This is a genomic window from Mycobacterium sp. URHB0044 (genome assembly GCF_000620625.1).
Classification (GTDB): domain Bacteria; phylum Actinomycetota; class Actinomycetes; order Mycobacteriales; family Mycobacteriaceae; genus Mycobacterium.
Genome location: NZ_JIAW01000001.1, coordinates 1 through 56,933, shown reverse-complemented (window position 1 = coordinate 56,933; position 56,933 = coordinate 1). Strand labels below are relative to the sequence as shown.

Here is a 56,933-nt window from a genome sequence, read left to right as displayed (position 1 = left end):
GCCCCGATCATCGACCTGACTCACGGCGTGATGGCGGACAAGGTCATCATCACGGTCGGCGAGATGCGCGGCGAGTACGTCGAAGAGGCGCTGACGCTGACCGCCAAGACCGGAACCTGCGTCGTTACGGGCATGGGGTCGCTGATGGACGTCGACGTCAAGCTCAACCTGTTCCTGTTCACGATGTTGCAGAAGACGTTGAAGGGCAACATCTTCGGCGGTGGCAGCTCGCACGTCGAGACTCCGAAGCTGGTGGGCCTGTACAAGTCGGGGCTGCTGAAGATCGACGAGATGGTGACCAACACCTACTCGTTGGAGAACATCAACGACGGCTACCAGGACATGCTCGACGGCAAGAACATCCGCGGCGTGATCACGTTCGACGAAAAGGACTGGTAACCCCTACTTCGGTGGCATCCGGATGCCACCGTCCACGCGGACGACCTCGGCGTTCATGTAGGAGTTGGTGATCAGCTCGACGACCATCGAGGCCAACTCCTCCGGCTTGCCGAGGCGGTGTGGGAACAACACGGACTCACCAAGCTTGGCCTTGAACGCCTCCGATGCTTCCCCTTCGCCGTAGATCGGGGTGTCGATGAGACCGGGGGCGACGGTGTTGACGCGGATGCCGACCGCCGACAGGTCGCGAGCGACCGGCAGCGTCAGGCCGACGACGCCGCCCTTTGACGACGAGTAGGCGGCCTGCCCGATCTGACCGTCGAAGGCAGCGACGCTGGTCATGTTGACGATCGCGCCGCGTTCACCGGTATCGGTCGGATCGAACCGGCTCATCGCGGTGGCGGCGATGCGGATGCAGTCGAAGGTGCCGACCAGGTTGATCGCGAGCACCTTCTTGTAGGCGTCGAGGTTGTGCGCCGAGGCGAAGTCGCCGTCCTTGCCGATGGTGCGCTGGGCCCAGCCGATGCCTGCCGAGTTCACCAGCGCCCGCAGCGGTCCGAGATCGACCGCGGTGTTGACGGCGTCCTCGATCTGCTCGGTGTTGGTGACGTCGACCGTGACGAACACGCCACCGATCTCCTTGGCGAGTGCCTCGCCGCGTTCGGCCTGAAGGTCTGCGACGACGACGCGTGCGCCCCTGTCGGCCAACTGACGTGCCGAGGCCGCTCCGATGCCGGATGCCCCACCTGTGACGATTGCGCTGGCTCCATTGATGTCCACGTGGACAGATTAAGCAGGCGCCTGCCCCAGCCGTGTGAGGACCTCCGATGTCCATCCATCCAGCGCGCGCAACTGGGCCGCGCTCATCCCGTCGAACACCATCGCTCGGACCAGTTCGGCGTGCCCGGGAGCGGCCGACGCCAGCGCCGCCCGGCCCTCGTCGGTGAGGTCGACGGTGGCCGCCCGCCGGTCGTCGGCGGCACCGGTGCGTTCGACGAGCCCGCGCACGCGCATCCGGCTCAACTGATGCGACAGCCGGCTCTGCTCCCACCCGAGCCGCTCGCCAAGCTCCGATATCCGACAGCCGGGCCGTTCGTCGAGCGCGACCAGCACGTCGTAGTCGGACAGCGATAGGCCACAGTCGGCCTGCAGCTGACGGCCCATCGCCGCTTGTAGTCGTGCCGTCATCGTCAGGTGGTTGCGCCACACCCGTTGCTCGTCATCGGTCAGCCACACGGAATACATGACACATCATCTATGTTGTCCTGTCCAGTGCCGGCCACCTAGGCTGGCGGAGACCTCCCGAGGAGTGATCGGAATGACCAGCACTGAAACCGTCGACGTCCGGCGTGCGGCAGACCGCGCCGCCACGAAGATCTCGTGGCTCGACTCCAAGCACTCGTTCTCGTTCGGCGGGAACTACGACCCCGCCAACACCCACCACGGTCTGCTCCTGGTGAACAACGACGACATCGTCAAGCCGGGTAAGGGGTTTGATACCCACCCGCACCGCGACATGGAGATCGTCACGTGGGTGCTGCGCGGGTCGCTGTTGCACCAGGACTCCACTGGCCACTCCGGCGTCATCTACCCGGGCCTCGCGCAACGCATGTCCGCAGGCCGCGGCATCCTGCACTCCGAGAAGAACGACTCCTGGACGCTGACCGGTGACGAAACCCACCAGGAGCCAGTGCATTTCGTGCAGATGTGGGTGGTCCCCGACGAGTCCGGCATCACACCGGGCTACCAGCAGCTGGAGATCGACGACGAGCTGCTTCGCGGCAAGTTGGTGACCATCGCCTCGGGCATGCCGGAGCACGCTGACGACGCCGCGATCACCATCCAGAACCGCTTCGCCGCCCTGCGGGGTGCGCGACTGCAGCCCGGCGACAGCGTCGAGCTGCCGCATGCCCCATACCTCCACTTGTTCGTGCCCCGTGGCGAGGTCACCCTCGAAGGGGCGGGCCCGCTGTCCGAGGGCGACGCCGTCAGGTTCACCGCGTCCGGCGGTCAGCGGGTCACCGCGACGGCACCCGCGGAGATCCTGGTCTGGGAAATGCATGCGGGCTTGGCCGCGGCGTAGTCGGCTCCGGCCGGCCGTGGCCACCGGCCTGGTCGGCATCCTCGTTCTGGCAGGGTGCTCGTCGGATCCTGGGTCCGCCGAGGGCACCCCGCCGGAGTCCACCACGCGCCCACCCGCCGATGTCGGCCTGGAAGAGGTCACCGTCACGGTGACCGACGACCTCGCGGCACCGCCGTTCGATGAACCGCGAAAGGCGTTGGTGCCCAAGGGTTGGACGTTGTCGGTGTGGGCAAGGGTGCCGCAGCCGAGGCTCGCGGCGTGGGCTCCCGACGGCAATCTGCTGGTGTCGATACCGCGGACCGGCCAGGTGATTCGGCTGCAGCCAACGGGCGCGGGACCCCGCGAAAATCTGCTGCTGGAGGGCTTGGACCAGCCGCACGGGCTCGCGTTCGCCGGGTCGGCGCTCTACGTCGCCGAGAGCGACCAGTTGGATGCGTACGACTACGCGGATGGGACAGCTACCAACCGGCGCACCATCGCCACCGGGCTGCCGGACGCGCGCAGCGCCGACCTGGGAGGCGCCTACGCCCACGCCTTGAAGAGCGTCGCCGTGGGACCCGATGGCGCGGTGTACTTCTCGATCGGCTCGACCGGGAACGTCTCGGCCGAGGACCGCACCGCGAATCCACCCCGTGCCAGCGTCATGCGGGTGCCGCCCGGTGGTGGCCCGGCTCAACCCTTCGCCACGGGGGTCCGCAACGGCACCGGTCTGGCGTTCGCCCCCGACGGTTCGCTGTGGACGGCGGTCAACAACCGCGACAACGTGCCGGTGCCCGACCAGGGTCCTTCGTACGGCCAAGTCGTCCCCGACTACGTCGACGACCATCCCCCGGAATCCCTCGCGAAGCTGACCCCCGGACGCGAATTGGGTTGGCCCTACTGCAATCCCGACGGCGGTCCGGCCAACCTGCCCTTCGTCCGCGACGTGCAGACCAACGCCGACGGCAGCAAGCTCGACTGCGCCGCGCTGCCGCCCGTCGAGCAGAGTCTCGCTGCACACGCCGCACCGCTCGGGATGAGCTTCGTCGACGGCACACTGCCGGAGCCGTATTCGCACGGTGCCCTGATCGGCGTGCACGGGTCGTGGAACCGGCAGCCGCCGCAGGCGCCCGAAGTGGCGTTCTTCCCTTGGCGCGACGGCGGTCTCGGCAACCAGCAGACCCTGGTCGGTGGGTTCCAGGCCGCAGACGGCTCGCGGTGGGGCCGTCCTGTCGCGGCAGTCGCAGGTCCCGACGGCGCCGTGTACGTCACCGACGACTACGCCGACGCCATCTACCGGTTGGCGCCGCCTGGGCGCTGAGCTTCGCTCGCGAACGTTTCCTCTGCCCGACCGCTCCCCTTCGCGCACGTTTGGCAAAGGCGCTAGCCCGCAACGCAATTCGCTCGATATCCGATCGTGATCCAGCTGTGACGAAAGTTGACAGTGTGTTTGCTGTGATTATTGTTATCTGAGCCGTAGCGATTTGCCGAAGGGACGACAGTGCTGAAGACAGCCGCAAAGTTCCGTCGGTTCGTCGCCGGTGTGACGACGCTGTCGGTCTGCGCGGCCCTGGCAACGACGGCGGGAGCGCCGACCGCCCGCGCAGCCGATGGCCGCGAACTCCTGGCGAATGCGATCGCCGGGACGCGCGGTTCGTACCTGGTGTACAACTTCGGCGGTGGCAATGCCGCGCCGATGCTCAACGCCAGCGGCAGTTGGTACGAGATGAGTAGCGGCGGCCACCTGATGATCATCAAGGCCGCGTCGCAACGGCTAACTCCCCGACTCCTCGTCGACTCACACTCCGGCTACCAAGCGCGCTGCGAACGGGATCCGCGGGCCCGCACCAGCGAGGGACTGTGGCAGGCGTCGGAGACGTTCACGCCACTGCAGGCGTGGAAGGCGCTCGGCTCACCGACCATCGCCATCAACGCCAACTTCTTCGACATCCGCGGGCAGAAGGGTGGCTCCTGGAAGTCGACGGGCTGCAGCTCACCGCTGGGCGCCTACGTCGACAACACCCGCGGGCAGGGTCGAGCCAACGCCGCCGTCACCGGCACCATCCCCTACGCGGGCAAGCAGGGCCTGTCCGGCGGAGACGAAGTGTGGACGGCACTGACGACCATGATCCTTCCGGTCGGCGGTGCGCCGTTCGTCGTGCCGCCACGAGCACCCGACGACTACGACGCCGCGTCCGCCGTGATCGGCGACCTCGTGGACAAGGGCATGCGGTTCGTCGCGGTCAGCGGCCTCGGACTGCTGGCGCCGGGCGACACCGGGCAGATGAACGACGGCGGCCCCAGTGCCGCCCGCACGGCGATCGGTTACGCCAAGGGCAAGGACGAGATGTACGTCTTCCAGGGCGGCAGCTACACCCCGGATCAGGTCCAAGACCTGTTCCGCGGGCTGGGCAGCGACAGCGCCGTGCTACTCGATGGCGGCGGTTCCTCCGCGATCGTGCTGCGTCGCGACACCGGGGGCATGTGGGCAGGAGCCGGCGTACCGAGGGGCTCCTGCGACACCTACCAGGTGCTGTGCGACTCGCGCGAACGCGCGCTGCCCAGCTGGCTGGCGTTCCTCTAGACCGTCAGGCGGCGTTGCTCGAGGAGTCGGCCGCAGAGTCGGCCGAACCTGCGCCCCCGTCCTTCTTCCCGGTGTCGGCACCCGACTTCACCTCCGGCTTCGCGTCGGTCGGCGACTTGGCGGTCACGCCGTCACGGACGACGTTGAGCGAGGGCTTGGCGTGCTTCGGCGTCTTCACGGTCGTGGTGCCGCCGTCCGTCGAATCGTCCTGATCCGGCTTGGCGTGCTTGGGCGTGGTCGACCCCGACGCGGCCGGCGCGGCTTCGTCGTCCGGCTTGGCGTGCTTCGGACCGGTTGAGTCCTCGGTCTTGGGCTCCTCGGTCTTGGGCTCCTCGGTCTTCGGCTTCTCGACCGTCGGTTCCTCCGCGGCCGGCGCCTCCTCGGCAGGCTTCTCCGCCGCCGGCTGTTCGGCCTTCGGCTCCTCAGCCTTGGGCTCCTCAGCCTTGGGCTCTTCGGCCTTCGGCTCGGTGGTCGCATCCTTGGCTTCGTCTGCCGCGGGGGCCGAATCCGCCGTCGCCGCATCCTTGTTCGCCGACAACGCCACCATCCGGCTGGTCGCGGACGGGATCGACGATGCGGTCAGCGCTGCCGGGGTCTGCTGCGCGGCGTGCGGAGTCAGTGGACCGAGGAGTCCACCGAGCAGGTTGTTCAACAAACTCGTCAGTCCGCCAAGCGGATCCGCGGCCGACGGGGTTCCACCGGGTGTCTGGGCGGCTCCGGGGAGAATGCCACCGAGTCCACCACCCAGCAGTGCGTGGAGCAGATTGGCAAGCACGTTGGGAGTACTGGGCGTCGGGTTGGCGCTGAAGAACTCCTTGGTGAATCCGCCAACGAGCTGATTGATGACGTCGCCGGGCACCTTGCCGAAGTCAAGGTCGGGGAACGACAGGAACGGAGTCTCGGTGCCTGCGTTGGTGAAGTCGCGGGTGTACGTGCCGTCGGGGTTTCGGGTCGTGTTGGCGTAGCCGACGTTCACCAGGGTGTTGATCGCCGGAGCGAGTGCGTTCGCCAGCTTCATCGGAATGGCCGCCAGCGGGCCCAGGCCCACCAGGTTGAGCAGGTCCGATGCCAGGTACAGCGGTTCCAGACTCGGCGACGTTGCCGAGTGCAACGTCAGATACACGTTGAGCGCCAACGGGTTTCCCGTGCGCACCGATTCGTCGACCAGATCGCTGACCTGACCGAGGACCTGGTCCCCGATTCCGTCGAGGCTCAGCCCGCGAAGCATGTAGGTGGGCATCAGGGCGGCACCGAGGTTGTTGCCCAGCGTGAACGGATTCGGCCAGGACGCGAAGTCCGACAGCGGTTGGTACTCGTAGGTCGCGTCGACCAGGATCGGCAGGAGGTTCGCCGCACCGAGGGTTACTCCGGTACCGAGTATCGGGACCCCGAGGCCGTCGCTGGTCGCCTGGGTGTGGGGGTTCACGGTGTTGATGCCGAACAGCGCCGCCAGCGGCCCGAAGCGGGCAAACATGCCACCGTCTGGACGCGCCGGGTTGTTGATCAGCACCATGGGCAGGATGGTCAGGCTGCCCAGCAGCGGATCAAGGCCCGCGTACTGGGACCCACCCGGCTGAAACTTGAGCTGTTCCAACACCTTTTCGTAGGACATCGCCGCGGCGAAGGCGCCCATCCCGATCCCGATGGTGACGGGAGCCCGGACGTCGATGACGTCGGGGATCCCACTCGTCAGCCCGTTGATGAGGCTCTGGAGCTGACCCGTAAGCAGTCCGAGAGGATCGAGCAGCGGGTTCGCGACCAGCCGGTCGAGCACCTCGTTGAGGACGCCGTTGACGCCAAGCTTCGCGTAGTCGGTTCCGTTGATCTCGTTGGCCACCGAATTCGGCAGCGCGGGCAGCCAGCCCAGGTCGAGGCCGAACATCTTGAGCGCGGCGAACGTGGCGCCTGGCGTGATGACGTTCAGCCCGGGGACGTCCAGACCCGAGAGGTTGAGCGGATCGGACAGGTCCAGGCCCAGCAGGGCGAGGAGACCGGTCAGCGTTCCGTCCGTGATCTCGTCGACGCCGAGCAGGTCGAGGATCTGGGTCAGCAGGGCTAGGTTCCCGCCCGACAACGAGTCCAGCACCGGACCCAGCACCGGGATGTCCAGGGACAGGCTGGCCAGGATTCCCGGCAGCAGGTTCGCGGGCAGATCCGCGAGCAGCGTGGTCAGCAGGCTCTTCGGATCCAAGCCGGCGGCCTGCGCGAGCGCGGACAGGTTGATGCCGTTGACGACGGCCCTGATGATCGGGTCGGCGAGACCCTGGCCGAAGTCATAGACGGCGTTGCCCAGACCACCGGTGAGGTCGGGAACCTGATTGGAGTTCGGCAGCAGCCGGATCGCGGCGGCGAGGTCGACGGGATCGGTGCTCACCCGCGCGGCGCTCGGCGTCGGCGTCGGCGTGACGACTCCGACCGTCATGGCGCTCGCCGTCGCTGCGGCGGCGCTCAGCAACGCGATTCGCCTAGCCCGTTTACCGATCGTGCGGTGTTTGCCCGCCATCTGCAGTGACCTTTCCCCGATCAAACAGCTTGATCACAGGACGTTAACACTTGCGTAAGTGGTTTAAGTAGTAATTGCTGAGCGAAAGAGGCGTCGTACCGGTGCCGGAGTTCGGTTGCCGAAATCGGCTTCTAGGCAACGACCCTCGGCCGTCTGCAATCTTCGCAAAGCAATGGAACCGGGGGCTGGCATTCGCGGTCGAATCATGTGCGCGCATCGCCGTCGACACCTCATTTGCCGTCGTTGGGTTCAACGCGCGGTATTGCCTGGTCCATCGATCACGTGTTACCTAGGCGTCAATAGCTATTGCCGACCGCGCGGCCGCGGCGACCTGAGCCGCATAACCGCCACCGAACAGCACCACGTGCGCCAGCAACGGATACAACTGATGCAGGCCCACTCGCCCACGCCAGCCGGGCCGCAACGGTCGTTGCTGCTGATAGCCGTCGAGCACCGAGTCCAGATGTGGGCACCCGAACAGGGCCAGCATCGCCAGGTCGGTTTCGCGGTGCCCGCCGTGCGCGGCTGGATCGATCAGGACGACGCCGCCGGGCGTCCACATGACGTTGCCGCTCCACAGGTCGCCGTGCAGACGCGACGGCAGGTCGTCGTCGTCGAAGTCGCCCCTGGCGCAGCGTTCCGCCACTCGCGCCACGTCACGTCTCACCTCGGCAGGCAACGCGGCTGCGGCGAGTTCGGCCATCGGCGCGAGCCGCTCCGCCGCGTAGAAGCGGCCCCACGTCGGGTGCGGCCGCAGCGACATGGGCAGCGGGTGATGCAGCGGACCGAAGAAGCCCGCTCCGGTCCAGCCGTCGGGAGCGGACCCGAATGCATCGGCGCCCGCACCGTGCGTGCGGGCCAGTCCGGCACCGAATTCATGGGCTGTTGCCCGGTCGGGCGCCGCGAAGGTCAGCCGCTGCAGGGTGAGGCTCGTTTCGTCGTGACCGACGACGTGGGCGCAGGCCGCGCCGTCCTCGACCGTCGCAAGCCACCGCAGTCCGGCAGCTTCGCAGGCGAAGAAGCCCGGCGGAGCCGAGGGATTGTGCTTGACGAAGACGTCCACCTCGGGCTACGCCTGGCCGGCGGGCGTCCGGGCCGGCGCGAACCCGAAGATCGCGGCGCTCACGGCGATCACGGCTGCGGCGAGCGCGATCACCGGTGCCACCGCGAATCTCGTCATCGTGGCGCCGATGACGGCGCCCGCGAGCATCGTCGCCACCACCCCGTAGCGGAGCTTCTCCCGGTGCCCGGTGCCGCCCGCGAGTCTGCTGTCGAAGCCGATGCCGACGATCGTCGACGTGAGGACGGTGGTGCTGAGTTCCTGGATGCCGAACTGTCGGGCCGTCGCGTTCTGGCTGCCGAAGGTCACGGCGAGGCCAGCGATGATGAACAGCTTCCCGTTGTCGTGGTACGCCAGAACGCCGGTCCCGGCCAGAATCGACAGTGTCACCAACACCACGACCTCGGTGCCGAGCGCGACCGTCAGCCACCGGCGTACGTGGGTGTCGAGGTGACGCGCCCACCTCCCGCCGAGCACCGTCCCTGCAACGAAGCTGATGAACGCCACGACGGCGGCGGACATGTCGACACCGGAGCGCTCGACGAACCAGAAGCCGAGGAAGATGACGTTGCCCGTCATGTTGGCCACGAAGACGTGGCCGAGCACCAGCACGCTGACTGCGTCGACGAGGCCCGTGGCGAACGTCAACAGCAACAACGCGGTGACCGTCATCCGGTGCGAGACAGGCGATACGACGGACACCGCGGGTCTACAGCTTCGGCGTCAGGTCCAGTGAGGTGACTGCCGTCATCTTCGTGATCAGCCACTGCCTGTTCCGCAGTTCCATCGTCAGACGATAGGACAGATACCGCATCGACGGAATGCCCTTCGTCACCGGACTGGTGGCCACCGAGTTCGTGTACACGATCGCGGAGGCCTCCGTCGGGGTCAGTGACTCCACCGCCGCCCCGAGCACCTGCGTGTTGTTGGTGACCTTGGCCTGCTTGTTGGTTTCGATGATGGCGTCGATGAACCGGCGGTACTCCACGGCGAAGTCACCGGTCAGAAACTTGCCCGCGCGGTCGGGCAGCGAGTCCATGTCCTCAGGCGTATAGGTCCACAGCGTCGTGATGGCGGTGGCCGCCGTCTCGGCCACCTCGAACTTGGTGTGGACTTCTGCCCGATCAGCCAGGTAGGGCTGCAGCGTTGCCCCGGCGAACGCCGCGGCTCCGACGAACAGGACGCCTGCGACGACCGCCGCCACCTTCAGTGCACGACCGGCCGTCCGGTGCGGTACCAGGACTGGCTCAGGCTCATCGGGCTCTTCACCCGTGTCGTCATCGGGTTCGTACGGTCCGGATTCCGTTGTTGGGGAAGCGGTTTCGTCATCAGACGCGTCGTCGCCCGCGGGCTTCTCGACCTCGGCGGGCTCGTCGGCAACGCTGACTTCGGCAGGCTCTTCGGCAGGCGCTGCAGGAGCCGATCGCCGCCACGGGAACCGGCGGCGGCGAGGGGCTGGCTCGGCCTCGGCCTCGGCCTCGGCCTCGGCCTCGGGGTCGGGTTCGGGCGCTGCGACCTCCGGTTCCGAATCGGGTTCAGCGGCGCCGTCTTCCGACGCGGCCTCCTCGCCCTCCTCGCGCAGCTTCGCTCGCGGCATCCGGTGCCGGGTGCGTCCCGCCTTGCCTTGCGGCACGGGAGCGGCGGCGGTCAGATCACCTGAATCAGCTGGCTGATCTTCCACTGCTGTCCCTCCTCGATCGTCGTGACCACCCATCGGTTGCCGCTCTCGATGGCCTTTCCGTCCGCGCCGGTGGTGCTGATCTTCGTTGCCACCAGCACGTCGGCACTGCCGTTGTCGTTCCAGCGCTGCACGCCGGCCGCGACGACGGTGCCGGTGGTCGGTTCGGCGCGCGCCACCTGGATGACGATTTCGTTCATCTTCTCCTTGAAGGACTTGGCGAAGTCGCCTGTGCCCTGCGCCAGCACCCGGTCCGCATAGTCGTTGGCGTGGAACGGATCCAACGTCGTATAGGTCGTCATGAATCCGCTCACGTAGTCGAGTGCGGACGCATCTCGGGTCTGGGTGCGGTCATAGCTCTGGTGACCGACCACCATGAAGATGCTCGCTGCGAGCGCGGCCGCGGCGAGCAGGAAGGCGAGCGTGCTCGCGAGCGGAAGCCCCCACCGCAGCGGCCTTTTCGGCGCGGCCGTGAAGTAGTCGCGGTCGGCCGCGTCGACCTGGCGGCGCGGGCTCATCGGGCGGACTCGTTCGTCTGTGGCCTCTTCAGGACGGTGAGATTGGAGACGCGCCAATGGCCGTCACCGGACCGCTCGAAGTCCGCCCGGACGGTCGCGGTGATGAACTTCAGATTGTTGGGGTCCGCTCCGCGCTGACCCTGCAGAGCCACCAGCATCGCGGCCTGCTCTGGCGCCGCGGAAAGCACGGCACTGCTCACGGCCCAGTATTCGTTGGCGGTGACGCCCGCCTTCTGGACGGCCTGCTGTTGCGCGACGAGCTGCGGCCGGTACCCGTCGGTGGCCAGTGACTGCGCCCTCGCGAAGTCGTCCTTGAGCGTCGGCGTGCCGTAGGTCAGGATCTGCTCGACGATCCGAGGGCCCTGTTCGGCGATCTCGGTGCGTGTCTTCTCGACGGCCCGCTCGTGCCGGTAGACCGTCTGATAGCCCAGGCCGGCTCCTGCGGCACAGAGCAGTGCGGCCACCAGGAACACGATGCCCGCGGTCCGGCGCACGTTGCCCTGCGCCGGCGCGATCGCCCTGGCCTCGGTGCGCAACAGGAAGTCGGCGAAGGTGCGGTTGCGCCGGTCCCACAACGGCCACAGCCACCCGACGAAGAGGCTGGCCGTGTCCAGCAGATGGGCGACGTCGCGCAACAGCAGTCGGGCGGTGCCCGCGGTGTCGCCGGATCGCGTCGCGATGCGGATGCCGAACAGCGCGCGGCCAAGACTCCACCCCGTCATCGACGGCAGCAGCCAGCGGTTCACGATCGTGGCGAGACCCGCCACCGCCGCGGTCGCCGTGAACACCCACCACAGCCAGCCCCACACCGGCGCCGTCGCCGCGAGCAACACCATCGTGGCAATGACGGCCACGCCCGGCAGCAGATCCACCGCGAGCGCGCCGGCACGCGCCGGCCAGGAGGCGTACCGGATGGTCTCCTCGCCGGTCGCCTGCGACTCGTCGGTCCGATCGAGCACCGCCGTCACGAGGTGACCTGGTCCAGCTTGGCGACCTTGTACGTCCCATCTGCCGGCGCCATCTGCACCCGCAGCCGGTAGCCCTGCTCCTGGTTTGGCGCCTGCGCGTTGGTCACCTTGACCCGAACGGCCACCAATACGTCGACCGAATCGTCGGGGTTGTGCCGTTCAACGGCTGCCCGGAGATCGGAGACCTGCACGTTCACGTCCGCGACCTGATACGCGTCGACGAGCATCCCCGCGAAGACATTGGCCTGCACGGCGAAGTCACCCGTCGAGCATTCGAGGATCTTCGACTGGCTCGCCGTCATCGCCGCGATGTCCGGAGCCTGCGTCGCCGCCACGCACTCCTTCGCCCGCGCGAGTGCCAGCGCATCGTCGCGGGCAATCGCCTCACTCTCGTCGTGGGAACGCAGGGCCAGGTAGCCGCCGACGGCGACGCCCGCCGTCAGGAGCACCAACACGGCACAGATCGCGACGAACCAGCCCCGGCCCAGGTGTTCGGGGCGCCGCACGGCGGCACCCTCGTCGTCCAGGGCTTCCGGCTCGGTGTTCTCGTCCTGCTCTGTCACGACTGCCGCGGCTGATTCGTCCTGCGCTCCGGTGTCGTGTCGGATTGGTTCTCCGGTGGGGTTCAGCTGGCTGGTGCCAGCATCTCCTTCCATCCGTCGTCTCCTGGGTTGCTTGAGTTGGTCACGGAATACCTGACCCCGTCGGGTCCAACGACCTCACCGCTGGACGGGCTGTAGATGGCCGCCGGACCTGATGCCGGAGTGTAGATGCACGGGTTGGGCTGCTGGCCACTGCAGCTGACCGAGCCCTGGCCGGGCGCGGTCAGTGGGTCGCTCGCCGGCGGCGGGGTCCCGGGCAGTTGATCGGCGGGCAGCGGGTTCTGTCCGTTGTTGATCGACGGCGCCGGAACCACGTAGCCCGGTTTCACCGGCTGGTCACACCGCGCGGCGGGGGCCGGGCAGGTGACGATCTGATTCGGGTCGCCGTACCACGGGTTGGTGCCGAGCGGAACGTACGGCTCGTTGCTGTGGCACTCCCGCGGCGTCGCGGCCCGCTTCCCGGGCACGTCGGCACACGGGTAGTTGCGAGCGCCGCGAACGACGTTGCCCTGGAAGTCCTTCGGGATCTTGCAGTAGGTGCCCGACGGCAGCGGCGCCATGCTGGTGTCGGCAGGCGCCCGCCACTCCGACGCGGGCAGGAACCCCGTCAGACATGGCGGTGGCTGGCCGATCGACAGGCCGAAGTGCAGCAGGCCCTCACCGTCGAAGATCGTGGCGGCCTGAGCGATCGTCGCGCCCTGCGGCAGGATCACCAGCGCCTGCTCCAGGCCCTTGTTGTAGCGCTTGAGCATGTCGGCGACGATGGCCAGATTCGCCAGCGTCTGAGGCAACGACTCCCGCACCCCGCCGAACACCGCGTTCAACTGGTCGGCCGTCGGCGCCGCCTGCTGCAGACCGCTGCGCAACGCCTGGTCCTGCTCAGCAGTCTGTGAGGTGATCGTGTTCAGGTTCGCCGACCACCGGGAGATGGCGTCACCCGAGTCGACCTGGCTGTTCAGGATCGGCGTCGAATTGTTGATGATGTCGTTGACCGGGCCGAGGTTGTCCTTGAAGTCGCTGGCGATCGCCGTCGTCGAATCGACGAGGCGCTGCAACGCCGGACCCAGTCCGCCGACGGCCTCCGACGTCTCGGTCAGCAGTGAGTCGATCTTCTCCTTGGGCAGCACTGCCAGGCCCTTGTTCGCAGCGTCCAGGGCTGGACCCACCTCACTGGGCACCGAGCTCTTGGTGATCGTGGTGCCGTCCGGGAGGTACTGCCCCGGATTGCCCTCGGACACCAGGTCCAGGTACTGCTCGCCGATGGCCGACACCGAGTGCACGTTCGCGCTGGCGTCCGCCGGGATCTTGAACTGGCTGTCGATGCTCATCTCGGCGCGCGCGCCACGCTCGGTGGGATAGACGTCCGTCACCTTGCCGATGGTGGTGCCGCGGTAGGTGACGTTGGCCGTCGCGTACAAGCCACCCGACCTGGGCAGGTCCGCGTACAGCTTGTACTGCCCAATACCCAACAGGCTGGGCACCCGCAGGTAGTACCAGCCCAGGGCGATCAGGGCGATGAAGGTCAGGATGGTGAACAGGATCAGCTGAATCTTGATGAACCGGGTCAGCACAGCTCACTCACCCCTCTCGACCAGCGGTCCGTTGGGCGCGTTGTGCGGGTTCGGCGTGAACCGGACATCCGGGATCATCGTCTCCGGATCCCGGCCCCAGGCCTGCTCGAGTGCACGCAGCATGCCCGACACGCCGGTTCCCGACAGGATCCCGTTGTCGACCGCCGACAGCGTCAGATCCACGTTCAGCGAAACGTTGATGTAGTCACCGCGGACCACCTTCGGCACGTTCTCGATGCTGAACGGCGCCGTGAAGAGCAGCTTCAGCGCACCAATCAGGTACGGCGCGGACTTGCCCAATTGGACGAGCGGGCGCTGCAGGTTCTGCAGGTTGGTGTGGATGTCCGGATTCGCTTGTGACAGCGCATCATCCGTCGCCTTGCTGACCCGACCCAGCGCGGTGACCGCGTCGGCGAACAGGTCGCGCGTGTCGGCGAAGTGCTGGATCAGCGGCGGGAACTCGGTGAGCACCCGATCCAGGGTGTCGTTGCGCTGCGCGACGATCGACAGCAGCCTGTTGGTGGAATCGATCGCCCGCGTGATGTCCTGCCGTTGGGCGTTCAACTCCGCGGTGAAGGTGTCCAACCGGCCCAGGAACTCGCGGATCTGATCGCCCCGGCCGGACAGGATGTTGTTGATCTCGGTCTGGATGGTCTCCAGGTTCGGGATGCCGCCCCCGGTGAGGATGGTGCCGATGCTGGCCAGCACCCGCTCCGTCGTGGGGAAGGCCGACGAGTTCTGCAGCGGAATGGTGTCCCCGCTCTTCAACTGACCCGACGGGTTCGGCGGCGGATCCAGCTGCACGTGCTGCGAACCCAGCAGCGAGGTCTGGCCGATCTTCGCCAGGGTGTTGGCGGGCAGCTTCACGTCGGGCTGGATGTCCAGCGTCAACGTCGCGACCCAGTTCTTCAACTCGATCGCGCGCACGCTGCCGACGAAGACGTCGGCGACGCGCACGCGGCTGTTCACGTTGAGCGCCAACGTATCCGGCATCTGCACGTAGATCGTCATCTTGTCGGCGCCGGTACCCGGACCGCCGGGCAGCGGGACGTTCGCGATGCCCTTCCAACCGCACGACGTCAGCACGACCGCGAGCATGACCACTGCGGTCGCGCGCTTCGCCAGACGTCCGATGCCCGAGCGGCTCGTGTTGATGCTCATCATTACCCGGCCCCCACTTCAGCTGGCAGCGGTGGCCCAGGAGGTGCGGGCGCCGGTGCCGGTCCCGCGGCCGGAGGTGCGATGGCGCCCAACGGATCCCCGGCGATGACGCCAGGCGCGGGTGCCGGAGGCGGTCCCGGCTGCGGGTACCACGGCGGAGGCAGCGGGCTGCTTTCGTTGTACGCGTCGGGCGGGCCGGACTGGTGTGGTCCTCCGAAGGTGGGCGGCGCGGGCGGGATCGGAGCGTCGGGCCCACCCATCAACTCCGACAACGATTCCGGCGTCAGCATGTTCTGGGTGAACGGCTGCACGTCGACACCTTGCATGCCTGGTGCGACGACCCAGCCAGGCTCGTGGTTGCCGAACGAGAACAACGTGTCGCGCGACCAGATGCCCGGCACGGTGGTGTCCTTGTAGCCGGGGGGCGGCTGCAGGCGCGGCTCGGAGTACGCGACCTGCTTCGGCAGCGTCATCGCCGTGCTGATCTGGTTCAGGCCGAACGGCAGGTAGTTGAACTTGATCGCGTCCAGGATCGGCGCCAGGTATTGCGCGCAAAGCTCCGCGGAGTCCTGATAACCCAGCCGGCTACCTGCCTGAATCGAGCTGCACAGGAACTGCATTGGGTTGGCGAAGTTGTTGATCACCGGGAGGCCGACGATGCCACCCGCGTTGGGCGACGAGATGTTGACGATGTTGGCGGCCAGGTTGGGGAACACGTGCAGGCCGGTCTCGAGGCCGTCACGCGGCTCGGGCTGCAGGATCGCGTTCGTCACCTCGGCGAGGTTGTTCACGTCCTTGGTCAGCACCTGGGAGTTCTGATCGAGGAAGCCCCGTGTGGTGGTCAGCAGCTGATCGAGATCCTTCAGCGCCGTCGCCACTTCGCGGTCGGTGTTGGTGAACGAGTTGGTGAACTGCGCGAGGTCGTCGTTGAGCGCGACGAACTGCTGGTCACTCTTGTAGAGCGCGTTGACGAACAGCGCCAGGCTCTTCACCACGCCGAAGAAGTCGCCGCGGCCCTGGTTGAGCGTGGTCAGCGCCTCGGACAGGCTGTTGAGCGTGGTGTTGATCTCCTTGCCCTTGCCGGCGAGACCGTCGGCGAAGGACTCGATGACGTCACCGAACGGACCCTTCGGCTGCTGCGGCGTCGGACCGAGGTCGGTGAGGATCCGGTTGATCGAGTCGCGCAGCTCGTCGTACTCGACCGGGATCTGGGTGCGGTCGATCGGGATGACGGCGTCGTCCTCCAGTTCGGGGCCGCCGGTGTAGGGCGGCGCCAGCTGGATGGTGCGCGACGCGACGAGGCTCGGGTTCAGCACCGACGCCGTGACGTTGGCAGGCACCTTGTACTTCGACTGGTAGGTGAAGGTCACCTTCATCTTGTCGCCGGCGGGCTCGATGGAGTCGATGCTGCCGACCCGCACGCCCATGATCTGAACCTTGTCGCCCGGATACAGCGCCAGGGTCTCGGGGAAGTAGGCGACGACGGTGTTGGTGGTCAGCTTCTTGTACAGCTGCCAGCTGACGAACGCGGCGACCAGTCCCAGGATCACCACGATCGTCCCGACGATCACCGAGGCGCGGCTCATCGCCGGTAGCCGCAAGTTGCGGACGTTGAAGATGGTCGACATCTCGCCCCTATCCCTGTGATCCGGGTGGAAGGAACGGCGGGTTGCCTGGCAGCGGCGGCGAATCGGCAGGCGGCAGTTGCGGACCCGGCCCCGGCGGTGGGGGCGGACCGGTCAGTGCGGGCGGCAACGGCGAGGTGCCGTCACCCTGCAGCGATCCGGGCGCGATGTACGGATCGGACGGGCCCGGCGTGGCAGGAACGGTCCTGGCACCGGGCGGCCCTGGAGCGAACGGTGGCGGTGGAATGCCCGGGACGAACGAGGGCAGCTCACCCGGGAACGCGGCACTGGGCACGCCCGGCGCCGGTACCGCCGCAGCGGGATTCGGCGGAAGGCTTTGCACGTCTGGGGGACCGTAGTTGCTGCCGTACGGGTTGTTGCCGAACGGACCGGCGTCGAGGCCGGCACACGGCAGCGGGTTGGCCGAGGTGGGCAGACCGTCGGCGGGTGGCGTGTACGAGCACGGTGAACCCGCGACGACGGCGGGCCCGGGATGCTCGGGGGTGCCCTCCAGCGGCGTCGGGGCAGCGGGCGGCGCACCGTTCGGGAAGCGCTGGCCGTTCGGATCTGGGAACCGGAACGCCGGAAGGCCGGAGTTGCGCCAGAACTCCTCGGGATCGATGCCACGCTTCTTGAAGGCGGCGTCGACCCATGGCTGCAGAATCCAGTAGGGCACCAGGTTGACCAGCATGACCTTGAAGTAGGGGCCGGAGGCCAGCGCCTCGGCCAGCGATGCGGTGAACTTGCTCAGCGTCGACAGCACGTCGATCAGGTCGTACTTGCGCGCCACCAGGATGTCGCTGATGGTGCTCAGCTGGTTGAGCACGTGGTTCAGGTTCGGGTTGTCGTCGATGAAACCGCGGACCTGCTGGGAGAACTGCCCGACGCGTTCCAGCAGCTGGCTGACCGCATACGTGCGCTCGTTGACGGCGGCCAACAGCGTCTGCGCATTGACCAGCAGGGAGTTGATCTGCTCGCTGCGGCTCCCGAGCACACCCGCGATCTTGTTGGCGTTGGCGAGCAGCTTCTTGATGTCCTCGTCGCGCTTGCCGATCGTGTCGGAGAAGCGGGCGACACCGTCCAGCGCGGCGCTCAAGTGCGGCGACGTCTGAGAGATGGTCTCCGACAACACGTTCAGGGACTCCTTGACCGTGTTGGTGTCCCAGCCGGATGCCGCCTTGGTGAGGTCGAAGAACGCGTCGTAGATCTGGTAGGGCGTGGTGGTCTGGCCCAGCGGCAGAACCCCGTTGGCGCCCAACGTCTTCGAGCCGCGCGGCTCGATCTCGAGGTTCTTGCGACCAAGGATCGTGTCGGTACGGATGTTGGCACGGCTCTCGGTGCCGATCTTGGTACCGCCGAGTGTGTACCCGATGACCACCTTGTCGCCCTCGATCTCCATGCTGCTGACCTGGCCGACGTCGACACCCGCGATGCGCACCTTGTCCCCGGGATTGAGCCCGCCGGTGTCGGTGAACTGCGCGTAGAACTTCGGCGTCGCAAAGATCATCGGCACGCTGGCGAAGCTCTGCCCAACGCCGATCACGAGCACCAGGACGAGGATGCCCATCATGCCGTTGCGGATCCGGCCCGATCCTTCCAACGTTCTCATTGCGGCGTGCACCTTCCGGAGGGCTGCGACCACACCTTGACCGTGCGGACGGGACCGCCGGGCTGCAAGCCGTTGAGCTTGAGCGTGACGTCGCATGCGTAGAAGTTGAAGAAGTCGCCGTAGACGCCGCCCGCGCGCCCGATGATCTTCAACGCCGTTGGCAGCCTGACGAGGATGTCGTTGAGCTGATCCTTCTGATCGATCAGCGGCTGCTGGATCACCTCGAGCTGGGTGATGGTCTTCTGCAGTAGCGGACGGTTCTCGCCGAGCAGGTCGGCCACCGAACCCGCGGCATCGCTGATGTCGGCGACGGACGTCGCGATCGGATCGGCGCGGTTCTTCAACCCCGTGATGAGCTTCTCGAAGTTCTGCACGGTTTCGTCGAACTGCTGCTGATGCCTGACCGTCGTGTCCAGCACGGTGTTGAGGTTCTTCACCACCTCGCCGATGGCCTGGTCGCGATCCGCCAACGCCGACGTCAGCTGCGCGGTCTGGTCCAGGATGTCGTTGATGGTGCCGCCCTGGCCCTGGAAGATCGTGATGATCGACTGGGCGATGTTGTTGACCTTGTCCGGGTCCAGCGCCCGGAACAGCGGCCGGAAGCCGCCGATCAGGGCGTCCAGGTCGAGTGCGGGTTGGGTGTGCTCGATGGGAATCGTTCCGCCGGCGGGCAGCCGCTTCTGATCGTCGCCGCGCTTGAGTTCGAGGTACCGGTCACCGATCAGGTTGAGGTAGCGGACCGACGCGGTGGTGCCCTGGAACAGCGGCAGGTCCCGGTCGACGGCGAAGTTCACCTTGACCGCCGTGCCGCCCTCGATGAGCTTGACGTCCTCGACCTTGCCGACCTCGACTCCGGAGGCCCGGACGAACTGTCCGGCCCGCAGACCGCTGGCATTGTGGAACACCGCCGAATACGACGTGGTGCGGTCGAACCGCAGCTGGCCGAACACCACGATGATGATCGCAGTGAACATGAGCAGCACCAGGGCGAAGGCGCCGAGCTTGATCGCTGTTCCGGTAATCCTCATGGGTTGATCGTGTTCTCCCCGATTTGGCGTCCCCAGACGTATTCGATGGCGATGGGCTGGCCGAGGCCGAGGTGGTTGTAAGGAGCGATGCTGGCGCCGGTGTCCATCACCAGGTAGGGCTGCGGCCAGAGGTCACGCGTGACGGGCTGCCAGCACCCCGGCCTGCCCTCGGGTCCACCCTTGGCGTTCACCCGCGGCAGGTTGTCGGGGTAGACGTACGGGTTGCCCGCACCGAGCACCTCGGAGTGGGTGCGCAGGGAGTAGCCGTTGCCGCCGAGCGAGGAGGCGATCTTGGGCTCGACGTCGTGGTAGTTGCGGATGGTGCAGAACAGCTCAGGGCTGTACTCGTCGAGCAGGGCCGTGGTCGGGACCAGGTCGGCGGCGCCGCGAACGAGGTACGGGCCGCTCTTCTCGAAGACCTCGCCACCGGTGTTGCCGAAGCCGACCGACGCCATCAGGGCGGCGTCGATGTTGCCCTGTTGTTCGTTGAGCGTGCGCGCCGTGGTGACCGCGTGCTCCAACGCGTCGAACAGGTCGGGCGAGGCGTTCGCATAGACGTCGGCGAGGTCGGCCAGCCTCTGGTTGTCCTGACGGATGCGCGGCATCTGCGGGTTGACGTCGGCCAGGATCGTGTTGCCGTTCTCGATCGACTGGCCGAACCGCTCACCCAGCCCGTCGAGGGCCTGCGCGGTGGCGGTCAGAGTCTGGTTCAGCTTGACGGGGTCAACCTTCTCGGCGACCGACACCACGGTCTCGAACAGCGTGTTGAATTCCGTGGTCACCCCGGAGACGTCGATGACGTCATTGGTCGTGATCCGTTGCGCCGCAGGGTTCTTCGGCGACGAGAACGCCACGTACTTGTTGCCGAACACCGTCGTCGCCTTGATCTGGGCGTCCACGTTCTGCGGGATCAGATGGACGAACTTCTTGTCGACGTCGAGGATCACCTTGGCCTTGACCTGGTCACCGACGTCGACCGCGTCGATGCTGGCGACCCTGCCGATCTCGACGCCGTTGTAGGTGACCTTCGAACCCGGGTCCATCGACAGACCCGACCGCGACGAGATCAGCGTCAGCCGGTCGGGCTCGGCGAAGCCGCCCCGAAACTGGATCCACACCAGCGCCGTGACGCCGGCCGTGACGAGCAGCAGAACCAGCCCCGCGAGCTTGAACGGCGGGGTCTTGGGTGAGTTGACCGGCGACTGCACTTGGCCTGGGCGGGTCATCGGCTACACCGTCAGGTTGAAGTTTGCATTGGTGCCGTAGAGCGCCAACGAAGCGAACAGGACCACCAGGACGATCGCGATCAGCGATGCGCGCATCGACCGGCCGACGGCCTCGCCGACGCCGACCGGACCGCCGCTGGCGTAGAAGCCGTAGTAGCAGTGGTTCAGCATGACGATGACGGAGATGATGATCGCCTGCACGAACGACCACGCCACGTCGTCGGGGCGCAGGAACGTCCGGAAGTAGTGCTCGTAGGTGCCCGTCGACTGGCCGTAGAACAGCGTCGTGGTGATCTGTGCCGACAGGAACGACATGATGATCGCCATCGCGTAGAGCGGGATGATCACCACGAAGCCCGCCATCAGGCGGGTGGACACCAGGTACGAGATCGACTTGATGCCCATGACCTCGAGGGCGTCGATCTCCTCGCTGATGCGCATGGCGCCCAACTCGGCCGTCGCGCCGGCGCCGACGGTGGCGGCAAGTGCCTGGCCGGCGACGACCGGTGCGGCGATACGCACGTTGACCAGCGCGGCGAAGAATCCGGTGAACGCCTCGACGCCGATGTTGCCCAGCGAGGCGAAGCCCTGGATGGCGATCAGCGAGCCACCCGAGAGGGTGACGAAGCCGACGATCGCGACGGTGCCACCGATCACGGCCATGGCGCCGGTGCCCATGCCGATCTCGGCGATCAGCCGCAGCATCTCCCTGCGGTAGAAGCGCAGGGCGTGACCGATGGAGCCGACGGCGGTGACGATGAACCACGCGACGTGGCCCACGCTGTCGAGGAACCGGGCGGGTGTACCGGCGAGCCGCTCCCCGCTGGCGGTGGCCCTTGGGAAGCGGGAGCGCAGGACGGCAGACGTCGACATGTCAGCGCCCCGTTCCGAACCGGACGCCGATGGTCGTCATCACGACGTTCACCGCGAACAGCGCGATGACGCAGAGCACCAGGGTCTCGTTGACGGCGGTGCCGACGCCCTTGGCGCCACCGGAGACGGTCAGGCCGCGGTAGCAGCCGACCAGCCCGGCGATCAAGCCGAAGGTCAATGCCTTGACGATCGAGATGAGCACCTCGGGTAGGCCGGTGACCAACGTCAGCGTTGACACGTAGGCGCCCGCGGAGATGTTCTGGACGTAGACGCCGAAGACGAAGCCGCCGACCAGGCCGATGGTGATGACCGCGCCGTTGAGAAGCAGCGCGACGAAGGTGGATGCGACCACGCGGGGAACGACGAGCCGGTGGATCGGGTCGATGCCGAGTACTTCGAGGGCGTCGATCTCCTCGCGGATGGTCCTGGCTCCGATGTCGGCACAGATGGCGGTGGACCCGGCTCCAGCAACCACGAGCACCGTTACCAGAGGACCGAGCTGGGTGACCGCACCGAGGGCCGCGCCGGCCCCAGAGATGTCGGCGGCGCCGAACTCCGCGAGCAGGATGTTGAGCGTGAAGATGATGAGGACGGTCAGCGGAATCGCCACGGCGATGGTGGGCAGGAACGCGACCCTCATCAGGAACCAGCCCTGGAGGATGAACTCTCGCCACTGGAACGGCCGCCGGAACAACGCCTTTCCGGTGAGCACGCACATCTTGACGAAGCCACCGACGGCTTCGAACCCTGGCCGGACCTGGTCGCGCACGTAGTCGAACAGGCCGGGGTTTTGCGACGTCACGGTGACTGCTTCCCGGGTTGCTGCGCTGGAGCAGCGCTTGCGCGGACTGGCTTACGCGGCGGCTCGACGAGCCAGCCACGGTCACTGCGGCGCAACGGCTGAACCTGTCGCACGCACCCTCCTTGCCACTGCTCCGTACGCGTGATCCGGGTCTCCCTACTGGTGGGTAGTAAGTCGGACCACAGGACTGTACCCGATCCATTCGGGGCGAGGCGACGCATCCGCAGGATTGGCGGTCCAACCGTTAGCAAACCCATTTTCCCTGGTCAGCCTGTCGCCGTGCTGGCAGAAACCGTTGACGCAGAAGAACTTTCGCCGGCGTCAACGGAAGTCGCTGCGCCGAAGCGCGTCCTCAGTTCCGTCTTCAACACTTTGCCGGCGGGGTTGCGGGGCAGTGCGTCGACGACCTCGAGCACCTTCGGATGCTTGTACCGCGCGAGCCGTTCGGTGAGGAACTCGCCGAGGTCGTTCAGGCTCAGTTTTCCCGCTCCGGCCGCGCCAAGGGCGACGACGGCCACCGGGATCTCGCCCCACTTCTCGTCGGGCCGGCCGATCACCGCCACCTCCGCGATCGCGGGGTGGCCGGCGAGGACGTTCTCCACCTCGGCGCAGTAGATGTTCTCACCGCCGGAGATGATCATGTCCTTCTTGCGGTCGACCACCCAGACGTAACCCTCGTCGTCCTGGCGGACAAGATCGCCGGAGTGGAACCAGCCGCCCGCGAACGCCTCGGCGGTGGCCTTGGGGTTGTTCCAGTAACCAGCCATCAAAGTCGGTGCGCGGTAAACGATTTCGCCGACCTGGCCGACCGGCACGTCGTTCATGTCCTCGTCGACCACCCGTGCGGCAACCGTCGGGATGACCTTGCCGACCGATCCGAGCTTCCTGATGGCGTCCTGGCTGAGCAACATGCAGGTCACCGGCGACATCTCGGTCTGACCGAAGGCGGCGAAGATCTGGGTGCCGGGGAACGTCTCGGCCATGTCGCGCAGCACGGTGTCGGACGCAGGCGCCGCACCCCAGGACAGCACGCGCAAGCGGAGTGTTCGCGGATTGGCCTTCTGCGCGGCACACACCGCCTGCCATTGGGCAGGTACCAGGAAGATCGCGGATACGCCCTCGGCCTCGAGCACGTCCAGCAACGCTCCAGGGTCGAACGCGCCGAGTGGATAGAGCACGGTCGGCAGGCCGAGCAGCAGGCCGCTGATCATGTTTCCGATGCCGGCGATGTGGAACAGCGGAACGCCGACGAAGCCGACGTCGCCGTTGATGTCGGGGGCGATCGTGAAGAGGTTGGTCATCGCCTGCCCGGCGATGTTGTTGTGGGTGAGCACCGCGCCCTTGGGGCGGCCAGTAGTCCCCGACGTGTACATGATCAGCGCAGGCGAGTCGTTGGGGATGTCCACCGGTGGCGGCGGGTCACCCTCCTCGCCGAGCAGGTCGTCGTAGCCCAGTAGACCGTCGTCGGTCGCGCCGCCGGCGACGATGACGGTGGCCAGCGTCGGATCGAGATCGCGGACCGCCGTTGCCACGGCGGCGAGCACCGGTTCGGTGACGACCACGCGGGCCTCGCAGTCACCGACGAGGAAGGCGATCTCGGGTGGCGTCATCCTGAAGTTGACCGGCACCGCGATGGCACCGATGAGGTTGGCCGCCAGGAACGTCTCGATGAACTCGGTGCGGTTGAGCATCAGGATCAGCACCCGGTCGCCGAAGCCGACGCCGCGCCGGGCCAGGGCGCCGGCCAGCGCGGTCACCCGGCGATCCAGCTCGCCCCACGTGGTGGTGTTGCCGAGGAACCGCAGCGCCGTCGCCTCGGGCTGCATCAACGCGTGGCGGGCCAGCTGGTTGGTCCAGTTCTGTCGCCGGGCCAGGTAGGGCTGTTCGACGGGCTGCGCAGAACCTGCAGGCAGTGCGGTCAACGGCTGATGCTCCCTGATGTCACGGGCGCAGGTTGCGCGGCGTTGATATTTGATCAAACATGGTGTTGCCCCGGTCACACTATGGCCTCGGCGGCCGTGGGACAAGCCCGCGGCACAGGTACCGACGACGGGGATCACGACGCCGTGAACGCACCCACCACACCGCGGGTTCGGCGCGGACAGCTGTCGGACGAGGTGGCCGCGTATCTGCGCGCAGGCATCATGTCCGGCACCCTGCGGCCCGGCACGTTCATCCGGCTCGACGACACGGCGGCCGAACTCGGGGTCAGCATCACACCGGTGCGCGAGGCGCTACGAACCTTGCGCGGTGAGGGCATGGTTCAGCTCGAACCGCACCGCGGCCACGTGGTCTCGCCCTTCACCCGCGGCGACATCGAGGACATCTTCTGGTTGCAGGCGGCCATCGCCAGCCAGCTCGCCAGATCGGCCGCCGAGCGCATCACCGACGCCGAGATCGACGAACTCGAGCGGCTCGCCGAGGCGGTGGCCGACGCCGTCGAGCGGCAGGACACCGTGGAGGTGGTCGACGCCGAGTTCGCCTACCACCGGGCGTTCAACCGGTCGTCGGGCCGCACCAAGCTGTCGTGGTTCCTGCTGCACGCAGCCAGGTATCTGCCGCCGGACATCTTCGCCAAGGATCCGCAGTGGGGCCGCACGGCGGTGGCCACCCGGCGCCAGCTGATCGCCGCGCTGCGCCGCCACGACGTCGACGAGGTGGTCCGGCTGACGAGCGCGCAGTTCACCGATGGCGCCCGACGGCTCACCGCGCGGCTCGACGAGCTGGGGCTGTGGACCTGAGCTCTTAGGCGCCGGAGTTTTGCCCCGAGGCGAGCTGTTCGGCGCGACCCTTCAGGTTGTCGGCGAGGTGCTCCAGCGCGTCGTTGACCATCTTCTTCACCATCGGCTTGGGCACCGGCATCGTCGTCTCGACGTCCAGGTCCACTGTCAGCAGCGTGGTCTCGCCCATCGCGACGACGGAGAAGAGCTGTTCCTGCTTCGAGAAGAGATCGCCCTGCTGCATCACGGTCTGGATCTGGTTCTCGCCCGGGTAGTAGACGGCCTGGATGTAGGTGATGTCGAAACCCGACACGGACGCGTCGAGGCGCAACTGGCTGGGCCTGCCGTCGTCGTAGCGCGCCAGCACCCAGACGCCCTTCACCTCTTCGTTCCACTGCGGATAGGACTCGAAGTCCCCGACGATCGCCATGATGGATTCGGCTGAGGCGGAAACCTCGACGGTCTTGCTTACGATCGGCACCGGGCGAGCATATCGACCGCCGCATGCGGCCTACTCGACGACCGCTGGCTCCAGCAGCGAGCGGATGGGCGCGGGCACGGGAACCGGTCTGCGGGTCGACCTGTCGACGTAGACATGCACCCAGTGGCCGACGGCGGCAACGGGTGCGGCCGCGTCCTTGGGGCCCGTCTCCCAGATCGCCAACCGGTATGTGACGCTGCTGGTTCCCAGCCGGGTCACGGCGAGCCCCACGACGAGCGGATCGGGGAACTTCAGCTCGGCGTAGAAGCGGCAGCCGGACTCGGCGACCACGCCAAGCCACGGCGCGGTGACGGGGTCGACGTCGGCGCTGGTGTTGATCCAGGCGTTGATCGCCGTGTCGAACAACTCGTAGTAGACGGCGTTGTTGAGGTGGCCGAACATGTCGTTGTCGGTCCAGCGGGTCAGCACCGGCCAGTGCACCGGAAAGTCGCGACTGGTGAGCGCCCGCTCATCACTACTCATGCAGCCGAGTCTCTCAGGCAGGCTGGTGGACATGAGAATCCGCGGAGCCGTCCTCGAACGAATCGGCGCACCCCGCCGCTACGCCGAGTCGCGACCGATCACGGTCGCCGACCTCGACCTCGCACCGCCGGGCGATACCGAGCTGCTGGTCCGCATCGAAGCTGCGGGACTGTGCCACTCCGACCTGTCGGTGGTCGACGGCAACCGCGTCCGGCCGGTGCCGATGCTGCTCGGCCACGAGGCGGCAGGCATCGTCGAACAGGTGGGCGCCGACGTGACCGACGTCGCCGTCGGGCAGCGCGTCGTCATGACCTTCCTGCCGCGCTGCGGCGACTGCAGTGCCTGCGCCACCGACGGTCTCGCGCCGTGCGTGGCGGGCAGTGCCGCCAACGGCGCAGGCACGCTGCTCGCCGGCGGCACGCGCCTGACCCGTGACGGCACGCCGGTACTGCATCACCTTGGCGTCTCGGCGTTCGCCACTCACGCCGTCGTCGACCGCCGGTCGATCGTGCCCGTCGACGCAGACGTGCCGCCGGTGGTGGCGTCGCTGCTGGGATGCGCCGTGCTCACGGGCGGTGGCGCGGTGCTCAACGCCGGACAGCCCAAGCCCGGTTCCACCGTGGCGGTGGTCGGCATGGGCGGGGTCGGCATGGCGGCGATGATCACCGCACTGGCGCACGACGACGTCCGCGTGATCGCCGTCGACCAGGTGCCCGACAAGCTGGACCGGGCGCTCGCCATGGGCGCGCATGCCGCGTACGCGCCGGACGCGGTCGGTGACGAGAAGGCCGCCGTCGTGATCGAAGCCGCCGGCCATCCGTCGGCCCTGGAGACCGCGATCGGCATGACCGCGCCCGGCGGGCGGACCGTCACCGTCGGACTGCCTCGGCCCGACGCCCGAATCAGCGTGTCGCCGTTGGGATTCGTCGCCGAGGGTAGGTCGCTGATCGGGAGCTACCTGGGTTCCGCTGTGCCGGCGAGGGACATTCCGCGGTTCGTGGAGCTGTGGCGCTCGGGCCGGCTTCCGGTGGAGTCGCTGGTGAGCTCCACGATCGACCTAGAAGAGATCAACGCCGGCATGGACCAGCTCGCCGATGGAGAGGCCGTCCGGCAGATCATCACTTTCACCTAACCTCGATTACTTGTATGATGAGTTAACTACCCGTCATACAAGTCATGGAGTCTCGATGTCCGACCGCATTCGCCACCTCAAGCTCTCCCACGTCGTACTGCCGCTCGAGACGCCCGTCTCCGACGCGAAAGTGCTGACGGGACGGCAGAAACCGCTGACCGAGACGGTGCTGCTGTTCGTCGAAGTCACCACCGAGCAGGGACTCGAGGGCATGGGGTTCAGCTACTCCAAGCGCGCGGGTGGACCGGCTCAGTACACCCACCTCTCCGAGATCGCGGACGTCGCCATCGGACAGGACCCGTCCGACATCGACCGCATCTACCAGTCCCTGCTCTGGGCAGGCGCGTCGGTCGGACGCTCCGGCGTCGCGACGCAGGCGATCGCCGCGCTCGACGTCGCGTTGTGGGACCTCAAGGCCCGCCGCGCCGACCTGCCCCTGGCCAAACTGATTGGCGCCCACCGCGATTCGTGCCGCGTCTACAACACGTCCGGCGGCTTCCTGCAGGCCTCGATCGCCGAGATCAAGGAGAAGGCGACGGCATCGCTCGAATCCGGCATCGGGGCCATCAAGATCAAAGTGGGACAACCGGATTGGAAGACCGACCTCGAGCGGGTGGCCGCGATGCGGGAGCATCTCGGCGAGACGCCGCTCATGGTCGACGCCAACCAGCAGTGGGATCGCGCTCGTGCGCGGCGGATGTGCCGCGAGCTCGAGGCGTTCGATCTGGTGTGGATCGAGGAGCCCCTCGACGCGTGGGACGCCGACGGCCATGCCGACCTCAGCCGCGCCTTCGACACCCCGATCGCGACCGGCGAGATGCTTACCTCGGTGCCCGAGCACATGGCGCTGATCGACGCCGGCTACCGCGGAATCGTGCAGCCGGACGCACCGCGGATCGGCGGCATCACGCCGTTCCTGCGCTTCGCGACGCTCGCCTCCCACGCCGGGTTGGCACTGGCGCCGCACTACGCGATGGAGATTCACCTGCATCTGGCCGCGGCGTACCCCACTGAGCCGTGGGTCGAGCACTTCGAGTGGCTCAATCCGCTCTTCGAGGAGCGCATCGAGATCCGCGGCGGCCGGATGTTCGTCCCCGACCGGCCCGGCCTTGGCTTCACCCTCAGCGAGCGGATGCGGGCGCTGACCAAGGAGTCCGCGGACTTCGGCGGTCGGCCATGATGTGGCGATGACGACGTCGCTCGCGCAGCGGGTGGTCGCCGGCGTGAAGGACAAGATCCTCGCCGGCGACCTGCCGCCCGGCCACAAACTGCCATCGGAGACCGAGCTCGTCGAGGAGTTCGGCGTCTCCCGCACCGTCGTGCGGGAGGCGGTGACGCGGTTGCGGGCCGAGGGCATGGTCGAGACGTTCCAGGGCCGAGGCTCGTTCGTGCTCGCAATGCCGGAGTCGACGTCGTTCACCGTCGAGTCGGCGGCCATCCGGACCCACCACGACGTACTGGACATGATCGACTTCCGGATCGGGATCGAGTGCGAGGCAGCAGCACTCGCGGCGGCGCGGGTGGATGCGGCCAGCGCCGAAGCGGTGCAGGCGGCGATGGATGCGTTCGTCGCCGCCGCCCCGGAGGAGGCGGTCGAGGCCGACTTCCGGTTCCATCGAGCCGTCGCGGCCGCTAGCGGCAACCGCTTCTATCTCGACCTGCTCGAGTCACTCGGCCCGATGATGATCATGTTGCCGCGAACTCGTCTCGGCGACGCCTACTCGCTCACCGACTCCGGGCACGTCGACCGGGTCCGGCGGGAGCACGCCGACGTCGCGGCCGCCGTCGCCGCCGGTGACGTCGACACCGCCAGAGCCGCCATGCGAGTCCACCTCGGCAACACCCGTAGGCGGCTCGACGTCGGCCGTGCTTGACGGTGCGGACTCGGTCTTGCGGCGGGCGAGCAGGTGTCGGATCACCGGCAGCAGCGCCAGGACGACGAAGACGGCCAGGATGGTTCCGGAGATCGGCCGGGTGAAGAAGCCCGTGGGATCGCCGCCGAAGATGAGCAGCGACCTGCGCGTACTCGATTCGATGATGGACCCCAGCACGAACGCCAAAACCATTGGGCCAGGGTCAAATCCGGCCTTCTTCATGAGGTAACCGAGGATGCCGAACGCGATCATCACGAAGATGTCGAAGACGGAGTTGTTGATCGTGTAGACGCCGAGGATCGTGATCAGCGCGGTGATCGGCGCCAGGATCGCCGGACGCACCCGCAGAATCCGCACGAACAGACCGACCAGCGGGATGCTGAGGATCAGCAGCATCAGGTTGCCGATGTACATCGAGTTGATGACGCCCCAGAAGACGTCCGGGTGCTCGTTGACCAGTTGCGGTCCCGGCGAGACGCCGAGAATAAGCAACGCGCCGAACAGCATTGCCATCGTGGCGTTGGCCGGCAGGCCGATCGTCAGCAGCGGGATGAACGACGACGTGGCCGCCGCGTTGTTGGCGGTCTCGGGGGCCGCGACGCCCTCGACGGCGCCACGACCGAACCGCTCGGGCGTCTTGGACCGGCGCTTCTCCATGGCGTAGGCCACGATCGACGACAGGACCGCGCCGCCACCTGGCAGGACTCCGAGCAGGAAGCCGATGACCGAACCGCGGCCGATGGCTCCCGACGACTGCTTCAGGTCCTTGCGCGACGGCCACACGTTGCCCACCTTGGCCGGAACGTGCCGCTTGCCGTGTCGCTGCTCGAGGTTGTACAGGATCTCCCCGACACCGAAGAGGCCCATGGCCACCACGACGAAGTCGATGCCGTCGGCGAGTTGCAGGCTCTCGAAGGTGAAACGCGAAGCGCCGCTGAAGGTGTCGCGGCCCACGGTGGCCAGCAGCAGCCCGACCGCCCCGGCGATCAGCGCCTTGAGCTTGTTGCCGCTGCCGATCGTGGCGACGAGCAGCACGCCGAGCAACGCCAGGGCGGCGTACTCGGGCGGCCCGAAGTCCAGGGCGATGCTCGCCACCACCGGGGCCAGCAACGTCAGCCCGATGATCGAAATGGTCGCGCCGACAAAGGAACCGATCGCGGCGATGCCGAGGGCGGTTCCCGCCTTGCCCTGTTTCGCCAGGGCGAAGCCGTCGAAGACGGTGACCACCGACGACGCCTCGCCGGGCAGGCGCAGCAGTACCGAGGTGATGGTGCCGCCGTACTGGGCGCCGTAGTAGATGCCTGCGAGCATGATGATCGCCGACACCGGGTCGATGGTGTAGGTGATCGGCAGCAGGATCGCGATGGTGGCCGCCGGGCCCAGCCCGGGCAGCACGCCGATGACCATGCCGATCAGCACGCCGACCAGGCAGTAGAGCAGGTTCTTCGGCTCGACGACGAGCGCGAAACCGTCCAGAAATGCGTTGAGATCCATGGCTTTTCGAGTCGATTCAGAATGAGATCAGGTGCGGAAGCGGAATCCGCAGCCCGTACAGGAACAGGAGGTAGAAGGTCGCCGTCGTCAGCACGCTGATGATGAGCGTGTTGCGCCAGCTCTCGCCGCCGAGGAAGCGCAACCAGATCACGCAGAGGGCGAGGGCGGGGATCTCGAAGCCGGTCACCGGCAGCAGCAGTCCGAACGCGACGAAGGTGATCGCGCCGATCACCGGCAGCGCGCTGCTGCGTGTGAACGCCTCGCTGTCGCCCAGCCGGCGGCCGACCACCAGCAGGATCGCCGACAAGGCGGCGATCACCACGCTGACGATGAACGGCCACAGGCCGGGGCCGGGCTTGTTCAGCGATCCGAGCCCGTAGCCGTATGCGAATACCGCGCCACCGAGGCCGATCGCGAGCCCCACCAACGCGCCAACCGTCTGATAGGCGGGCCCGCCCGCGGGCGGGCGCTCCTCCTCCAATTCGTGGGCGACCTCGGCCTCGATCTCGGCCAAGATGTCGTGGGTGTGGGCGGGCGATTCCTTCATGGGTCAGCCCTCGTTGTGCAGGTTGATGCCGTACTGCTTGACGAGGTCGGCATACCGCTTCTGATCGGTCTGCAGCTGGGCGAGCACCTGATCGCCGGGCTCCTCCATGGGCGTGAGGCTGTTCTGCTTGTTGAACGCCTTGTAGCCCTCGGTCGCGAACGTCGCCTTCATGCCTTCGACGAGCTTGTCCTTGACGTCCTGCGGCGTGCCCTTCGGCACCGTCATGAACCGGTACTGCGCCACCTCGACGTCGAGACCCTGCTGCTTGGCGGTCGGGACCTCGGGCAGGTACTCGATGCGCTCGGGACCGAACACGGTCAGCGGAGTGAGCTTGCCGGACTGGATGTTCTCGATCGCCTCGCCGACCTGCAGTGAGGCGACGTCGATCTGGTTGCCCAAGACCGCGGCCAGGGCGGGGGCGCCACCGTCGAACGGGACGGGCTGGGATTGCACGTCGCTCGACTTGAACAGCAGCGCGGCGGCCAGCTGGGCACCGGTGCCGACGCCCGTGGTGCCATACCGGACCACCCGGGGGGACTTCTCGATGTCGGCCAGCGACTTGAAGCCGCTGGCGGGATTGGTCACCAGCACGTAGTCGTCGCGGGACACTCCGTAGACGACGTCGAAGTCGTCGATCTTCGTGACCTCGTCGGGGCTGACGGCCAGCGGCGTGATGGCGAACAGCGACGCGTTCTGGATGGCGATGACGGACCCGTCCGGCTTGGCCTTGGCCACCTCCGCTGCGGCAAGCGCGCCGTTCGCGCCCTCCCGGTTGATGACGGGGAACGATGCGCCGAGCTTGTCGCTCAGGCCCTTCGAGATGGCGCGGCTGATGAGGTCGCTGGAGCCGCCGGGAGACGCGCCGACGTACATCTCGACCGTGCCCGACGGGTAGCCCGCACCGGAGCCACCGCCCGTGCTGGTCTCGACCCCGCCACAGGCGGTGAGGACGAGGCCGGCGACGGCGGCGACCGCGAGGACACGGGGACGGCGAAGTCCGGCGAAGGTCACCATGGCAATTCACTCCTGTGTGAGTTTGGCGTAGCGGTTGCAGCGGCTGTGGCCGCCGTCACCAACGTAAGGAGCGATTGCGATACCTGTCCAACGCCTTTACAGCATCGCTTGATGCTTTTTCTGTATGGATCCCGGCGGTTGGCTAGAACCAGTCGTCGCGCATCTCAAGCGTCGTTCGGTCCAGACTTTCCAGCAGGTCGAGTTGCGCTGCGGTCCTTGGCAATTCGTAGGTGAAGAAGAAGCGCGCTGCCTGCCGCTTGCCGTCATAGAAGTCCCCCGACCGTCCCGCGGTGGCCGCGAACTGCTCCAGCCACATCCACGCGACCATGACGTGCCCGAACGCCTCGAGGTAGATCACGCTGTTGGCCAGCGCGGCTTCGACGTCACCCGAGCCGAACATCCCCGACGTGACGGCGACGAGCCGTTCCCACGACGTCCGCAACCGCGCGGCCAGCTCGGCGACCTCGCCACCCGCCGCCGTCGCCTCCGCCACCGAGCGGGCCACCGCCTTGTCGAGCTCGGCGAGACTGGCACCGCCGCGCTGAGTGACCTTGCGGCCAAGCAGATCCAGGCTTTGGATACCGTGGGTGCCCTCGTGGATGGCGTTGAGCCGGTTGTCCCGGTAGTGCTGCTCGACGTCGTACTCGCGGGTGTAGCCGTAGCCCCCGTGCACCTGGATGGCCAGATCGTTGGCCGCCAGACACCACTGCGAGGGCCAGCTCTTGGCCACCGGGGTCAGGATGTCGAGCAGCAGCGTCGCGGACTCGGTTTCCTCGGCCGACTCCGGCGAGTGCTGCACGTCGATCAGCCGCGCGCAATACAGGGCCAGCGCCATGCCGCCCTCGACGTAGGCCTTCTGCGCCAACAGCATCCGCTTGACGTCGGGATGCTCGACGATCGGGATCTGCGGCGCCGACGGATCCTTCGCGGTCACCGGCCGGCCCTGTGGGCGTTCCCGCGCGTATTGCAGGGACTTGAGATAGCCGGTGTAGCCCAGCGACACGGCGCCCATGCCAACGCCCAGGCGGGCCTCGTTCATCATGTTGAACATGTAGGCCAGCCCGCGGTGCGGCTCGCCGACGAGGTATCCGACCGCACCCGACTCCCCGCCGGGGCTGAAGGTGCCGTCACCGAAGTTGAGCACGGTGTTGGTGATGCCCCGCTGGCCCATCTTGTGGTTCAGCCCGGCCAGCGCGACGTCGTTGCGCTCGCCAACCGACCCGTCGGCGTCGACCAGGAACTTCGGCACGACGAACAGCGAGATGCCCTTCGTGCCCGGCGGACCGCCGGGGATCTTGGCGAGCACCAGGTTGACGATGTTCTCCGACATCTCGTGCTCGGCGCCCGAGATCCACATCTTCGAACCGAACAGCCGGTAGGTGCCGTCGTCCCGCGGTTCGGCGCGGGTCGTGATGTCGGCCAGCGACGAGCCCGCCTGGGTCTCCGACAGCGCCATCGTCCCGGTGAACCGGCCCGCGAGCATCGGCTTGACGAAGGTGTCGACCTGCTCCACGCTGCCGAACTGCGCCAGCAGGTTGGCATTGGCGATCGTGAGCATGAGGTAGCCCGACGTGCTGATGTTGGCCGCACAGATCCACGCGAAACCTGCCTGGGCCACGGACATCGGCAGCTGGCTTCCGCCGAGGCGTTCGTCGGCCGCCATGCCGAGCAGATCGGCATGCGCGAACGCGTCGAGCGCCTCCTTTACCTCGGGGATGACGGTGACCGTGGTGCCGTCGAACGTCGGCTCCTGCGCGTCGCTCTTCTTGTTGTGCGGCGCGAAGTACCGGGTTGCCAACTGCTCGCACAGGTCGAGCACACCGTCGAAGGTCTCGCGGGAGTGCTCGGCGAACCGTTCCCTCTTGGTCAGCTCGTCGACGCGCAGCCATTCGTACAGCAGGAAGTCGAGGTCGCGCCTCGACAGGATGGTGGACTTCATCAGGCCATCCTGCTCCTGCGCGGATACCCCGCGGTCAGCGCCAGGTGTCCTCGACGTCCTGTTCGTACCGCTCGAACGCTGTGATGAGCCCGGTGAGCACTTCGGCGGTGGTCTCGAAGAGGGTCTGCCCCTTCGGATCTCCGATCGCCCCCACCTCGTCGCGGGCATGCGTCACCACGTCGCTCATCATGTTCTTCAGCCTGGTGGAGTGGTTCCGCGGATCGTCTTCGGGAAACTCCTGTGGATCGGTCATTGCTCGCCTCCCTTGCCGCTCGTCGTCGTCTGTGTACTACCCGGCCTGGGTACTACCCGCTGCGCAGCAAATTCCACGTTTCAACGGGAGGCGCCAGGGTAGATCGCGACCGTGACCACCGACCCCGTCAACTCGCCGCTCCCCGTGATCGACACGCTGGACGAGCTGGCCGCGCTCATCGAGCGGGTGCCCGACGTCTACCTCCGCTACTCCGAGGGACCGGAGAAGGACAGCGACGAATCAGCGAGCTGTGATTACGAATCCCACGTGCTGATGCCGGGCCTGTCGGTGGCGGCGATCGCGCCGGAACCGTGGTGGCCGAGGGCCGCCAGTGACTGGATCGCCCGGCGCATCCGGCAGTACGCCCAGCTGGGTCACGCCCAGGGTCGGTTCGCCTGGCTGCTGTCGGGCCGGGTGGTGGGGCACGGACCCGACCACGAGCCGCTCGTCACCGACGTCCAGCCGATCGCGCGGCTCAGTGACCGTCTGCTGAGGGAAGCCGCCGCGGTCTATCGGGCCCGGTTCGACGTCGGCCGCGACTCCCGCACCGCCGACCGCAGCACCGCGGTTCAGGCGGGTGGGGCGGCCTGAGCCGTCGACGGCGTGTCTCCGAGTGGCGACTCGATCCGGACCACCTCGTCCTTGATCAGGCCGCGCAGCAGTGCGGTGCTGAACTCGACGGCGATCTCCGGGGCGGTGCGCCTGCCGTGTGGCCGCAGCCAGCGGTAGGAACCCAGCGTCATCCCGATGTAGCCGAGGGCCAGGACGTGCGAGTCGCAGTCGTAGAACTCGCCGCTGGCGATGCCGCGGTCGATGACGTCGCGGACGTGCTCGTAGACGGTGGTCTCCGCCTTGCGGATGTAGGCGACCTGCTCTTCGGTGAACCACTCGGTGATGTACGGGCCCTCTTGGAAGTACACGGCGGCGCGCTCGATGTTGCCGGCGATGCCGACCAGCAGCCTGCGGGTGAAGTGGTAAATCGTCTCGCGTGCGGTCGCGGTGGGGTCGTCGTGCAGGGCGTCGACGGTGAAGTCGGCCGCACTCTTGTAGATGTCGTAGAGGATCAGCGACTTGCTCGCGTAGTAGTGGTACACGGTCGCCTTGTTCAGGCCCACGGCGTCGGCCACGTCGTCCATCCGGGTGCCGTGATATCCCCGCGCGGCGAAGAGCTTCGTGGCTACCGAAAGCAGCTCCTCGCGCCGGGTCGACCCGTTGGACTGTGGCTCGGTGGACATGGCGACTCACTATATGCAGGCCGGGACTCCGCCCGGGTACCAATCAACTGGTTGGCCAGTCTAGGCATTCGGTCCCATCGGGTATCGAGCGCGGGGTGCCTGGGGATAGACTTCGATCAACGTCACTTCGCTGGGAGGTACTGATGGATCCGAATCCGGATTACGACGCGAGTGACGAGATCGAATACTTCTTCAACTGGTTCCCGTGGGCGCTGCGCGGCGTCTACCCACCACCGGCGTATCCGCCGGTCTAGGCCTGAATCAGGCCACGCCTCGATCAGGCTGCGGCCGCCCTGACGGCCCGGCCCACCTCTGCGCGCAACCGGGTGTACTCCGGCGACAACCGCAGTTCCTCCGCGTCGACGCCCGTGCGGGGTAGGTCGACGGGTAGGTCCAACGCCACTTGACCCGGCCGCCTGGTCAGCACCACTATGCGTGAGCCCAGGAACGCCGCCTCGTCCGCGCTGTGCGTGACGAACACCGTCGTGCGACCGGACTCGGCGCTCACCTGCCGGACGTCCTCCTGCAGCCGTTCCCGGGTCAGGGCGTCCAGCGCGGCGAACGGCTCGTCGAGAAGGAACAGCGGGGTCTCGGCCGCCAGCGCTCGGGCGATCGCCACGCGCTGCTGCTGACCGCCGCTGATCTCCCAGATCTTCCGGTCGGCGGTGCCGTCGAGACCGACGCGTGCCAGCAACTCATCGCGGCGCTCGGCGCGACGTTCCCGTGGCACCTTGGCGTACTTCAGCGCCAATTCGACATTGCCGCCGACGGTGCGCCACGGGAACAGCCGCGGCTGCTGGAAGACCACACCCGCCGTCACGCCGGGCGTCGGAGGCGACCCCTCCACCGCAACCGTTCCCTCGCTTGGGGTTTCGAATCCGGCGATGAGCCGAAGCAGCGTGCTCTTGCCGCAGCCCGAGGCGCCCACGAGCACCAGGAACGAGCCGGGGTCGACCGTGATGTCGACGGGCCCGAGTGCGGTGACTTGATCCTTGCCCGAGCCGTAGCGGTGCGAGACGCTCTTGATCCGCAGGCCGCTGCGAGTGTCGGGCTCGGTAGCGGTGTCACTGGGCGAGCGCACCTGGCAATCCCTTCACGTAGATCGCGTCCTGGAAGGTCTTCAGCGGTGCGGCGGAGGGGATCTGGCTCTGCTGGGCCAGGAACTCCGATGCGGACTGCAGGTTCTTGGCGATGTTGCCGACCGCACCGTCGGTACCCAGCCACTCCGGCGACGTCAGCTGCTCGGGTGTCAGGTACACGCCCTGTTTGAGCTGTCCCGCAACGACATCGGGGGCCAGGCCGATCTCGGCCGCGATCGCCTTGGCGGCGGCATCCGGGTCGTCCTTGATGGTGGTGAGTGCGCGGGCTTCCTGCTGGCGCCACTTGTCGACGACGTCGGGATGCGCGGCGGCGAACTCGTTGGACACCGCAGCGAGATCCAGCGTCGGCTTGCCGTCCTTGGCCAGTTGGCGGCTGGTGATCAAGTCCTTGCCCGTCTTGCGCAGATCGTCCAGCGTCGGCAGCCAGGTGTAGGCCGCGTCGATGTCGCCGCGATCCCACGCCGCCAGGATCGCCTGCGGCTGCAGGTCGATCAGCGAAACGTCCTTGGGCGTCAAGTTGTTCTGCGCGAGTGCGGCCAGCAGGCTGTAATGCGCCGTCGACGCGAACGGCGTGGCGATCCGCTTGCCCTTGAGGTCGGCAATCGTGTTGATGCCCGTGCCGTTTCGGGCGATCAGTGCTTCGTTGTCGCCTGCGACGTCGAGCACGAACGCGACGCTGTAGGGGATGTTCAGCGGTGCAGACAACCCGCGGGCCACCGGGCTGGAGCCGAGCGCACCGAAGTCGAGTTCCTTGGCGATGAACGCGGTGTTGATGTCGGCGCCGGAGTCGAACTTGATCCACTTGATGTTGTAGTCGGGCAGTGCCTCTTCGAGCCACTTGTTGTTCTTGACGATCAGGTCGCCGCTGGGGAACGTCTGGTAGCCGAGGCGGAGGGTGGGCTTGGCGGAGTCCTGCCCGGAGTGGTCCACCGCGCAACCGGACAGCGCGAGCGCCGAGACGGCAACCGCCGCCACTAGGGCCTTGAATCTCAAATCTTTCCTCTCCATGGGACCGCGCGGCGTTCCACGGCGCGAAGTAGACCGTCGATGATCAGACCCGAGAACCCGATGGCGAAGATGCCGACGAGCACGACGGGGGTGTTGTTGTAATTGCTTGCGTCCTTGACCAATCCGCCGATTCCGGGGATGCCGTTGAACAGTTCGGCGGCGACCACCGACGAGTAGGCCATGCCGACCGCAAGGCGGATGCCGGTGAACGTCTCGGGAAGCGCCGAGGGCACGACGACGTCGCGGATCACCTGTGCCCGGGTGGCGCCGAGCGCGCGGGCCGCCTCGGTCAGTCCGACCGGTGCCGCGACGACGGCGGCCGTCGTCGCCACTGCCGCGGGCGGAAGCGCCGCGAGCGCCAACAGCGTGATCTTCGGCGCCTCGTCGATCCCGAGCCAGATCACCAGCAGGAAGAAGTACGCCAGCGGTGGCAGCGCGCGCAGGAACGTCAACCAGGGTTCGAGGACACTGCGCACCCAGCCGATCGACCCCATCACCAGGCCGAGCAGGACACCGAGACCGACGCCGATGACGACGCCGACCAGCACGCGTCGCAACGTCATGTAGAGGTGCTCCCACAGCAGATAGCCCGCGTAACCGCGGACCCCGTCATGGGTGGCCGACACGTCGATGAAGGCCTGCCACACCGTGCTCGGGTAGGGCACGAAGGTCTGGTTCCAGATGCCTGCGGCAGCGGCGAGCTGCCAGACGATCCCGAAGACGACGACCGAAAGCAGCGGCAGCGCCGCACGGGTCAGCCGGCCGCGCCACCGACCTTCGGCGGGTGCGGGCTCTGCGGGCGAGAGGACCTGCGACTCATCGGGCGTGATATCGACGAAGACCGACACTATTCCTGCGACTTCCTGCGGCGGGGCTGATGCTGGACGGGGAGTGCGTCAGCGACGGCAGGAATCGGCGGGCGGTGTCGCGCTCATCTCGACATTGATACCGGGCGTGGGCCAACTGGCAAAGAGCTTCGATCACGCTGAATCTAATGGCGCGCGGCATCGCTTCGCCAGGTGGTGCGACGTACCCCGTATGGGCAGGTTCAAACATCGAATGCGGGCAGACCCGTGGAAGCGCCTTGGAAGACGCTGCGGCACTATCGAATTCAAGACCGGTACGGATAGCCGCCCGGAGCGCTCCACCAGCAGATTCCGAAATCTGCCTTTCAGGCTTCCTAGAAAGAGGGTAAGGTAGCGGTTGTCCACCCGGACTCACCGCCGTTTAGTGCAAAGCGGCCGTAACGCCGCACGGCGAGCGGGCACCGCTCCTCACATGACTTACTAAACGGTCCCTTCGCATATGCGGCGACGGCAGATTGCCGGTCCGTCCGATTGACGGATGACGATGTAGCGCGCCCTGCTGGGGCCGTCGCATTGCGACGCGGCGCTGCATCCTGGGCACCTCCGAGGGGGTTCCACGCATGCATGACGACTACTGGACGACGACCATCGAATGGGGATCACTCGACGCGGGGGTACGCCCGTGACGCTCGAAGCAATCGCACCCGAAGTGGCTGCACCAGAGGCGGTTCCGACCGAAGCGGTTCCGACCACCAAGCACACGGACGAATACGCCGACGTGGTCGAGATGTTCCACGTCCTCGTGACGCTGCCCGCCGAATCGCACGAATACGGGCGCCAGCGGGAACGCATCATCACGCGGTGCCTACCATTGGCCGATCACGTTGCGCGCCACTATGACCGGCGCGGCGAGAACATCGAGGACCTCACGCAGGTCGCCCGACTCGGCCTGATCAACGCCGTCAACCGGTTCGATCCCGACAAGAGCGCGAGCTTCCTCGCCTTCGCGGTCCCCACCATGATGGGTGAGGTTCGACGGTACTTCCGTGACCATGGCTGGTCGATGCACGTGCCACGGCGCCTCAGGGATCGACACGGGCAGATCACCAAGGCGACGGCACATTTGACGCAGACCCTCGGCCGCGCTCCGACCGCGGGCGAGTTGTCGGAGCTGCTCGACCTCGATCGCGAAGAGGTGGTCGAGAGCCTCGTCGCGGCGGCGTCGTACAACGTGCACTCGATCGACGCGCCCGTGGCGACCGGCGACGGGAAGCCGCAGATGCTGGCGGACACCATCGGCGACGTCGACCCCGAGTACGACCACATCACCGACATGGCCTCGGTGCGGCCGCTGCTGGCGGCCCTACCGGAGCGTGAGCGGACGGTGCTGTATCTGCGTTTCTTCGGCTCGATGACACAGAGCCAGATCGCCGAACGGATCGGCGTCTCGCAGATGCACGTGTCCAGGATTCTCGAGCGGACGCTGAGCAAGCTCAGGACTCAGCTGTAGACCCGGATCGTTTCTCGACTGGCCGCGCCTGCCCCTGACCGCAAGAGGGGCACGCGCGTGCTCGCGGCTCAAATGGGAGACTCATCCGATGATCATCGGGATACCGCGCGAGTCTCACGCGGGCGAGACGCGTGTCGCCGCCACGCCGCAGACCGTCGGACAACTCATCAAACTGGGCTACTCCGTCGTCGTCGAGTCCGGTGCCGGCGATGCCTCCAGCTTCTCCGATGCCGCCTACGTCGAGGCCGGCGCAGAGATCGGAGAGGCTCTTTCCGCCGACGTCGTACTCAAGGTCAACGCACCCAACGACGCCGAGATCGCCGAGCTGAAGGACCACGCCACCGTCATCGGCCTGATCTCGCCGGCGCTGAACCCGGAACTGGTCGAGAAGCTGTCCGCCCGACCGATCACGGTGCTGGCCATGGACGCCGTCCCGCGCATCTCACGCGCGCAGTCGCTGGACGTGCTGTCGTCGATGGCCAACATCGCCGGATACCGGGCCGTGGTCGAGTCCGCCCACGCCTTCGGCCGGTTCTTCACCGGCCAGGTGACCGCGGCGGGCAAGGTGCCACCGGCCAAGGTGCTCGTCGTCGGCGCGGGAGTGGCCGGGCTGGCCGCCATCGGCGCCGCAGGCGGCATGGGCGCCATCGTCAAGGCCACCGACCCGCGGCCGGAGGTCGCCGACCAGGTCAAGTCGCTCGGCGGGGAGTACCTCTACGTCGACCCGGAGGCAGCGGAGGTCTCGGCCACCGGCTACGCCAAGGAGATGGGCGAGGACTACAAGGCCCGCGAGGCGGCGCTGTACGCCGAGCAGGCGAGAGACGTCGACATCATCATCACCACCGCGCTGATCCCCGGCAGGCCCGCGCCCCGCATCATCACCGCGGAGATGGTCGCCTCGATGAAACCGGGCAGCGTGATCGTGGACATGGCCGCGGCCAACGGCGGCAACGTCGAGGGCACCGTCAAGGATCAGGCGATCGTCACCGACAACGGCGTCACGATCATCGGCTACACCGATTTGGCCGGACGACTACCTGCGACCGCCTCCCAGCTCTACGGCACCAACCTGGTCAACCTGCTCAAGCTGCTCACCCCCGAGAAGGACGGCCGGCTCACACTGAACTTCGATGACGTCGTGCAGCGGTCGGTGACCGTCGTGCGCGACGGCGAGACCACCTGGCCGCCGCCACCTGTCCAGGTGTCGGCCGCACCGGCCGCGGCCGCCGCCGCTCCCGTCGAGCCGAAGCCGGCCAAACAGCCGATGTCACCCAGCCGCCGGCTGGGCATCACGTTCGCCGCCGCCGCGGTGCTGTTCGCGCTCATCGCACTGTCCCCGGCCGCGCTGCAGGTACACCTGACGGTCTTCGCGCTGGCGATCGTGATCGGCTACTACGTGATCGGGCACGTGCACCACGCGTTGCACACCCCGCTGATGTCGGTGACCAATGCGATCTCGGGCATCATCGTCGTCGGCGCGCTGCTGCAGATCGGGCACGGCATCTACACCGGCGGGGCGGTCGTCACGGCGTTGGCCACGGTCGCGATCCTGCTCGCCAGCATCAACGTCTTCGGTGGCTTCGCGGTGACCCGCCGCATGTTGGCCATGTTCTCGCGCAGCTGACCCGCGCCCCTCTACCCAGGAACGGATCGCATGTTCACCTTAGAGACTGCCGCCACCGCGGCCTACGTCGTCGCGGCCCTGCTGTTCATCCTTGCCCTGGCCGGGTTGTCCAAGCACGAGACGTCGCGGTCCGGCAATACCTTCGGCATCGCAGGCATGGCGGTGGCGCTGATCGCCACCATCGCGCTCGCACTGTCCCGCCACATCGAACCGCTCGGGGTTGGCTTGCTGGCAGGCGCGATGGCGATCGGTGCCGCGATCGGCCTGTGGCGCGCCCGCGTCGTCGAGATGACCGGCATGCCCGAACTGATCGCGCTGCTGCACAGCTTCGTCGGCCTGGCCGCGGTGCTGGTGGGCTGGAACGGGTACCTGCACGTCGAAGGTGACCTCGGAGGTTCAGAGGCCGCGGCGCTCGACGGCCAGGGCCTGCTCGGCATCCACTCCGCCGAGGTCTTCATCGGCGTGTTCATCGGAGCCGTCACGTTCACCGGGTCGATCGTCGCCAACCTCAAACTCTCGGCGCGCATCAAGTCCACGCCGCTGATGCTGCCCGGCAAGAACTTCCTCAACGTCGGCGCACTGGTCGTGTTCTTCGCGCTGACGGTCTGGTTCGTCATCACGCCCAACCTGTGGCTGCTGGTCGCCGTCACCGTGCTGGCCCTGCTGCTCGGCTGGCACCTGGTCGCCTCGATCGGCGGCGGCGACATGCCGGTCGTGGTGTCGATGCTCAACAGCTACTCCGGCTGGGCCGCTGCGGCGTCGGGCTTCCTGCTGTCCAACGACCTACTCATCGTGACCGGCGCGCTCGTCGGCTCCTCCGGTGCGTACCTGTCCTACATCATGTGCAAGGCGATGAACCGGTCGTTCATCTCGGTCATCGCGGGTGGCTTCGGCATCGAGGCCGGCCCGGCGGACGACAAGGACTACGGCGAGCACCGCGAGATCACCGCCGACGGCGCCGCCGAACTGCTCAGCTCGGCGAGCTCCGTCATCATCACCCCCGGTTACGGCATGGCCGTCGCTCAGGCTCAGTACGGCGTCGCCGACCTGACCCGCAAGCTGCGCGAGCGCGGCGTCAACGTCCGCTTCGGCATCCACCCCGTCGCGGGCCGACTGCCCGGCCACATGAACGTGCTCCTGGCCGAGGCCAAGGTGCCCTACGACATCGTGCTGGAGATGGACGAGATCAACGACGACTTCGACGACACCGACGTCGTGCTGGTGATCGGCGCCAACGACACCGTCAACCCGGCGGCGTCGGAAGATCCCAGCAGCCCGATCGCCGGGATGCCCGTGCTGACGGTCTGGAATGCCAACAACGTCATCGTGTTCAAGCGGTCCATGGCCTCGGGCTACGCGGGCGTGCAGAACCCGCTGTTCTTCCGGGAGAACACCCAGATGCTCTTCGGTGACGCCAAGGACCGGGTCGACGCCATCAACGCCGCACTGTCGGAGACGGTTCACACCGGAAACTAGGATGTCCAACCATGCCGGTTGACCGCCTTCTGCCCTCTGACGAAGCCCACGACCTCATCGCGCTCACCCGCGACGTCGCCGACAAGCTGCTCGATCCGATCGTCGACGACCACGAGAAGTCGGAGACCTATCCCGAGGGTGTCTTCGCGCAGTTGGGCGCAGCCGGGCTGTTGAGCCTGCCGCAGCCCGAGGAGTGGGGTGGCGCAGGCCAGCCGTTCGAGGTGTACCTGCAGGTGCTCGAGGAGATCGCCGCCCGCTGGGCCGCGGTGGCCGTGGCCGTCAGCGTGCACAGCCTGTCGTCGCACCCGCTGCTGGCGTTCGGCACCGAGGAGCAGAAACGGCGGTGGTTGCCGGGCATGCTGTCGGGTGACCAGATCGGCGCGTACAGCCTGTCCGAGCCGCAGGCCGGTTCCGACGCGGCCGCGTTGCGATGCTCGGCCAAGCCCGCCGACGGTGGCTACGTGCTGAACGGGTCGAAGTCCTGGATCACCCACGGTGGGGTGGCGGACTTCTACACGCTGTTCGCGCGGACTGGCGAGGGGTCGCGCGGCATTTCGTGCTTTCTGATTCCCGGTGATCTCGAGGGCCTGTCGTTCGGCAAGCCCGAGGAGAAGATGGGGCTCGCGGCCGTCCCGACCACGTCGGCGTTCTACGACAACGCGCGCGTGGAGGCGGACCGCCGCATCGGCGCGGAGGGCCAAGGCCTGCAGATCGCGTTCAGTGCGCTGGACTCGGGGCGGCTGGGCATCGCCGCCGTTGCCGTGGGCATCGCGCAGGCCGCACTGGACGACGCGCGCCGCTACGCCAACGAGCGAACGACGTTCGGGCGCAAGATCATCGACCATCAGGGCCTGGGCTTCCTGCTGGCCGACATGGCGGCAGCCGTGGTGAGCGCCAGGGCCACGTATCTCGACGCGGCGCGCCGCCGCGACGCCGGGCGGCCGTATTCGACGCAAGCCAGCGTGGCCAAGCTGGTGGCCACGGACGCCGCGATGAAGGTGACCACCGACGCGGTGCAGGTGTTCGGCGGTGCGGGGTACACGCGCGACTACCGCGTCGAGCGGTACATGCGTGAAGCGAAGATCACGCAGATCTTCGAGGGCACCAACCAGATTCAACGTCTGGTCATCGCGCGCGGCCTGACCGACTAGGACTCCCGGGCCGCACGCGCTGACGACTGTGCGGATCCGTACGCCGCGGCGGCGTGTTGCGTACGACACCGCACGTTCGACGGCGGAGGGTCGGGGCTTAGATCGCCATCCGTTGGTCGTCGGTGCCCTGCCAGGCGTCGACGGCGTCCTGCAGCGGCATGCCCAGCGCGGTGCAGACGCCGATCACCGTGCCGAAGCTCGGGCTGGGGATTCTTCCGACCTCGATCTTGCGCAGCGTCTCGGGTGAGATGCCGGCATCGCGCGCGACGGCCTCGGGGTCGCGACCGGCGCGGGCGGCCCTGATCAGCGCGCCGAGGCGCTGTCCGGCCTTAACCTGCTCGGGACTCAGAGGTACGCGCACCATGCCGGTCAGCATAGCCGGTATTCAAATACCGCGGCTGGTACTGTCGAGACGGTATAACAATACCGATGCTGAACGGAGATCCGACGTGATCGAACTCAAGACCGCCGACGAGATCGACAAGATGGCGGTGACGGGTGAGTTCGTCGCGGACACGCTGGCGACGCTGTCGGCCGAGGCGCAGCCGGGCGTGAACCTGATGCAGCTCGAGCACCATGCCCGCGAGCTGGTCGCCGACCGCGGCGCCGAGTCCTGCTACTGGGACTACGCGCCGTCCTTCGGCCGCGGACCATTCCGCAACGTCATCTGCCTGTCCGTGAATGACGCTGTGCTACATGGCATGCCACGCGACTACGTACTACGTGACGGTGACGTGCTGAGCCTCGACTTCGCGGTGTCGATCAACGGGTGGGTGGCCGATTCGGCGGTCACGGTCATCGTGGGCGACGCCGTGAACCCCGCGGACAGGGACCTCATCGAGTCGACGCGGAGGGCGCTCGACGCCGGTATCGCCGCGGCCGTGCCGGGAGGCCGGCTCGGTGACGTCTCCGCTGCCATCGGCGCCGTCGCCGCGGCAGCGGGATACCGCGTCAACGCCGAGTTCGGTGGCCATGGGCTGGGCCGGACCATGCACGAGGACCCGCACGTCTCCAATCGCGGACGACCGGGGCGTGGACTGCTGTTGCGCGCCGGGATGACGCTCGCGCTCGAACCGTGGTGGGCGCGCGGCAGCGATCGGCTGGCGATCGACGCGGACGGCTGGACGCTGCGCTCGGCGGACGGGTCGAACACCGCGCACTCCGAGCACACGATCGCGATCACCGAACACGGTCCGCGCATCCTCACCAGATCATCGGTCGACCAAGCCGTCGCATGAGGGGCCGGTGGTTAAGCTCCCCGGCATGCACCTCGACGAACTGCGCTGGTTCGTCGTGCTGGCCGAGACCGAGCACGTCACGGAGGCGGCCGCCGAGTTGGGCATTCCGCAGCCGACCCTGTCGCGGGCGCTGGCGCGGTTCGAGGCCGAGGTCGGTGTCGCGCTGTTCGACCGGGTCAACCGTCGGCTGCGGTTGAACGCCTACGGCGCCATCGTGGCGGAGCACGCGCGTCGCGCGACGGCCGAGATGCGCTCGGCCGACGAGCGCATTGCGGCGCTGCGCGATCCCGATACGGGCACGGTCCGGTTGGCGTTCCTGCACTCGCTGGCCAGCTGGTTCGTTCCGGACCTGTTGCGCCGCTTCCGTTTACAGGCGCCGCAGGTCCGCTTCGACTTGTTTCAGGGAGCGGCGCACGAGCTCACCAGCCGCGTCCTTGAGGGGCACATGGACCTGGCCATCACGTCGCCTCGACCCGCCGGTGCGGGGTACGCGTGGCACGGCCTGTACTCCGAACGACTGTGCTTGGCGGTACCGCGGGGACATCGGCTGGCGAAGCGCTCCCGCTTGCGGTTGGCCGACGTCGCCGGGGAGCCGTTCATCATGCTCAGCATCCAGTCGGGGCTGCGCCAACTCACCGACGAGCTGTGCGCGGTGGCAGGGATCCAACCGCAGGTCGTGTTCGAAGCCACCGAGATTCCCACGCTCGAAGGGCTCGTCGCGGCAGGCTTCGGCGTCGCGGTCGTGCCCGTGCCTCGCCCGGAACGTGCGGAGCCGATGGCCGCTTACGTACCGCTGTCCGACGCGGGCGCCAAGCGGCAGGTCGGCGTGGCGCTGGCGGCCGGACGCGAGCTGCCCGCGGCGGCGGCGCGGTTCGTCGAATTCGTGAAGGATGCGGCTCTGAACTGATCATGCGCCACACGCATGATCGCGCTCGATTTCATGCATTGGACACACCATCCCGGGTCGATCGACACTCGACCGGTGACGATCGACGCCCGGCCCGATGCCGACACCTGGGTGGGGCATCAGCGTGGCTCTTCCGAGTATCGCCGGCTGCTGGCGGCATTGTTCTGTGCGGGTGTGGCGACCTTCGCCCAGCTCTACTCACCGCAGTCGGTGCTGCCGCTGATCGCCGCGGACCTGAAGACGGGAGCGGCCGACGCGGCGCTGATCATCTCCGCCGCGACGGCCGGTCTCGCCGCAGGCGTCATCCCGTGGTCGTTGGTCGCGGACCGGATCGGCCGGGTACGGGCGATGTCGATCTCGGTCACCGCGGCGACCGCGATGGGTCTGCTCGTACCGTTCGCGCCGGATTACGGGCTGCTGCTGGCCGGTCGATTCGTGGAGGGCGTCCTGATCGGCGGGGCACCGGCGATCGCCATCGCCTACCTGTCGGAGGAGATCCACCCCCGCCATGCGGCGCGCGCGGCGGGCATGTACGTCGCGGGTACCAGCGTCGGCGGACTGCTGGGGCGGCTCGTCGCCGGTCCCATCGGCGAGGTCGCCGGATGGCGGATCGGCGTGCTCAGCGTGGCGGCCCTCTGCGGCGTCGGAGCACTCGGCTTCATCCGGCTTGCGCCTGCACCCCGCGGGTACGACCCGACGGTCGAATCCGCGCTCCCCGGTGGCCTGCTGCACCGCCTGGCCGCCAATCTGCGCTCCCCGCGCCAGCTGACGCTGTTCGCGCAGGCCTTCCTGCTGATGGGCGGATTCGTCGCGCTGTACAACTTCCTGGGCTTCCGGCTGATGGCTGCACCGTTCCATCTGCCCCAGACCGTCGTGAGCCTGGTGTTCCTCGCGTACCTCGCCGGCACCTGGGCATCGTCGCGGACGGGGGCGCTGGCCACCAGGTTCGGCCGCAAGCGCGTGCTGCTGGCATCGATCGCCGTCATGATCGTCGGTGTGTCGATCACGTTGAGCGACAACGTGTTCACGGTCCTGGCCGGTTTGGTCGTCTCGACGGCTGGATTCTTCGGTGCGCACGCGATCGCGTCCGGCTGGACCGGTCGGGAAGCCACCGTCGGCAAGGCGCAGGCGTCGTCGCTCTACAACCTCTTCTATTACGGCGGGTCGAGCGTCATCGGCTGGTTCGGCGGCGTCGCGTTCGACGTCGCGGGCTGGACCGCCGTGGCGGTCACGATCGTCGTGCTCGCCTGCGTCGCGGCCGCGGCGGCTCTGGTCGTGCTGCGCCGCGACTGAGGGGACCGGCGGGCTCCGTCATTCCCGTCCGCGCGCGTCGGGCTTCGCGATCACGCTCAGGGCGGGGTTGAGCACGAAGCGGGCCCGGTTGCCACCGGCCTTCTGCGCTTCGGACATGGCGGCCTTCGCAATTGTCATCACTTCGTCGACGACGTCGTCGGGCGGGAGGTGCATCAGCGGGCGCAGCGGCGTGCTGACCACCCCGATACTGATCGTCAGGCGGGACGGGGTGTTGGTCACCGCGGCGCTGATTCGGTCGACGAGCGGGGACGCGTCGGGGGTGGTGAAGGTGTCGGCGATGACGAATTCCGCCTCGGAGACGTGGGCGACGACGGCGTCGTGGCGCACGCTGCGTCGCAGTGCGCTGCCGACCGCGACCCTGGCTCGATTGCCGCCTCGTTCACCGGACATGCTGGTGACCAGCGAGAACCCGTCGATGGTGACGAGGATGAGCACCAGGTAGCGGTCGTCGTCGCGCTGACGCGCGGCCAGCAGCGTGGCGGTGCGTTCGTAGAACGAGTCGCGGTCCAGCAGTCCCGTGAGGGGTTCGAGCCGACCGGACTCCCGGTCACCGGCGACGAGCCGTACGCCCATCCGGCACGCGAAGGCGGCGAAGACGTTGACGATCGCGACGAGCACCACGCTGCTGATCGCCAGCGCCGTGTCCAAGGCGGCGAGTCGGATCGCGAGGACCGCCAACGTCGCCACGGCGATGGTCCAGGTGAAGGCCAGCAGCCGCAGGCCGTGGAAGCAGGCGATGTACGCGGCGAGCACCGCGAAGGACGTGGCGCCCAGCAGACCGGCCACCGGACTCGTGGTGATCAGGCAGGCGACGGCGATGCACACCGTACCCACGACGACGCATGTCACGGACTCGGCCTTGGTGGGCCAGCGATAGCGCATCCAGCGCAGCGCCATCGCCACACAGCAGGCCGAGACGGCGACCGCGAGTATCCGGCCCGTCAGGTTGCGCGGGCCGAGCGGACTGACCAACGCGATCAACGGGATCACACCGAGGCCGGCGATGATGCCGGCAATCACCCGGCACGTACTGGCTTGCATGCCGCGGCCCGCGAGGATCGCCGTCAGCCAGTAGTAGTGGTCATGGCGGGGCCTCCACCGCTGCGACGTCACAGCCGGTCATGACGGCGACAGCTGCACGAATGCCTCATCACCGACCCCCTCGTCACCAACACCCTCGTACCGAATCTATCAACGTCGGAGCGCCACGTCAGGGTGACTACCAAGTATCCAGCCTGCGCACCGTGCAGTCCACACAACGAAACGGGGCACACCCATGTCCGGGCCCAGCGGCGTGAACCTCCGCCGGTTGGGTATCGGCACTGTGAGCCCGTACAACACAGCCGGAAAGGCGCGCAGCAATGACTCAACTCGTATCCGACATGATCGTCGACCGCCTTCGGGACTGGGGTGTGACGCGGTTGTTCGGCTACGCCGGCGACGGCATCGATCCGCTCCTGGGCGCGCTGCGGCGGGCCGGCGGAGATCCCGAGTACGTCGGGACCCGACACGAGGAGATGGCGGCGTTCATGGCCTGCGGGCACGCCAAGTTCACCGGCGAGGTCGGCGTGTGCGTCGCCACTCAGGGACCGGGAGGCATCCATCTGCTGGCCGGCCTCTATGACGCCAAGTTGGATCGGCGCCCCGTGGTGGCGATCATCGGCCAGGTCGTCTCGACGGCGCTGGGCAGCGGCTATCTGCAGGAAGTCGACCTGCACACCCTGTTCAAGGACGTGTGCGGGCAGTACGTCCAGACGGTGATGTCGGCGGAGCAGTTGCCCATGGCACTCGACAACGCGATGCGGACGGCACTGTCGACGTCGACTCCGACGTGCCTGATCGTGCCGCACGACGTCCAGCAGGCAGAGATGCCGGACGCGCTGCCGCACAGCCACGGCATCGTGCCGTCGGCGACGGCGTTCGGCCAACCGTTCGTCACCGCACCCCCCGACGCCGTGGCCGAGGCCGCCGCCGTGCTGAACGAGGGACGCCGCGTTGCCGTGCTCGTGGGGCGCGGCGCCGCCGGTGCCGACAGTGAGATCACCGCCGTCGTCGAGACGCTCGGCGCCGGTGTGACCGCGTCACTGCTCGGCAAGCCCGTGCTCGACGAGGGCGCGCCTTGGCACACCGGGGTGATGGGACACCTCGGCACCACGGCAAGCGCCGAGCTGATGGGCGAATGCGACACCTTGCTGATCGTGGGGTGCAACGACCCGTGGACGGAGTTCTATCCGCAGCCCGGGCAGGCTCGGGCGGTTCAGATCGACGTGCAGCCGCGGGTGATCGGCAGCAAGTACCCGGTGGACGTCGCGGTGATCGGTGACGCCCAGGACGCGCTCGCCGCGCTGCTTCCGCTGTTGCAGCGCACCGAGGACCGCAGCTGGCATGACCGGGTGCGCCGGTCCGTGCAGCGTTGGCGAGACGTCGCAGCCGCCCGCGTCGACGCCGAATGTGCCGACGCCAACCCACAATTCGTGATCAACGAGCTGTCGGCCCACCTGTCAGCCGACACCCGGTTGGCCGTCGACGTCGGTTCGTCCACCTACTGGTATGCACGCCATCTGCGCCTCCCACGCGGAGTGGACGCGCACGTGTCGGGGTACCTCGCGGCGATGGGATGCGCAATGCCGTATGCGCTCGCCGCCAAACTGGACGCACCCGACCGGCCCGTCGTCGCGCTGGTGGGCGACGGGGCGATGCAGATGAGCGGGTTGCTGGAGTTGGTCACGGTGGCCGACCGGTGGCGGCAATGGCCGGATCCGAGGTTCATCGTGTTGGTGCTGCACAACCGCGATCTCGCGGAGGTGTCGTGGGAGCAGCGGGAGATGGAGGGTGATCCGCGATTCGCCGCGTCACAAGCCGTCCCGGCCTTCCCCTACGCCGACTACGCCGAATTGCTGGGACTGCGCGGAATCCGGGTGACCACGTCAGCGGAGTCGTCGGACGCGTGGCGCACGGCATTCGCCGCCGACTGCCCGGTGCTCATCGAAGCCGTCGTCGACCCCGCGGTGCCGCTCCTTCCCCCGAACATGCCGGATGATAAGGCAGACAAGGTGTTTGAAGCCATCGATGGTGAAGCGGACGGTGCCGCGGCCCGCGAACAGATGGCACGGCAACGCGTCACCGAACAGCGCGTCTAGATCACCGCCGTCGCCGGCGCCTTCGAATCAGCAGCCCGATCACCACGACACCTGCCACCGCGGCCGCCATGAGCGCACTTCGGTTGGAACGGGCCTGTGCGACGACGGCGGCCTTCGTGTGATCGACCTGTTGCTGAGCCCGCGCCTTGACGTCGACCTTGTCCGAGAGCGCGCTGATGGTTTCGCCGAGCTCGGCGCGGGTCTGCTCGATGTCCTTTTGCAGATCCTCGACGCCGGCGTTGGGGTCGGGTTCCGGCCGGGCGTGGCTACCTGTCATGGCGGGCATCCTTGATCTCCTGCACGTCGAGCTTGACGCTTTCCGTGGTCTTCGGGGCGGCGGGGGTCACCTGTTCGACCTGCTTCTTCGCGACGAGGATCGCAACACCCGCCGCGGCAAACAGCACCACCGCAACGACGGCCGCGGCCAGCCACACCGGAAGCACCAGCGCCAGCGCGGCGACCGCGGCGGCGACCGCCGTCGCCAAGCCGAGGAAGCCGAGCACGCCAGCGGCGCCGCCGAGGCCCGCACCCATCCCGGCGTGGCGGGCCGATTGCTCGAACTCCTTCTGTGCCAATCGAATCTCGTCACGCACCAGTCGCGAGGTTTGCGTCGACAGCTGGCCGAGCAACTCGCCTAGCGAAGCGTCGGTCGCGGTGTCGGGCGGTCTGGTCATGGACGTCCTCCTTGCCCGTCTCGTCTCATGGGAATACCGCTTCGGCGTACCCGCGCGGCCTTGCCCGAAACCCTCTCCCGACCGTGGTCAGAAGGCCGCGACGAAGTCCGAGGTGTAGAACTCGGCCGGAATCTGCGAGTACTCGTCGGGGCGCTGGATCAGCACCCACGCACCCGTGGCGTCATCGAGGATCCGATCGCGAAGCTCGATGCGGCCGGCCCCCAACTCGTCGGTCTGAAGCAGGCCGCTTACCGCGCCGGGACTCGAACCGTCGCAACCAGCCGCAGCGGACCGCGGGAACTGGATGAGAACGACCTCGTAGCCGGTATTCGGCCGTGCGGTCGCCAGGTCCACTTCGGCGAGCACGGTATCGGAATCCGGTGTCCTGATGTAGGCGACGGCCCTTCCCGTGCCGTCGGCCGGCACGTACGTGTTGGTACTGAAGTCACAACGTTTCAGCACCGTGGCCAACGCAACCACCACCACCCGGCCGGTGTCCGGCGCGGCCACGACGGGCGCGGCCGTCCCCACGAGCCCGGCAACCACGCACGCCGTCACGGCGAACGGGGCGGCCGCACCTCGCGAATGGCCTCGCGAACAACGAAGCGGCACGGGCCGATTGCGCCCGCGGGAATGGGCCGAAGCGTCAGCCGCCGCCGGTGCCATTTCCACCACCGGTCCCACCACCCGACTGTCCGCCGCCGTCATTGCCGCCACCGGTCGGCGGCTCCGAACTGCTCGGCGAGGGTGCGGGCACGCTGTTGCCGCCCCGAACGGTCTGGCTGGGACCGGACTGCGGCGGGGCACCCGTGTCGACCGGTGACGTCTCGACCGACCCGGTCGGCATCGTCGTCACCGCAGGGCTGGTCGCAGGGCTTGGGCTGCCACTCTGCGGGGTCGTACTGACGGCAGGGGCCTTGTCGCCGTCCTCGCCGCACGCCACGGCGAGCGGGACCATGCCGATCGTGGCTGCGATTCCTGCGGCGGCTGCCGCACGGCGCACGGTGTCACGTTGAAAGTGCATCTGGTCCTCCCACCCTCGTTGGCCCCCGATCCGGCGCGCGTACCCACGGCACGGTGCGCCAAACCTGATGTGGGAGAGGTCAGCGGCCGGTTTTCGCGCCGCAGCGCGCGGGTAGCCGGAGGCAGCGGCGTGCAGCCCATGCGCCGACATCGATTCGCACACCTACGGAGGTATCTGCCGTGGCCGAGAAGCCCATCAACACGTCTGCCGACGTCGTCAGCTATCTGAAGGACCAGCACGAGGCCATCAAGGCGCTGTTCATCGAAACCCTGGACGCCAAGAACGCCGACGAGCAGAGCGAGGCCTTCACGCGGTTGCGGAAGCTGCTCGCCGTCCACGAGACCGCAGAGGAAATGATGGTGCACCCGCGGGTGCGGAGGAAGACCGAGGGCGGCGCCCAGATCGCCGACGCTCGGTTGACCGAGGAACGCGACGCGAAGGTCGCCCTGAGCGAACTCGAGAAGATCCCCTGCGGCACAGCCGACTTCAGCAAGGCGCTGATTCACCTCCAGGCCGCCGTGGTAGAGCACGCCGAGCGGGAGGAGACCGAGGAGTTCACCCTGCTCGAGGAGCAACTGGACGACTCCGAACTCGACAAGTTGGCATCGGCCGTTCAGATGGCCGAGCGGATCGCGCCCACCCATCCCCACGCAGGAGTGGAATCTGCGTTCGTCAACTTCGCCGTCGGGCCGTTCGCCTCGATGCTCGATCGCGCGCGTGACGCACTCCGCAGCGGCGCGGCGTGACACCGTCGCAACCCGAGCCGGCCCCCACGAACATTCGTTGGGGCCGGTTTGGATTTTGGATGGTTTCACCGCGACGAAGCGGGTACCTCCGCCAACATGCCAAATCCAATCGATCTACAAAAGTCCCTGTCCGGCGCGAACTACCCCGCCACCAAGTCGGACCTGTTGGAGTGCGCCAAGTCGAACGGCGCCGACCAGAACCTCATCGAGGACCTCAAGCAGCTCCCCGACGAGGAGTACAGCGGTCCGGATCAAGTGCAGAAGGCCATGTTCTAAAGGCGATGTTCTAGAAGGGAACCTCGATGCCCACCTCCCGCAAGCGCGACCAGACCGCCCCTCCCACTGTCAGCGCGACCGGCGTTGCGGAAAGCGTTGACGGGCAACGCGATCCGCGTGCCCAGTCGGGCCGCTACCTGACCACCGCACAGGGGGTGCGGCTGCCCGACACCGACCATTCGCTGAAGGCAGGTCCGCGCGGACCCTCCTTGATGGAGGACTTCCACCTGCGCGAGAAGATCACGCACTTCGATCACGAGCGCATCCCGGAGCGGGTGGTGCACGCGCGGGGGGCCGCCGCACACGGCGTGTTCGAGGCCTATGGCAACGCCGCCAGCGTCACCCGGGCCGCCTTCCTGGCCGAGAAGGGGAAGCAGACGGAGGTGTTCTGCCGGTTCTCCACGGTGCTCGGCTCGCGCGGATCGGCCGACACCGTGCGAGACACCCGCGGCTTCGCGGTGAAGTTCTACACCGACGAGGGAAACTTCGACCTCGTCGGAAACAACATCCCGGTGTTCTTCATCCAGGACGGTATCAAGTTCCCCGACATCATCCACGCGGGCAAGCCGCATCCGGACCGCGAGATACCGCAGGCCCAGTCGGCGCACGACACCTTCTGGGACTTCGTCTCCCTGCACACCGAGGCCACCCACCACGTGTTCTGGAACATGAGCGATCGGGGCATCCCACGCTCCTTCCGGACGATGGAAGGCTTTGGCGTGCACACGTTCCGGCTGGTCGACGCCAACGGCAACACCAGCCTGGCGAAGTTCCACTGGAAGCCCATCGCCGGCGTGCACTCGCTGGTGTGGGAGGAAGCCCAGATCGCAGCGGGTGTCGACCCGGACTTCCACCGGCGCGACATGGCCGACGGCATCGAGGCGGGCGCTCCCCTGGAGTACGAACTGGGCATCCAGGTCATGCCGGACGACGGAACCGACAGCTTCGAGGGCATCGACCTGCTCGACCCGACGAAGATCGTCCCCGAAGAGTTGGTGCCGGTGCAACGGATCGGCAAGCTGTCGCTGAACCGCAATCCGACCAACTTCTTCGCCGAGACCGAGCAGGTGGCGTTCCACACCGGCAACCTGGTTCCCGGCATCGAGCCGACCAACGACCCGCTGATGCAGGCCCGGCTGTTCTCCTACCTCGACACCCAACTCACGCGGCTGGGCGGGCCGAACTTCACCCAGCTGCCCATCAACCGGCCCCACTGCCCGGTCAACGACATGCTGCGCGACGGCATGCACCAGACCGCGATCCACACCGGCGTGGCGCCGTACCGGCCGAACAGCCTCGACGGTGCCGACCCGCTCGTCGCCGAGGCCGACGAAGGAGGGTACGTGCCGACCCCGCGGCCCGTTGACGGTCCGGTGGTGCGGGCGCAGCCCGCGTCGTTCGACGATCACTTCAGCCAGGCCGCGATGTTCTACCGCAGCCTCAGCGAGGTCGAGAAGGCGCACATCGCCGAGGCGTTCACCTTCGAACTGGGCAAGTGCTACGAGAAGGCCGTCAAGGAACGCGAACTCGAAGTGCTGGCCAACGTCGACGCCGATTTGTGTCAGCAGGTCGCCGACGGTCTGGGACTGCCTGCGCCGCAGGGGAACCCGCCCACCAATGTGGTCACTTCTCCGGCGTTGTCACAGCTGGTCACGGAACCGGGCCCCATCGCCGGGCGCAAGGTCGCGGTCATCGCCGATGCGGGGTCCGACCTGGCAGGCATCGCGGTGCTGACGAAGCAACTCGCGCGTCAGGGCGCGACGGCGTTGGTCACCGCACCCGTTGGGGGCACGTTGAAGTCTGGTCGACGTTCGCTGGTCATCGAACGCACCTTCGCCACGGCGCGGTCCATCGAATTCGACGCGGCCGTCGTCGCCGCGGGGACGTCGATCACCAATGACGTCCAACTGGTGGTGATGCTGCAGGAGCTGTTCCGGCACTTCAAACCGCTGGGGGCGTGGGGCGACGGTGTCGCACTGCTCGAGGCGGCAGGTATCAACCGGGCCGCCGCGGGTGTGCTCGTCGGCGACGAATCCGACAAGGCGTTCGGTGAAGGACTGATCACGGCGCTTGGCCTGCACCGGGTTTGGGAACGTGCCGATACCGCGATCGCCTCGGTGATGACGCCTACCAAGGCCCCGGCGAAGGGGGCCGCGGCGGCCAAGTCCACGCTGCGGAAGAAGACGGGACGGCGGGCCCGCAGCGGCTAAGTCGGAGCGTGTGCCATGCGGATAGTCGTCACGGGAGCGAGCGGCAACGTCGGAACCGCTCTGCTGCGCCAGCTGGCCGAATCCGGGAACGGGCACGAGGTGATCGGCGTCGTGCGACGTCCGCCGGAACGGACCGGGGTGTACGGCTCGGTGACGTGGCGGGGGCTGGACATTGCCGACGCCGACGCGCGGGATCGCTTGCGGCGCATCTTCGACGGCGCCGACGCGGTGGTACATCTGGCGTGGGGCTTCCAGCCCACCCGCAACACGAGGTACCTGACGAGCGTGGGTGTGGGTGGCACGTCCGCCGTGGTAGACGCGGCGCATGACGCAGCCGTGGGCCAGGTGGTCCACATGTCGTCGGTCGGGACGTATGCGGCCGGTCGGTACGGCCAACGGGTCGACGAGTCGTGGCCGGCGACGGGAATCGCGACGTCGCCGTACAGCCGTGACAAGTCGGCCGCGGAGGCGCTGCTCGATGCCTACGAGAGTGCGCACGGAAGTGCGGCCATCCCGATCGCGCGGATGCGTCCGGGGTTCATCCTGCAGAAGATCGCGGCCAGCGGACTGATGCGCTACGCGCTGCCGGGTTACGTGCCGATGCGGGTGGTGCCGCTGGTCCCGCTCCTGCCGCTCGACCGCCGGTTGTGCATTCCGGTCGTGCACGCCGATGACGTCGCCGGCGCCTTCGTCCGGGTGATCGAACGCCGCGCCCGGGGGCCGTTCAACGTAGCGGCGGAACCGCCGGTCAGCCGGGATGACGTCGGGGAAGTGCTTGGCGCCAAGCCCATTCACGTGCCATCCGCAGTGTTGGGTGGGTTGGCCGACGTGGCCTGGCGGCTGCGACTGCAGCCGGTCGACCGGGGCTGGCTCGACATGGCGTTCAGCGTCCCGCTGCTCGACTGCGGCCGGGCGCGCGCCGAGCTGGACTGGTCGCCCACATGGTCGTCGACCGAGGCGTTGGCCGACGTCATCACCGGCATCGGAGAGCACGCCCACTACGGCAGCCCGCCGCTTCGCCGGCGGTCGCTGCTCGATCGCTTGCGCCGCGACTTCACCGCAGGACCCATCACCACGCGGCAACGACCCTGATCTGCCGGGGCCGCGGCGGGCCCCGGCGTCACGCCGCCTTGCCGTCCGGCGGGTCTGGGCCGCCGGCGGCCTGAGTCCTGTTGTCGTCGTTGATGGTTGACTCGTCGGGGGCTGGCGGGTCGTGCGGACTGCAGGTCTGATCGGGTGCTGACGGTTCGTAGGCTGCCCACGCGTCGATCCAGTCCTGTGCGGTGAT

56 protein-coding genes and 1 pseudogene (1 of these 57 running past the window's edge) are annotated in these 56,933 nt (G+C 67.6%); 22 read left to right on the top strand and 35 right to left on the bottom strand.

Going from position 1 to position 56,933, the window contains the following annotated elements:
- Positions 1-399 carry the 3' portion of an NDMA-dependent alcohol dehydrogenase gene (locus N536_RS0100300; protein ID WP_029111778.1) on the top strand. It extends 726 nt beyond the left edge of the window, so only the last 399 of its 1,125 coding nucleotides appear in the window; its start codon lies off the left edge, out of view; it ends in the stop codon at positions 397-399.
- 3 nt (positions 400-402) lie between these two features.
- On the opposite strand, the gene N536_RS0100295 is transcribed toward N536_RS0100300, so the two are convergent.
- Both N536_RS0100295 and N536_RS0100290 read right to left on the bottom strand, forming a co-directional pair.
- Positions 403-1,179, bottom strand: a complete 777-nt coding sequence (locus N536_RS0100295; protein WP_029111777.1) for an SDR family NAD(P)-dependent oxidoreductase — start codon at positions 1,177-1,179, stop codon at positions 403-405.
- 9 nt (positions 1,180-1,188) lie between these two features.
- The gene (locus tag N536_RS0100290; protein WP_029111776.1) at positions 1,189-1,644 is read right to left on the bottom strand and encodes a MarR family winged helix-turn-helix transcriptional regulator; all 456 of its coding nucleotides are present in this window, start codon (positions 1,642-1,644) and stop codon (positions 1,189-1,191) included.
- Between the two features lie 73 nt (positions 1,645-1,717).
- Between N536_RS0100290 and N536_RS0100285 the strand changes: the two genes are divergently transcribed.
- From N536_RS0100285 to N536_RS0100275, 3 genes are all read left to right on the top strand, one after another.
- Positions 1,718-2,482 (top strand): pirin-like bicupin family protein, encoded by a 765-nt coding sequence (locus N536_RS0100285; RefSeq protein ID WP_029111775.1) that lies wholly within the window; start codon positions 1,718-1,720, stop codon positions 2,480-2,482.
- Positions 2,460-3,782, top strand: a complete 1,323-nt coding sequence (locus N536_RS0100280; RefSeq protein ID WP_029111774.1) for a sorbosone dehydrogenase family protein — start codon at positions 2,460-2,462, stop codon at positions 3,780-3,782. The genes N536_RS0100285 and N536_RS0100280 overlap by 23 nt, the downstream gene beginning before the upstream one ends.
- 180 nt (positions 3,783-3,962) lie before the next feature.
- Positions 3,963-5,045: a phosphodiester glycosidase family protein gene (locus tag N536_RS0100275; protein ID WP_029111773.1), complete on the top strand. Its 1,083-nt coding sequence runs from the start codon at positions 3,963-3,965 to the stop codon at positions 5,043-5,045.
- A gap of 4 nt (positions 5,046-5,049) precedes the next feature.
- Here N536_RS0100275 and N536_RS36955 read toward each other — a convergent pair whose 3' ends face one another.
- The 16 genes from N536_RS36955 to fadD5 form a co-directional block, all read right to left on the bottom strand.
- A complete protein-coding gene (locus N536_RS36955) occupies positions 5,050-7,467 on the bottom strand; it encodes a hypothetical protein (protein ID WP_155948361.1) in 2,418 nt (805 codons plus the stop codon).
- Positions 7,468-7,837: 370 nt separating this feature from the next.
- On the bottom strand, positions 7,838-8,611 hold the full coding sequence (locus N536_RS0100265; RefSeq protein WP_029111772.1) for a fructosamine kinase family protein: 774 nt from the start codon (positions 8,609-8,611) through the stop codon (positions 7,838-7,840).
- A gap of 6 nt (positions 8,612-8,617) precedes the next feature.
- Positions 8,618-9,310 (bottom strand): YoaK family protein, encoded by a 693-nt coding sequence (locus N536_RS0100260; protein ID WP_029111771.1) that lies wholly within the window; start codon positions 9,308-9,310, stop codon positions 8,618-8,620.
- A gap of 7 nt (positions 9,311-9,317) precedes the next feature.
- Complete coding sequence (locus N536_RS0100255) at positions 9,318-10,289, bottom strand: hypothetical protein (protein WP_029112410.1); 972 nt, start codon at positions 10,287-10,289, stop codon at positions 9,318-9,320.
- The gene (locus N536_RS36950) at positions 10,256-10,804 is read right to left on the bottom strand and encodes a hypothetical protein (protein WP_036435127.1); all 549 of its coding nucleotides are present in this window, start codon (positions 10,802-10,804) and stop codon (positions 10,256-10,258) included. The genes N536_RS0100255 and N536_RS36950 overlap by 34 nt, the downstream gene beginning before the upstream one ends.
- Entirely contained in the window at positions 10,801-11,772 is a 972-nt protein-coding gene (locus N536_RS0100235) for an RDD family protein (protein ID WP_029111769.1), read from the bottom strand. The genes N536_RS36950 and N536_RS0100235 overlap by 4 nt, the downstream gene beginning before the upstream one ends.
- Positions 11,769-12,428, bottom strand: a complete 660-nt coding sequence (locus N536_RS0100230; RefSeq protein ID WP_029111768.1) for a hypothetical protein — start codon at positions 12,426-12,428, stop codon at positions 11,769-11,771. Before N536_RS0100230 ends, N536_RS0100235 begins: the two co-directional genes overlap by 4 nt.
- Positions 12,398-13,945 (bottom strand): virulence factor Mce family protein, encoded by a 1,548-nt coding sequence (locus N536_RS0100225; protein ID WP_029111767.1) that lies wholly within the window; start codon positions 13,943-13,945, stop codon positions 12,398-12,400. The genes N536_RS0100230 and N536_RS0100225 overlap by 31 nt, the downstream gene beginning before the upstream one ends.
- 3 nt (positions 13,946-13,948) lie before the next feature.
- Positions 13,949-15,043 carry a virulence factor Mce family protein gene (locus tag N536_RS0100220; RefSeq protein ID WP_369798372.1) on the bottom strand — a complete coding sequence of 365 codons (1,095 nt, stop codon included), beginning with the start codon at positions 15,041-15,043 and terminating at the stop codon, positions 13,949-13,951.
- Positions 15,044-15,108: 65 nt separating this feature from the next.
- Entirely contained in the window at positions 15,109-16,734 is a 1,626-nt protein-coding gene (locus N536_RS0100215; RefSeq protein WP_029111765.1) for a virulence factor Mce family protein, read from the bottom strand.
- A 7-nt stretch (positions 16,735-16,741) separates the two neighbouring features.
- Positions 16,742-18,340 (bottom strand): virulence factor Mce family protein, encoded by a 1,599-nt coding sequence (locus N536_RS0100210; RefSeq protein WP_029111764.1) that lies wholly within the window; start codon positions 18,338-18,340, stop codon positions 16,742-16,744.
- Complete coding sequence (locus tag N536_RS0100205) at positions 18,337-19,368, bottom strand: virulence factor Mce family protein (RefSeq protein WP_029111763.1); 1,032 nt, start codon at positions 19,366-19,368, stop codon at positions 18,337-18,339. The genes N536_RS0100210 and N536_RS0100205 overlap by 4 nt, the downstream gene beginning before the upstream one ends.
- Positions 19,365-20,594 (bottom strand): MCE family protein, encoded by a 1,230-nt coding sequence (locus tag N536_RS0100200; RefSeq protein ID WP_029111762.1) that lies wholly within the window; start codon positions 20,592-20,594, stop codon positions 19,365-19,367. Before N536_RS0100200 ends, N536_RS0100205 begins: the two co-directional genes overlap by 4 nt.
- A 3-nt stretch (positions 20,595-20,597) precedes the next feature.
- Positions 20,598-21,467, bottom strand: a complete 870-nt coding sequence (locus tag N536_RS0100195; RefSeq protein ID WP_029111761.1) for an ABC transporter permease — start codon at positions 21,465-21,467, stop codon at positions 20,598-20,600.
- Between the two features lies 1 nt (position 21,468).
- Positions 21,469-22,185, bottom strand: coding sequence for an MlaE family ABC transporter permease (locus N536_RS0100190; protein ID WP_369798371.1), 717 nt, complete (start codon positions 22,183-22,185; stop codon positions 21,469-21,471).
- A gap of 350 nt (positions 22,186-22,535) precedes the next feature.
- The gene (gene fadD5, locus N536_RS0100185; RefSeq protein ID WP_029111759.1) at positions 22,536-24,191 is read right to left on the bottom strand and encodes a fatty-acid--CoA ligase FadD5; all 1,656 of its coding nucleotides are present in this window, start codon (positions 24,189-24,191) and stop codon (positions 22,536-22,538) included.
- Positions 24,192-24,335: 144 nt separating this feature from the next.
- On the opposite strand from fadD5, the gene N536_RS0100180 reads away from it, so the two are divergent.
- Positions 24,336-25,010, top strand: coding sequence for a GntR family transcriptional regulator (locus tag N536_RS0100180; protein WP_029111758.1), 675 nt, complete (start codon positions 24,336-24,338; stop codon positions 25,008-25,010).
- 4 nt (positions 25,011-25,014) lie between these two features.
- On the opposite strand, the gene N536_RS0100175 is transcribed toward N536_RS0100180, so the two are convergent.
- Both N536_RS0100175 and N536_RS0100170 read right to left on the bottom strand, forming a co-directional pair.
- Complete coding sequence (locus N536_RS0100175) at positions 25,015-25,470, bottom strand: SRPBCC family protein (protein WP_029111757.1); 456 nt, start codon at positions 25,468-25,470, stop codon at positions 25,015-25,017.
- Positions 25,471-25,500: 30 nt separating this feature from the next.
- A complete protein-coding gene (locus N536_RS0100170) occupies positions 25,501-25,953 on the bottom strand; it encodes a thioesterase family protein (RefSeq protein WP_029111756.1) in 453 nt (150 codons plus the stop codon).
- A 31-nt stretch (positions 25,954-25,984) separates the two neighbouring features.
- On the opposite strand from N536_RS0100170, the gene N536_RS0100165 reads away from it, so the two are divergent.
- The 3 genes and pseudogenes from N536_RS0100165 to N536_RS41140 all read left to right on the top strand — a co-directional run.
- Positions 25,985-27,085: an alcohol dehydrogenase catalytic domain-containing protein gene (locus tag N536_RS0100165; protein WP_029111755.1), complete on the top strand. Its 1,101-nt coding sequence runs from the start codon at positions 25,985-25,987 to the stop codon at positions 27,083-27,085.
- Between the two features lie 55 nt (positions 27,086-27,140).
- Positions 27,141-28,265, top strand: coding sequence for a mandelate racemase/muconate lactonizing enzyme family protein (locus tag N536_RS0100160; protein ID WP_029111754.1), 1,125 nt, complete (start codon positions 27,141-27,143; stop codon positions 28,263-28,265).
- 7 nt (positions 28,266-28,272) lie between these two features.
- Positions 28,273-28,863: pseudogene (locus tag N536_RS41140) on the top strand (FadR/GntR family transcriptional regulator); the annotation flags it as partial.
- On the opposite strand, the gene N536_RS42795 reads toward N536_RS41140, so the two are convergent.
- The 5 genes from N536_RS42795 to N536_RS0100130 all read right to left on the bottom strand — a co-directional run bounded on the left by N536_RS42795 (position 28,753) and on the right by N536_RS0100130 (position 34,206).
- Complete coding sequence (locus N536_RS42795) at positions 28,753-30,453, bottom strand: tripartite tricarboxylate transporter permease (RefSeq protein ID WP_029111752.1); 1,701 nt, start codon at positions 30,451-30,453, stop codon at positions 28,753-28,755. The pseudogene N536_RS41140 and the gene N536_RS42795 sit on opposite strands and share 111 nt — an antisense overlap.
- A gap of 16 nt (positions 30,454-30,469) precedes the next feature.
- A complete protein-coding gene (locus tag N536_RS0100145) occupies positions 30,470-31,000 on the bottom strand; it encodes a tripartite tricarboxylate transporter TctB family protein (protein WP_081808977.1) in 531 nt (176 codons plus the stop codon).
- A 3-nt stretch (positions 31,001-31,003) separates the two neighbouring features.
- Positions 31,004-32,014: a tripartite tricarboxylate transporter substrate binding protein gene (locus N536_RS0100140; RefSeq protein ID WP_029111750.1), complete on the bottom strand. Its 1,011-nt coding sequence runs from the start codon at positions 32,012-32,014 to the stop codon at positions 31,004-31,006.
- A 142-nt stretch (positions 32,015-32,156) separates the two neighbouring features.
- On the bottom strand, positions 32,157-33,953 hold the full coding sequence (locus N536_RS0100135; protein ID WP_029111749.1) for an acyl-CoA dehydrogenase: 1,797 nt from the start codon (positions 33,951-33,953) through the stop codon (positions 32,157-32,159).
- 34 nt (positions 33,954-33,987) lie between these two features.
- Entirely contained in the window at positions 33,988-34,206 is a 219-nt protein-coding gene (locus N536_RS0100130; RefSeq protein ID WP_029111748.1) for a hypothetical protein, read from the bottom strand.
- Between the two features lie 111 nt (positions 34,207-34,317).
- Here N536_RS0100130 and N536_RS36945 point away from each other — a divergent pair, with 111 nt between their 5' ends.
- On the top strand, positions 34,318-34,797 hold the full coding sequence (locus N536_RS36945) for a DUF6098 family protein (protein ID WP_036434857.1): 480 nt from the start codon (positions 34,318-34,320) through the stop codon (positions 34,795-34,797).
- Here the strand turns inward: N536_RS36945 and N536_RS0100120 are convergent.
- Positions 34,776-35,441, bottom strand: coding sequence for a TetR/AcrR family transcriptional regulator (locus tag N536_RS0100120; protein ID WP_029111747.1), 666 nt, complete (start codon positions 35,439-35,441; stop codon positions 34,776-34,778). The genes N536_RS36945 and N536_RS0100120 overlap by 22 nt on opposite strands.
- Before the next feature lie 140 nt (positions 35,442-35,581).
- On the opposite strand from N536_RS0100120, the gene N536_RS42790 reads away from it, so the two are divergent.
- Positions 35,582-35,695: a hypothetical protein gene (locus N536_RS42790; protein ID WP_369798370.1), complete on the top strand. Its 114-nt coding sequence runs from the start codon at positions 35,582-35,584 to the stop codon at positions 35,693-35,695.
- Positions 35,696-35,718: 23 nt separating this feature from the next.
- Here N536_RS42790 and N536_RS0100110 read toward each other — a convergent pair whose 3' ends face one another.
- From N536_RS0100110 to N536_RS0100100, 3 genes are read right to left on the bottom strand one after another with little or no spacing between them, the layout of a single operon-like run.
- The gene (locus N536_RS0100110) at positions 35,719-36,522 is read right to left on the bottom strand and encodes an ABC transporter ATP-binding protein (protein WP_029111746.1); all 804 of its coding nucleotides are present in this window, start codon (positions 36,520-36,522) and stop codon (positions 35,719-35,721) included.
- Entirely contained in the window at positions 36,506-37,534 is a 1,029-nt protein-coding gene (locus N536_RS0100105) for a glycine betaine ABC transporter substrate-binding protein (protein WP_029111745.1), read from the bottom strand. The genes N536_RS0100110 and N536_RS0100105 overlap by 17 nt, the downstream gene beginning before the upstream one ends.
- On the bottom strand, positions 37,531-38,397 hold the full coding sequence (locus tag N536_RS0100100) for an ABC transporter permease (protein WP_029111744.1): 867 nt from the start codon (positions 38,395-38,397) through the stop codon (positions 37,531-37,533). Before N536_RS0100100 ends, N536_RS0100105 begins: the two co-directional genes overlap by 4 nt.
- Before the next feature lie 667 nt (positions 38,398-39,064).
- On the opposite strand from N536_RS0100100, the gene N536_RS0100095 reads away from it, so the two are divergent.
- The 4 genes from N536_RS0100095 (at position 39,065) to N536_RS0100080 (ending at position 44,116) form a co-directional block, all read left to right on the top strand.
- Positions 39,065-39,865 (top strand): SigB/SigF/SigG family RNA polymerase sigma factor, encoded by an 801-nt coding sequence (locus N536_RS0100095; RefSeq protein WP_036435112.1) that lies wholly within the window; start codon positions 39,065-39,067, stop codon positions 39,863-39,865.
- Between the two features lie 88 nt (positions 39,866-39,953).
- The gene (locus tag N536_RS0100090) at positions 39,954-41,489 is read left to right on the top strand and encodes a Re/Si-specific NAD(P)(+) transhydrogenase subunit alpha (RefSeq protein ID WP_029111742.1); all 1,536 of its coding nucleotides are present in this window, start codon (positions 39,954-39,956) and stop codon (positions 41,487-41,489) included.
- A gap of 30 nt (positions 41,490-41,519) precedes the next feature.
- Positions 41,520-42,965: a Re/Si-specific NAD(P)(+) transhydrogenase subunit beta gene (pntB, locus tag N536_RS0100085; protein WP_029111741.1), complete on the top strand. Its 1,446-nt coding sequence runs from the start codon at positions 41,520-41,522 to the stop codon at positions 42,963-42,965.
- Between the two features lie 11 nt (positions 42,966-42,976).
- A complete protein-coding gene (locus N536_RS0100080) occupies positions 42,977-44,116 on the top strand; it encodes an acyl-CoA dehydrogenase family protein (RefSeq protein ID WP_029111740.1) in 1,140 nt (379 codons plus the stop codon).
- 97 nt (positions 44,117-44,213) lie between these two features.
- Here N536_RS0100080 and N536_RS0100075 read toward each other — a convergent pair whose 3' ends face one another.
- The gene (locus tag N536_RS0100075) at positions 44,214-44,480 is read right to left on the bottom strand and encodes a helix-turn-helix transcriptional regulator (RefSeq protein ID WP_029111739.1); all 267 of its coding nucleotides are present in this window, start codon (positions 44,478-44,480) and stop codon (positions 44,214-44,216) included.
- 85 nt (positions 44,481-44,565) lie between these two features.
- Here N536_RS0100075 and map point away from each other — a divergent pair, with 85 nt between their 5' ends.
- The 3 genes from map (at position 44,566) to N536_RS0100060 (ending at position 47,554) form a co-directional block, all read left to right on the top strand.
- On the top strand, positions 44,566-45,354 hold the full coding sequence (gene map / locus N536_RS0100070; RefSeq protein WP_029111738.1) for a type I methionyl aminopeptidase: 789 nt from the start codon (positions 44,566-44,568) through the stop codon (positions 45,352-45,354).
- Positions 45,355-45,379: 25 nt separating this feature from the next.
- Complete coding sequence (locus N536_RS0100065; protein ID WP_029111737.1) at positions 45,380-46,261, top strand: LysR family transcriptional regulator; 882 nt, start codon at positions 45,380-45,382, stop codon at positions 46,259-46,261.
- Between the two features lie 75 nt (positions 46,262-46,336).
- Positions 46,337-47,554 (top strand): MFS transporter, encoded by a 1,218-nt coding sequence (locus N536_RS0100060; protein WP_029111736.1) that lies wholly within the window; start codon positions 46,337-46,339, stop codon positions 47,552-47,554.
- Between the two features lie 18 nt (positions 47,555-47,572).
- On the opposite strand, the gene N536_RS36940 is transcribed toward N536_RS0100060, so the two are convergent.
- Positions 47,573-48,688, bottom strand: a complete 1,116-nt coding sequence (locus N536_RS36940; RefSeq protein ID WP_036434854.1) for a GGDEF domain-containing protein — start codon at positions 48,686-48,688, stop codon at positions 47,573-47,575.
- A gap of 248 nt (positions 48,689-48,936) precedes the next feature.
- Between N536_RS36940 and N536_RS0100050 the strand changes: the two genes are divergently transcribed.
- On the top strand, positions 48,937-50,715 hold the full coding sequence (locus N536_RS0100050) for a thiamine pyrophosphate-requiring protein (protein WP_029111735.1): 1,779 nt from the start codon (positions 48,937-48,939) through the stop codon (positions 50,713-50,715).
- A gap of 1 nt (position 50,716) precedes the next feature.
- Here the strand turns inward: N536_RS0100050 and N536_RS0100045 are convergent, their stop codons facing one another.
- From N536_RS0100045 to N536_RS36930, 4 genes are all read right to left on the bottom strand, one after another.
- A complete protein-coding gene (locus N536_RS0100045) occupies positions 50,717-50,992 on the bottom strand; it encodes a DUF3618 domain-containing protein (RefSeq protein ID WP_029111734.1) in 276 nt (91 codons plus the stop codon).
- On the bottom strand, positions 50,982-51,389 hold the full coding sequence (locus tag N536_RS0100040; protein WP_029111733.1) for a phage holin family protein: 408 nt from the start codon (positions 51,387-51,389) through the stop codon (positions 50,982-50,984). Before N536_RS0100040 ends, N536_RS0100045 begins: the two co-directional genes overlap by 11 nt.
- An 87-nt stretch (positions 51,390-51,476) precedes the next feature.
- On the bottom strand, positions 51,477-51,920 hold the full coding sequence (locus tag N536_RS36935; RefSeq protein WP_155948357.1) for a hypothetical protein: 444 nt from the start codon (positions 51,918-51,920) through the stop codon (positions 51,477-51,479).
- A gap of 115 nt (positions 51,921-52,035) precedes the next feature.
- Positions 52,036-52,413 carry a hypothetical protein gene (locus N536_RS36930; RefSeq protein WP_029111732.1) on the bottom strand — a complete coding sequence of 126 codons (378 nt, stop codon included), beginning with the start codon at positions 52,411-52,413 and terminating at the stop codon, positions 52,036-52,038.
- A gap of 179 nt (positions 52,414-52,592) precedes the next feature.
- Between N536_RS36930 and N536_RS0100025 the strand changes: the two genes are divergently transcribed.
- From N536_RS0100025 to N536_RS0100010, 4 genes are all read left to right on the top strand, one after another.
- A complete protein-coding gene (locus N536_RS0100025) occupies positions 52,593-53,159 on the top strand; it encodes a hemerythrin domain-containing protein (RefSeq protein ID WP_029111731.1) in 567 nt (188 codons plus the stop codon).
- Positions 53,160-53,255: 96 nt separating this feature from the next.
- On the top strand, positions 53,256-53,435 hold the full coding sequence (locus N536_RS0100020) for a DUF2795 domain-containing protein (protein WP_029111730.1): 180 nt from the start codon (positions 53,256-53,258) through the stop codon (positions 53,433-53,435).
- Between the two features lie 26 nt (positions 53,436-53,461).
- The gene (locus N536_RS0100015; RefSeq protein WP_029111729.1) at positions 53,462-55,645 is read left to right on the top strand and encodes a catalase; all 2,184 of its coding nucleotides are present in this window, start codon (positions 53,462-53,464) and stop codon (positions 55,643-55,645) included.
- 15 nt (positions 55,646-55,660) lie between these two features.
- The gene (locus N536_RS0100010) at positions 55,661-56,737 is read left to right on the top strand and encodes an NAD-dependent epimerase/dehydratase family protein (RefSeq protein ID WP_029111728.1); all 1,077 of its coding nucleotides are present in this window, start codon (positions 55,661-55,663) and stop codon (positions 56,735-56,737) included.
- Positions 56,738-56,933: the final 196 nt, after the last annotated feature.

Bases quoted from the DNA above. Each gene is read 5' to 3' on its own strand.
- N536_RS36955 (WP_155948361.1), bottom strand. From the start codon at position 7,467: ATGACGGTCGGAGTCGTCACGCCGACGCCGACGCCGAGCGCCGCGCGG.
- N536_RS0100215 (WP_029111765.1), bottom strand. From the start codon at position 16,734: ATGTCGACCATCTTCAACGTCCGCAACTTGCGGCTACCGGCGATGAGC.
- N536_RS0100010 (WP_029111728.1), top strand. From the start codon at position 55,661: ATGCGGATAGTCGTCACGGGAGCGAGCGGCAACGTCGGAACCGCTCTG.
- N536_RS0100145 (WP_081808977.1), bottom strand. From the start codon at position 31,000: ATGAAGGAATCGCCCGCCCACACCCACGACATCTTGGCCGAGATCGAG.
- N536_RS0100065 (WP_029111737.1), top strand. From the start codon at position 45,380: ATGCACCTCGACGAACTGCGCTGGTTCGTCGTGCTGGCCGAGACCGAG.
- N536_RS0100200 (WP_029111762.1), bottom strand. From the start codon at position 20,594: ATGACCCGCCCAGGCCAAGTGCAGTCGCCGGTCAACTCACCCAAGACC.
- N536_RS0100160 (WP_029111754.1), top strand. From the start codon at position 27,141: ATGTCCGACCGCATTCGCCACCTCAAGCTCTCCCACGTCGTACTGCCG.
- N536_RS0100280 (WP_029111774.1), top strand. From the start codon at position 2,460: ATGCGGGCTTGGCCGCGGCGTAGTCGGCTCCGGCCGGCCGTGGCCACC.
- N536_RS0100020 (WP_029111730.1), top strand. From the start codon at position 53,256: ATGCCAAATCCAATCGATCTACAAAAGTCCCTGTCCGGCGCGAACTAC.
- N536_RS0100285 (WP_029111775.1), top strand. From the start codon at position 1,718: ATGACCAGCACTGAAACCGTCGACGTCCGGCGTGCGGCAGACCGCGCC.
- N536_RS0100130 (WP_029111748.1), bottom strand. From the start codon at position 34,206: ATGACCGATCCACAGGAGTTTCCCGAAGACGATCCGCGGAACCACTCC.
- N536_RS0100120 (WP_029111747.1), bottom strand. From the start codon at position 35,441: ATGTCCACCGAGCCACAGTCCAACGGGTCGACCCGGCGCGAGGAGCTG.
- N536_RS0100080 (WP_029111740.1), top strand. From the start codon at position 42,977: ATGCCGGTTGACCGCCTTCTGCCCTCTGACGAAGCCCACGACCTCATC.
- N536_RS0100170 (WP_029111756.1), bottom strand. From the start codon at position 25,953: ATGAGTAGTGATGAGCGGGCGCTCACCAGTCGCGACTTTCCGGTGCAC.
- N536_RS36950 (WP_036435127.1), bottom strand. From the start codon at position 10,804: ATGAGCCCGCGCCGCCAGGTCGACGCGGCCGACCGCGACTACTTCACG.
- N536_RS0100015 (WP_029111729.1), top strand. From the start codon at position 53,462: ATGCCCACCTCCCGCAAGCGCGACCAGACCGCCCCTCCCACTGTCAGC.
- N536_RS0100075 (WP_029111739.1), bottom strand. From the start codon at position 44,480: ATGGTGCGCGTACCTCTGAGTCCCGAGCAGGTTAAGGCCGGACAGCGC.
- N536_RS0100090 (WP_029111742.1), top strand. From the start codon at position 39,954: ATGATCATCGGGATACCGCGCGAGTCTCACGCGGGCGAGACGCGTGTC.
- N536_RS0100140 (WP_029111750.1), bottom strand. From the start codon at position 32,014: ATGGTGACCTTCGCCGGACTTCGCCGTCCCCGTGTCCTCGCGGTCGCC.
- N536_RS0100045 (WP_029111734.1), bottom strand. From the start codon at position 50,992: ATGACAGGTAGCCACGCCCGGCCGGAACCCGACCCCAACGCCGGCGTC.
- N536_RS0100205 (WP_029111763.1), bottom strand. From the start codon at position 19,368: ATGAGGATTACCGGAACAGCGATCAAGCTCGGCGCCTTCGCCCTGGTG.
- N536_RS0100220 (WP_369798372.1), bottom strand. From the start codon at position 15,043: ATGCTCGCGGTCGTGCTGACGTCGTGCGGTTGGAAGGGCATCGCGAAC.
- pntB (WP_029111741.1), top strand. From the start codon at position 41,520: ATGTTCACCTTAGAGACTGCCGCCACCGCGGCCTACGTCGTCGCGGCC.
- N536_RS42795 (WP_029111752.1), bottom strand. From the start codon at position 30,453: ATGGATCTCAACGCATTTCTGGACGGTTTCGCGCTCGTCGTCGAGCCG.
- N536_RS0100135 (WP_029111749.1), bottom strand. From the start codon at position 33,953: ATGAAGTCCACCATCCTGTCGAGGCGCGACCTCGACTTCCTGCTGTAC.
- N536_RS0100230 (WP_029111768.1), bottom strand. From the start codon at position 12,428: ATGGAAGGAGATGCTGGCACCAGCCAGCTGAACCCCACCGGAGAACCA.
- N536_RS0100040 (WP_029111733.1), bottom strand. From the start codon at position 51,389: ATGACCAGACCGCCCGACACCGCGACCGACGCTTCGCTAGGCGAGTTG.
- N536_RS0100050 (WP_029111735.1), top strand. From the start codon at position 48,937: ATGACTCAACTCGTATCCGACATGATCGTCGACCGCCTTCGGGACTGG.
- N536_RS0100195 (WP_029111761.1), bottom strand. From the start codon at position 21,467: ATGTCGACGTCTGCCGTCCTGCGCTCCCGCTTCCCAAGGGCCACCGCC.
- N536_RS0100210 (WP_029111764.1), bottom strand. From the start codon at position 18,340: ATGAGAACGTTGGAAGGATCGGGCCGGATCCGCAACGGCATGATGGGC.
- N536_RS0100190 (WP_369798371.1), bottom strand. From the start codon at position 22,185: ATGTGCGTGCTCACCGGAAAGGCGTTGTTCCGGCGGCCGTTCCAGTGG.
- N536_RS0100290 (WP_029111776.1), bottom strand. From the start codon at position 1,644: ATGTATTCCGTGTGGCTGACCGATGACGAGCAACGGGTGTGGCGCAAC.
- N536_RS36930 (WP_029111732.1), bottom strand. From the start codon at position 52,413: ATGCACTTTCAACGTGACACCGTGCGCCGTGCGGCAGCCGCCGCAGGA.
- N536_RS0100165 (WP_029111755.1), top strand. From the start codon at position 25,985: ATGAGAATCCGCGGAGCCGTCCTCGAACGAATCGGCGCACCCCGCCGC.